Origin of the sequence: Amycolatopsis sp. NPDC059235 (assembly GCF_042754125.1) — a bacterium.
In the GTDB taxonomy this organism is placed as follows: domain Bacteria; phylum Actinomycetota; class Actinomycetes; order Mycobacteriales; family Pseudonocardiaceae; genus Amycolatopsis; species Amycolatopsis albidoflava.
In genome coordinates this window covers 186,472-244,142 of the sequence record NZ_JBHZAG010000004.1, presented here as the reverse complement: position 1 = coordinate 244,142, position 57,671 = coordinate 186,472, and the positions used below count along the sequence as shown (strand labels likewise).

31 protein-coding genes and 1 pseudogene (2 of these 32 only partly in view) are annotated in these 57,671 nt (G+C 69.5%); 14 read left to right on the top strand and 18 right to left on the bottom strand.

Annotated features, from left to right (window positions below; genetic code table 11):
- Positions 1 to 660, bottom strand: the 5' portion of a protein-coding gene (locus tag ACFXI3_RS04700; protein WP_378398071.1) for a BTAD domain-containing putative transcriptional regulator. It extends 27 nt beyond the left edge of the window; only the first 660 of its 687 coding nucleotides appear in the window; it begins with the start codon at positions 658 to 660; its stop codon lies beyond the left edge, outside the window.
- A gap of 1,636 nt (positions 661 to 2,296) precedes the next feature.
- Here ACFXI3_RS04700 and ACFXI3_RS04695 point away from each other — a divergent pair.
- From ACFXI3_RS04695 to ACFXI3_RS04680, 4 genes are all read left to right on the top strand, one after another.
- Positions 2,297 to 3,565: a beta-ketoacyl-[acyl-carrier-protein] synthase family protein gene (locus ACFXI3_RS04695; RefSeq protein WP_378398084.1), complete on the top strand. Its 1,269-nt coding sequence runs from the start codon at positions 2,297 to 2,299 to the stop codon at positions 3,563 to 3,565.
- Positions 3,562 to 4,773 carry a ketosynthase chain-length factor gene (locus tag ACFXI3_RS04690; RefSeq protein WP_378398069.1) on the top strand — a complete coding sequence of 404 codons (1,212 nt, stop codon included), beginning with the start codon at positions 3,562 to 3,564 and terminating at the stop codon, positions 4,771 to 4,773. The genes ACFXI3_RS04695 and ACFXI3_RS04690 overlap by 4 nt, the downstream gene beginning before the upstream one ends.
- A gap of 69 nt (positions 4,774 to 4,842) precedes the next feature.
- Positions 4,843 to 5,097, top strand: a complete 255-nt coding sequence (locus ACFXI3_RS04685) for an acyl carrier protein (RefSeq protein ID WP_378398068.1) — start codon at positions 4,843 to 4,845, stop codon at positions 5,095 to 5,097.
- The gene (locus ACFXI3_RS04680) at positions 5,097 to 5,873 is read left to right on the top strand and encodes a cyclase family protein (protein WP_378398067.1); all 777 of its coding nucleotides are present in this window, start codon (positions 5,097 to 5,099) and stop codon (positions 5,871 to 5,873) included. The genes ACFXI3_RS04685 and ACFXI3_RS04680 overlap by 1 nt, the downstream gene beginning before the upstream one ends.
- Before the next feature lie 52 nt (positions 5,874 to 5,925).
- Here the strand turns inward: ACFXI3_RS04680 and ACFXI3_RS04675 are convergent, their stop codons facing one another.
- A complete protein-coding gene (locus ACFXI3_RS04675; protein ID WP_378398066.1) occupies positions 5,926 to 6,633 on the bottom strand; it encodes an SDR family oxidoreductase in 708 nt (235 codons plus the stop codon).
- 23 nt (positions 6,634 to 6,656) lie between these two features.
- Positions 6,657 to 8,273 carry an FAD-dependent oxidoreductase gene (locus ACFXI3_RS04670; RefSeq protein ID WP_378398065.1) on the bottom strand — a complete coding sequence of 539 codons (1,617 nt, stop codon included), beginning with the start codon at positions 8,271 to 8,273 and terminating at the stop codon, positions 6,657 to 6,659.
- Positions 8,274 to 8,464: 191 nt separating this feature from the next.
- Here ACFXI3_RS04670 and ACFXI3_RS04665 point away from each other — a divergent pair, with 191 nt between their 5' ends.
- From ACFXI3_RS04665 to ACFXI3_RS04655, 3 genes are read left to right on the top strand one after another with little or no spacing between them, the layout of a single operon-like run.
- The gene (locus ACFXI3_RS04665; RefSeq protein ID WP_378398064.1) at positions 8,465 to 10,057 is read left to right on the top strand and encodes a class I adenylate-forming enzyme family protein; all 1,593 of its coding nucleotides are present in this window, start codon (positions 8,465 to 8,467) and stop codon (positions 10,055 to 10,057) included.
- 25 nt (positions 10,058 to 10,082) lie between these two features.
- Entirely contained in the window at positions 10,083 to 10,385 is a 303-nt protein-coding gene (locus ACFXI3_RS04660) for an antibiotic biosynthesis monooxygenase family protein (protein ID WP_378398063.1), read from the top strand.
- A gap of 24 nt (positions 10,386 to 10,409) precedes the next feature.
- Complete coding sequence (locus tag ACFXI3_RS04655; RefSeq protein ID WP_378398062.1) at positions 10,410 to 11,279, top strand: SRPBCC family protein; 870 nt, start codon at positions 10,410 to 10,412, stop codon at positions 11,277 to 11,279.
- 36 nt (positions 11,280 to 11,315) lie between these two features.
- On the opposite strand, the gene ACFXI3_RS04650 is transcribed toward ACFXI3_RS04655, so the two are convergent.
- Positions 11,316 to 12,221: a proline iminopeptidase-family hydrolase gene (locus ACFXI3_RS04650; RefSeq protein ID WP_378398060.1), complete on the bottom strand. Its 906-nt coding sequence runs from the start codon at positions 12,219 to 12,221 to the stop codon at positions 11,316 to 11,318.
- Between the two features lie 13 nt (positions 12,222 to 12,234).
- Positions 12,235 to 13,164 (bottom strand): SRPBCC family protein, encoded by a 930-nt coding sequence (locus ACFXI3_RS04645; RefSeq protein WP_378398059.1) that lies wholly within the window; start codon positions 13,162 to 13,164, stop codon positions 12,235 to 12,237.
- Positions 13,165 to 13,324: 160 nt separating this feature from the next.
- On the opposite strand from ACFXI3_RS04645, the gene ACFXI3_RS04640 reads away from it, so the two are divergent.
- Complete coding sequence (locus ACFXI3_RS04640; protein ID WP_378398058.1) at positions 13,325 to 13,777, top strand: nuclear transport factor 2 family protein; 453 nt, start codon at positions 13,325 to 13,327, stop codon at positions 13,775 to 13,777.
- Positions 13,778 to 13,809: 32 nt separating this feature from the next.
- A complete protein-coding gene (locus ACFXI3_RS04635; protein ID WP_378398057.1) occupies positions 13,810 to 17,028 on the top strand; it encodes a BTAD domain-containing putative transcriptional regulator in 3,219 nt (1,072 codons plus the stop codon).
- A gap of 1 nt (position 17,029) precedes the next feature.
- Here the strand turns inward: ACFXI3_RS04635 and ACFXI3_RS04630 are convergent, their stop codons facing one another.
- The 6 genes and pseudogenes from ACFXI3_RS04630 to ACFXI3_RS04605 form a co-directional block, all read right to left on the bottom strand.
- Positions 17,030 to 17,839 carry an ABC transporter permease gene (locus tag ACFXI3_RS04630; protein ID WP_378398056.1) on the bottom strand — a complete coding sequence of 270 codons (810 nt, stop codon included), beginning with the start codon at positions 17,837 to 17,839 and terminating at the stop codon, positions 17,030 to 17,032.
- The gene (locus ACFXI3_RS04625; protein WP_378398054.1) at positions 17,836 to 18,837 is read right to left on the bottom strand and encodes an ATP-binding cassette domain-containing protein; all 1,002 of its coding nucleotides are present in this window, start codon (positions 18,835 to 18,837) and stop codon (positions 17,836 to 17,838) included. The genes ACFXI3_RS04630 and ACFXI3_RS04625 overlap by 4 nt, the downstream gene beginning before the upstream one ends.
- Before the next feature lie 146 nt (positions 18,838 to 18,983).
- Complete coding sequence (locus ACFXI3_RS04620; RefSeq protein WP_378398053.1) at positions 18,984 to 19,430, bottom strand: enediyne antibiotic chromoprotein; 447 nt, start codon at positions 19,428 to 19,430, stop codon at positions 18,984 to 18,986.
- Positions 19,431 to 19,567: 137 nt separating this feature from the next.
- Positions 19,568 to 34,825, bottom strand: a pseudogene (locus tag ACFXI3_RS04615) (SDR family NAD(P)-dependent oxidoreductase); the annotation flags it as partial.
- A gap of 43 nt (positions 34,826 to 34,868) precedes the next feature.
- The gene (locus ACFXI3_RS04610; RefSeq protein WP_378398083.1) at positions 34,869 to 40,319 is read right to left on the bottom strand and encodes a type I polyketide synthase; all 5,451 of its coding nucleotides are present in this window, start codon (positions 40,317 to 40,319) and stop codon (positions 34,869 to 34,871) included.
- The gene (locus ACFXI3_RS04605; RefSeq protein ID WP_378398052.1) at positions 40,316 to 41,362 is read right to left on the bottom strand and encodes a ketoacyl-ACP synthase III family protein; all 1,047 of its coding nucleotides are present in this window, start codon (positions 41,360 to 41,362) and stop codon (positions 40,316 to 40,318) included. The genes ACFXI3_RS04610 and ACFXI3_RS04605 overlap by 4 nt, the downstream gene beginning before the upstream one ends.
- A gap of 178 nt (positions 41,363 to 41,540) precedes the next feature.
- On the opposite strand from ACFXI3_RS04605, the gene ACFXI3_RS04600 reads away from it, so the two are divergent.
- Positions 41,541 to 43,172 (top strand): FAD-dependent oxidoreductase, encoded by a 1,632-nt coding sequence (locus ACFXI3_RS04600; protein WP_378398051.1) that lies wholly within the window; start codon positions 41,541 to 41,543, stop codon positions 43,170 to 43,172.
- Positions 43,173 to 43,348: 176 nt separating this feature from the next.
- On the opposite strand, the gene ACFXI3_RS04595 is transcribed toward ACFXI3_RS04600, so the two are convergent.
- Positions 43,349 to 45,547 (bottom strand): AAA family ATPase, encoded by a 2,199-nt coding sequence (locus tag ACFXI3_RS04595; RefSeq protein WP_378398049.1) that lies wholly within the window; start codon positions 45,545 to 45,547, stop codon positions 43,349 to 43,351.
- A 217-nt stretch (positions 45,548 to 45,764) separates the two neighbouring features.
- Between ACFXI3_RS04595 and ACFXI3_RS04590 the strand changes: the two genes are divergently transcribed.
- Positions 45,765 to 46,718, top strand: coding sequence for an ACP S-malonyltransferase (locus ACFXI3_RS04590; protein WP_378398048.1), 954 nt, complete (start codon positions 45,765 to 45,767; stop codon positions 46,716 to 46,718).
- On the opposite strand, the gene ACFXI3_RS04585 is transcribed toward ACFXI3_RS04590, so the two are convergent.
- Positions 46,663 to 46,947 (bottom strand): phosphopantetheine-binding protein, encoded by a 285-nt coding sequence (locus tag ACFXI3_RS04585; RefSeq protein ID WP_378398047.1) that lies wholly within the window; start codon positions 46,945 to 46,947, stop codon positions 46,663 to 46,665. The genes ACFXI3_RS04590 and ACFXI3_RS04585 overlap by 56 nt on opposite strands.
- Before the next feature lie 98 nt (positions 46,948 to 47,045).
- On the opposite strand from ACFXI3_RS04585, the gene ACFXI3_RS04580 reads away from it, so the two are divergent.
- On the top strand, positions 47,046 to 48,536 hold the full coding sequence (locus ACFXI3_RS04580; protein ID WP_378398045.1) for an AMP-binding protein: 1,491 nt from the start codon (positions 47,046 to 47,048) through the stop codon (positions 48,534 to 48,536).
- 17 nt (positions 48,537 to 48,553) lie between these two features.
- Here the strand turns inward: ACFXI3_RS04580 and ACFXI3_RS04575 are convergent, their stop codons facing one another.
- Positions 48,554 to 50,128 (bottom strand): AMP-binding protein, encoded by a 1,575-nt coding sequence (locus tag ACFXI3_RS04575; protein WP_378398044.1) that lies wholly within the window; start codon positions 50,126 to 50,128, stop codon positions 48,554 to 48,556.
- Between the two features lie 245 nt (positions 50,129 to 50,373).
- Between ACFXI3_RS04575 and ACFXI3_RS04570 the strand changes: the two genes are divergently transcribed.
- On the top strand, positions 50,374 to 51,702 hold the full coding sequence (locus ACFXI3_RS04570) for a KamA family radical SAM protein (RefSeq protein ID WP_378398043.1): 1,329 nt from the start codon (positions 50,374 to 50,376) through the stop codon (positions 51,700 to 51,702).
- A gap of 13 nt (positions 51,703 to 51,715) precedes the next feature.
- On the top strand, positions 51,716 to 52,972 hold the full coding sequence (locus ACFXI3_RS04565) for a pyridoxal phosphate-dependent aminotransferase (protein ID WP_378398042.1): 1,257 nt from the start codon (positions 51,716 to 51,718) through the stop codon (positions 52,970 to 52,972).
- A 66-nt stretch (positions 52,973 to 53,038) separates the two neighbouring features.
- Here the strand turns inward: ACFXI3_RS04565 and ACFXI3_RS04560 are convergent, their stop codons facing one another.
- The 4 genes from ACFXI3_RS04560 to ACFXI3_RS04545 form a co-directional block, all read right to left on the bottom strand.
- Positions 53,039 to 54,355, bottom strand: coding sequence for a PLP-dependent aminotransferase family protein (locus tag ACFXI3_RS04560; RefSeq protein ID WP_378398040.1), 1,317 nt, complete (start codon positions 54,353 to 54,355; stop codon positions 53,039 to 53,041).
- A gap of 9 nt (positions 54,356 to 54,364) precedes the next feature.
- Positions 54,365 to 55,393, bottom strand: coding sequence for a methyltransferase (locus tag ACFXI3_RS04555; protein ID WP_378398039.1), 1,029 nt, complete (start codon positions 55,391 to 55,393; stop codon positions 54,365 to 54,367).
- 25 nt (positions 55,394 to 55,418) lie between these two features.
- Positions 55,419 to 57,410, bottom strand: coding sequence for a KedN5 family methylcobalamin-dependent radical SAM C-methyltransferase (locus tag ACFXI3_RS04550; RefSeq protein WP_378398038.1), 1,992 nt, complete (start codon positions 57,408 to 57,410; stop codon positions 55,419 to 55,421).
- Between the two features lie 95 nt (positions 57,411 to 57,505).
- Positions 57,506 to 57,671, bottom strand: the 3' end of a protein-coding gene (locus ACFXI3_RS04545) for a siderophore-interacting protein (RefSeq protein WP_378398036.1). Its footprint extends 527 nt past the window's final position; only the last 166 of its 693 coding nucleotides appear in the window; its start codon lies off the right edge, out of view — the gene reads right to left on this strand; it ends in the stop codon at positions 57,506 to 57,508.

The window sequence follows — 57,671 nt, the reverse complement described above, 5'->3', positions numbered from 1 at the left end:
GGTGAGCACTTGGTGATGCAGTTCCCGCAATGAGGCGGAGGGCATCAGGCCCAGCTCCTCGTCCAGGATCCGATGCAGATTCCGGTAAGCGTGCAACGCCTCGCCTCGCCGGCCCGTGTTGTGCAGCGCGGTGATCAGCTCGACGTGGAACCACTCGTTCAACGGGTGCGTCGTGGTCAGCGAGCGCAGTTCGGGGATCAGCTCGCGATGCCTGCCGAGCTGCAGGTCGGCCCTGATCCGCAGCTCCAGCGTGCGGATCCGGGTCTCCTCGAGGTACGCGGCGTGCGCTTCGAGCAGCCGTCCGGGCGCGAGATCCGCCAGCACCGGACCACGCCACAGGCTCAGCGCCTGCCGCAGCTTCACCGAAGCTTGCCCCTGCTGCCCGGACTCAAGCAGCTGGCCGCCCTCTTCGGACAGCCGGGTGAACGTGAGCGAGTCCAGCTCGTGGCCGAGCAGCCGGAGGCTGTAACCGGGCGGCTGGGTCATGATCAGCTCGTCCACCCCCTTGCTGCCCAACGGCCCTTTGAACGTCTTGCGCAATTGGTAAACATAACTCTGCAGGGTGGCTACCGCGCTCTTCGGCGGGGTGTCCCCCCACAGCTCGTCGACAATCGCGTTGGTCTCCACGATCCTATTGGCGCACATCAGCAACAGGGCCATGGTCCAGCGGACCTTCGGCGCCGTCGGCGTGCATAACTCGTTTCCGCATCTTACTTCGATCGGCCCAAGTATGTTGAACTGCATGGAATCCCCCAGAACTCCCCAGCTTGGCGGATGTTTCCCTCGAAGCACCCGGTTTCCGCACCCCGTCCGCGAACCGTCCCGGGCGGACCATGAGCCGGCTTGAGAAAACCTGGCGGGCGTCTGATCCAGTCAGCGGGAACTCGCACGGATTTACCCTGCCGCAAGCACCGGATAAAGCCCACGCCCCGGAATATTCGCCAGTCTACGACCGCTGTCAACGTCGCGGAACCGGACCGTCGAACAGCGGGCGCCCGCCCCGTCACGGCCTGAGGCAGCGACCGCTCCCCGCACCGATAACTGCCTCCGAATAGCGCCGCGTCGGCGATTTCCCTCGACTCGCGAAGCGCGAGCACGGTCCAGCCTCGCTGCGACGATAATGCGTGTGCGAACCGCACTCGCGCGGCTACCCGCGGCAGCCGTCAGCCCGGCCCGTCCGTCACGAAAAATTCTTCCGCGCATTCCTTCCCCTTTCTTGTGCACCGCGGATCTTGTGCACAGCGACGCAGCTGTCCAGTACGCGGCCTGCCGCGCCGATCACGCCGTCCGACCGCGCCGGATTGCTCGACACCCCATTCGCCCCCGTGGCAAACTGCGTCTTCCCCGGAACCGCCGTGAGTTCTCCGCCTGGATCACAATGTTCCGGGATCCGGCCGCACCAGGCCCGCGTTCCGGCCGATTGCCGTTCCCCTCAGCTTTGACCCGATTCTCACTCTACTCCGATATCGAGCGCGTCGCTTCGGCGTCCGCGAGCAATCAGGCGATCGCGGAGCGCCACTTCAGGCGATCGTTCGCACGCCTTATCCGGCATTTCCGGACCCGGCCGCACCCCCGATTCCCGCGACCGGAACCTCCGCCTCGTCGCCATCGGCCGCGATCCCCGCACCGCTGAAATCGCCTTCTCGCCGCGGTACCCCGGATCGCCCGGCCGCCTCAAGCCCGGCAAGCACGAGCGTCTCGCGCTCTCGCTTCGTTCAGAGGTGCACGCAGGGCAAATATCCCCGCTTGTCGTGTCGGCCGAATACTGGCGACCGAGTGAGCCGAGGTACGAATTCATTACCGCAAAGGCTCCGCATGAGCAGAAACCGTTGCCGCCACGGACAACACCGCCACTCCGGCACGCCTCCCTCGGATTCCCTCGCCAAATCCCATGCGCCCCCGCCCCGGATTGATCTCTTACGGAGACAACCACCTCCCTAATCGGCACGCAAGGAAGAAACCGCGCCAGTGCGGAAATTCCGGCAGACGGCGTAACACTCCCCCGCGGCGACGGCCGTGCCCGCGCGAAAGCGCCGCTGCCGCGACAACGGTCGGCTACCAACGCGATTCGTTGGGCAGCAAGGGAAAACAGCGCGAATCGCACACCGCGGCCAGGGCGAGCGGCCAGGGCTCCAGTCAGGGTTGAGCGCGGGCAAGGGCCATCCTCGATGTGTTCGGCCAAGACTCCTCGCAGCGCGATCGGCTCGGGTGGCAATCCGCCACGGCCGGGGAGGGTGTTCGCAGGAACATGGACGCAGGGTGGGCTGGCCCGGGTGTTCGACGCGGCTACGGCGACATGGGCCGACGGGTCGTGATCACAGGTATGGGCGTGCTCGCGCCAGGAGGGTTGGGAACGAAGGCATTCTGGGAGCTGATCACCGCCGGCCGGACAGCGACCAGGAGCACCACGCTTTTCGACGCTTCACCGTTCCGGTCCAGAGTGGCCGGCGAGTGCGACTTCGACCCGGCACGGCACGGCCTGACCCCGCAAGAGGTCCGCAGGATGGACCGTGCGGTGCAGTTCGCCGTGGTGAACTCTCGCGAGGCGATCGCCGACAGCGGGCTGGACACGGACAAAGTGGATCCGCACCGCGTGGGAGTCACCATCGGCAGCGCCGTCGGCTGCACGATGAGCCTGGACCGGGAATACGCGGTGGTCAGCGACGCGGGCCGGCATTGGCTGGTCGACAACAGCTACGGAACGCCTCATCTGTACGGCCACTTCGTGCCCAGCTCCATGGCTGCCGAGGTGGCGTGGCAGGCAGGAGCGGAAGGCCCCGTCACCGTGGTGTCGAACGGATGCACGTCCGGTCTCGACGCGGTCGGCTACGCGTGCGACCTGATTCGCGAGGGCGCCGCGGACGTGATGATCGCCGGCGCGACCGACGCGCCGATCTCCCCGATCGCGGTCGCTTCGTTCGACGCGATCAAGGCGACGACCACTCGCAATCACGACCCGGAACACGCGTCCCGGCCGTACGACCGGACCCGCGACGGATTCGTGCTCGGCGAAGGGTCGGCGGTATTCGTCATCGAGGAAATGGAGCGGGCGAGAAAACGCGGTGCGCACTCGTATGCCGAAATTGTCGGCTTCGCTTCGCGCAGCAACGCGTACCATATGACCGGATTGCGTCCCGACGGGCAGGAGATGGCGGCGGCGATCCGGGCCGCGCTGGACGAGGCCCGGCTCGACCCCGGAGACATCGACTACGTGAACGCGCACGGCTCCGGCACCAAGCAGAACGACCTGCACGAGACCGCGGCGTTCAAGGACAGTCTCGGCGAACACGCCTACCGCACGCCGGTCAGCTCGATCAAGTCGATGATCGGGCATTCTCTCGGCGCGATCGGTTCGATCGAGGTCGCGGCGAGCGCGCTCGCGATCGAACACGGGGTGGTGCCGCCCACCGCGAACCTGCACGAGCGCGATCCCCTGCTGGACCTCGACTACGTGCCGCTGACCGCGCGCGAGCAGCGCACCGACGTCGTGCTCAGCGTCGGCAGCGGGTTCGGCGGGTTTCAGACCGCGATCCTGCTGGCCAAACCGGACCGGAGAACGCCATGACCGCCGTAGTGACCGGACTCGGCGTCGCCGCCCCGACCGGACTCGGGATCGACGACTTCTGGGCAGCCGCGTTGACCGGGCGGAGCGGCATCGGCCGGATCAGCCGGTTCGACCCGTCGTCCTATCCCGCGACGCTGGCGGGCGAGGTGCCGGGGTTCGTCCCGGAGGAGCACTTGTCCAGCCGGTTGATCCCGCAGACCGATCACATGACCCGGCTGGCGCTCGCCGCGGCCGACTGGGCGCTGCGGGACGCCGAGGCCGACCCGTCCGCCTTGCCCGGCTACGAGATGGGCGTGGTCACCGCGAGCTCGTCCGGCGGCTTCGAGTTCGGCCAGCGGGAGATGGAAAAGCTGTGGAGCAAAGGGCGGGAGTACGTCAGCGCTTACCAGTCGTGGGCATGGTTCTACGCGGTCAACACCGGCCAGATCTCGATCCGGCACGGCATGCGCGGCCCCAGCGGGGTCGTGGTGTCGGAACAAGCAGGCGGAATCGACGCTCTCGCGCAGGCTCGCCGGCAGATTAGGAAAGGCCTCGGACTGGTTGTGTCCGGCGGCATGGACAGCTCGCTGTGCCCGTGGGGCTGGGTCGCGCAACTGAGCAGCGGGCGGTTGAGCACGGCCAGCGACCCGGATCGCGCCTATCTCCCGTTCGACGAAGAAGCCAGCGGGCACGTCCCCGGCGAGGGCGGCGCGATCCTGATCGTGGAGGACGACCGCGCGGCTCGCGCCCGCGGCCGGGACACCAGCTACGGCGAACTCGCCGGTTTCGCCTCGGCCTTCGATCCGAAGCCCGGTTCCGGGCGGGAACCGGCTTTGCGCCGAACGATCGAGTCGGCGCTCGCCGACGCGTCGGTCGCGCCGGAGCAGGTGGACGCGGTGTTCGCGGACGCCGCCGGAGTGCCCGAGCTGGACCTGGCCGAGGCCACCGCGATCGCCTCCGTGTTCGGAGCCCGGCGAGTTCCGGTCACCGCGCCCAAAACGCTGACCGGGCGGTTGTACTCCGGAGGCGCCCCGCTCGACGTGGTGTCCGCCTTGCTGGCGATCCGGGACGGGGTGATCCCGCCGACCTTCAACGTCGTCCCGGCCCGGCGTTACCCGATCGACCTCGTCTCCGGGCAGCCGAGGGAGACGCCGATCCGGACCGCGCTCGTGCTCGCCCGCGGGCACGGCGGGTTCAACACGGCGGTGGTGCTGCGCGCGACAGGTTGAGCCCGGCTCGAGCGAATGCCAGACCAGACCGGCCCAGTTTCGCCGGTACGACGACCTTCAGGAGGCGCCATGACCCAGTTCACTCTCGACGATCTGCGCCGGCTTCTGCGCGAAGCAGCCGGCGAGGACGACACCGTCCAGCTGGACGGGGACATCGCGGACGTGCCGTTCGCCGACCTCGGGTACGACTCGGTGGCGCTGCTGGAAACAGCGGCGGCGGCGGACCGCGAGTTCGGCGCGACCATCCCCGACGAACTGCTCGGCGAACTGACCACTCCGGCCGCGTTCGTCAAGGCCGTCCGCGAACTCCTCCCGCAGACCTGATGCGCGTCATCGATCTGTCGACCCCCGTCGACGCGTCAGTCTGGGAACCCGAACCGGTGATCCACAAGATCACGACCGCCGCCGAGGGCGCCCGGCACATGAGTTCGGAGATGCGCGAGCATTTCGGCATCGAGTTCGACCCGGAGGTGCTGCCGCACGGGGAACTGCTGTCCATCGACACGCTCACCTTGACGACACACACCGGAACGCACGTCGACGCGCCGTCGCACTACGGCAGGGGCGCGTCTGGCGGGGAGCCGCCGAACATCGACCAAGTGCCTCTCGAATGGTTCTACGCACCGGCTGTGGTCCTCGACCTCACCTCCGCGCCCCCGGGAACGGCGGTGGGCGCGGAGACGATCGGGCGCGAACTCGACCGCGTCGGCTACCGGCCGTCGCCGCTGGACATCGTGCTGCTGCACACCGGCGCGTCCCGGTTCTCCGGAACGCCGAAATATTTCACCGAGTTCGTCGGCCTCGACCGAGGTGCGACGAAGTTGTTGCTGGACCTGGGTGTCCGGGTGATTGGCACGGACGCCTTCAGCCTCGACGCGCCCTTCACCGCGATGATCAGGGAGTACCAGCGGACCGGCGACCGGGAAGTGTTGTGGCCCGCGCACTTCGCCGGACGTGAGGTGCCCTATTGCCAGATCGAGCGCTTGGCCAATTTGGCCGCCCTGCCCACGGCGCACGGGTTCAAGGTCTCCTGTCTTCCGGTGAAGATCGCGGGCGCGGGCGCGGGCTGGGCTCGCGCGGTCGCGATCGTCGAAGACTGAGCGCGGCCGCCGAACGATCCGGCGGCCGCGCTCTTCGGCGACCCGGCCGGGCTCAGGACATCAGGCCGAGGCCTCCGTCCACCGCGAGCACCTGGCCGTGGATCCACGCCGCCTCCGGCAGGCAAAGCAAAGCCACGACGTCGGCCACGTCCCCGGCGGTGGCCAGGCGACCGGCCGGAGTCCGGGCGACCAGCCTGGCGATCGTTTCCGCGCGTTCCGGATCCGGCCCCTCGTCCAGTTTTCCCGGGGCCACGGCGTTCACCGTGACCCCTCGGCCCGCGAGCGCCGCGGCCAGATACCGCACCAGGCTCTCCATCGCGGCCTTGGCCATGCCGAGCCCGGCGTACCGCGGAGCCACGAATCGCCCGCCGCGGCTGGAGACAGCGACGACCCGGCCGGTGCCGGCCGTGAGCATTTCGGCCATCCGGCCCGCACCGTGCACCAGCGGACCGAGCGCCACGGCCGCGTCGCGCGAGTACTTCTCCTCGTCGAAGGCCAAGGTCGGCATCGGGTGGAAGCTGGCCGCGCTGTGCACGAAAATGTCCAGCTTTCCGGCATCGGACTGGACCTCGTCGAAGAGGAACGCGACCTGGTCCGGACAGCCCACGTCGGCTTTGACCGCCCGGGTTTCGCCGCCGATCCCGGCCGCCGCCCGCCGGGCGCGGTCTTCGTCGTGGGCGTAGTTCAGGAAGACGCGGCAGCCTGAACGGCCTAGCTTCCGGGCGATCGCGAGACCGAGACCGTGAGTCGCGCCGGTCACCAGCGCCACCTTGCCTTCGAGGTTCATCGGCCCGCCGCCGCCGGCTGGGAATGCAGGTGCACTCCGTTGAGCACCGCGTCCAGCCCGGCCGTGCCGGTCACCGGGCCTTTGCCGGCGAGATACGCGTCCGGACGGATCAAGACGTAGTCGCCGGGCCGGGCGCCGATCTCCGAAGCGAGCCGGCCGTCCGGATCCGCCAAGGCGTACGGCGAATCGGGAGACGCGCTCACCGCGCGCACGGACACAGCCGCGCCGTAACGCCGGACCGCGTGCTCGGCCAGCGACCTGTCGCCGCCGAACAGGAGCAAGGTCCACCGCGGATCGACCAGCTCTTCCGAGCACAGCGCGCGCCAGCCGGCGCTGGACTTCTCCGCTTCCTCGGTACAGCCGACCCGGTGGCCTGGCCGGATTCCCTCGAGCGAGCCGCTTGCCGAGCGGTTCAGCGGGCTGTCGCGGTAGTTCAGCCCGAGCGCCGAGATGGTCTTCATCATCTTGCGCTCGGCCTTGCGCTTGGCGGGCTTGAGGAGGTTCAGCAGGCCGAGTCCGACGGGCAGCAGGAGAGGGGCGAGCGCGTTGCGCAACGCGATCAGCGCGGTCGCCTTTTTCGTCGACCCCAGCAACGCCTCGCCGACCGGAACCCGTTCGACGCTGTAGCTGTCCAGAAGCTTCTCGTCCGCGTATCCCCTGACCACGTCGGCGAGTTTCCACGCGAGGTTGACGGCGTCCTGGATCCCGGTGTTCATGCCCTGGCCGGACGCCGGGCTGTGCACGTGGGCCGCATCGCCCGCGAGAAAGCACCTGCCGACCCTCATCTGCTGGATCATCCGCTGCTGGATGGTGAACACCGACACCCACGTCGGCCGCTCCACCTTGGCCGGACGACCGAGGGCCTGCCCGATCAGCACGGAGAACCGCGCGGCGACCGCGTCGGGATCCGCGTTCGCGTCGTGCGCCTCGGCGGTGGTGTCCAGCAGCCGCCACTTTCCCCGGGCGGGGAACGGCACCAACAGAATCGCGCCCTTCGGCGTGTGCATCAGGTGCAGCCCGTCCTTGGGCAGGTCGACGTCGATGACCGCGTCCGCGATCGACCACCGCTCCGACGAGTCGCCGAGAAGGCGAAGGTCCAGCTCCTTGCGTACCGTGCTGTGCGCGCCGTCCGTGCCCACCAGCCACGGGACGGACACCGTGTCCGTCCGGCCGTCGGCAGTCCGCAGCACAGCGTCGGCGTGGCCGGGATGCTGTTCGAGCCTGTCCAGCTCGATTCCCCACTCCACCTTGACTCCGTAGCGGAGCAAGCTGTCCCGGAGCACTTCCTCGGTGATCGCCTGGTCCACTTGGAGCGTGAACGGGAAGCGGGTCGGCAGCTCGGTGTAGTCGGTGCCGAACCGGATCAGCCTGCGGCCGTTGCGATGGATGGAAAAGCTGCCGGCGCGGATGCCGCGCGGCAGGATCTCGTCGAGCACGCCCATCTGGTGGTACAGCTCGAGAGTGCGCGCGTGCGTCGCGCTGGCCCGGCTGGTCGCCGCGGGCCCGTCGGCCTTGTCGACCAGCCGCACCCGCACTCCGCGCCTGACCAGTTCGTGTGCCGCGGCCAGTCCGACCGGACCCGCGCCGACCACCAGTACATCCACCTCAGGCATGGCTTCCCTCGACATTCCTCAGTCTTCCCGAGACCTTCGCGTCGCGATCATCCCGGTTCCGGCTCGGCAACCGCCTCGAGGAAGGCTGGAGGCGTCCACAATGGACCGACAGCGGAACTCGAGCGGCGCTCAAGCCGCCGGCGCGAGACTCGCCCCGACCGAGCAAACCGCTAGCGAGAGGACACCCGTCCATGGCGACGGCAGAAACGGCGTCCCCGCCGGACAGCATCGCCGCGGGACCGCCCCTGGACACCATCGCCGAGCACATCGGCGGGCCGCGGATCGACGACCTGCTCCGCCGGGCCGCCGAATGCGCGCCCGAACGGGCGGCTTTCCGTTACCCCGGGGGAGAAATCTCCTACGCGGCCCTGAACGCCAAGACGACCCGGTGCGGCGCGGCTCTGCGCGAACTCGCCGGGAGCGACACGGTGATCGCGCTGTCCATGGTGCTCAGCGTCGACTTCGCGGTGGGATTCTTCGGTATCTCCCGTTCGGGCAACGCCAGCGCGTTGCTCAACCCGTACCTGCCCGCCGAACGACTCGTCCAACTGCTGCGCACGTGCGGTGCGCGCATCGCGATCGTGTCGCCCCAGGTGTACCGGAACCTCGCGCCCGCGGCCGGCGGCCTGCCGGATCTCCAGTCGATTGTGCTGACGCACCGCGAAGGCGGGATCGACGCGCCGACCCTGGACGAACTGGCGGCTCGAGCGGGCGTCGATCCGGCCGCGGGCGAAGCCGATCCGGAGTCGTTGGCGTGTCTGCAATTCACCAGCGGCACGACCGGAACGCCGAAGGCCGTGCGGCTGTCTCACCGCAATCTGGCGGTGAACGCGGCACAGACCGTTCACGGCCAGCAGCTGACCGAGTCGTCCGTGCTGTTCAACTTCCTGCCGACGTTCCACTCGATGCACCTGACCGCGGGCGTGGCCGCCGCGGCGACACACGTGCTGTGCCCGGGAGACGACATCGCCGGATCGGTCGACGCCGCACGGCGGCACGGCGCGACGCACTACTACAGCCTCCCGGTGCGGCTGGCTCGGCTGGCCGCTGATCCGCGGCTGCCCGAACTCGAAGCGCCGGCGTCGCGCGGCATCCTGTCCGGCGGGTCGGCCCTGTCGCCGCATGCCGCGAGCTTGCTGTCCGAGCACTTCAGCGTGCCGGTGGTGCAGGGCTACGGCCTCGCGGAGACTTCGCCGTCGATGCTGCTCGGCAACTTGGACGAGCCGAGGTCCGGATCGTGCGGCGTGCTCGTGCCCGGCGGCGAATGCCGCATCGTGGACGTGGAAACCCGTGCGGTGCGGCCGGTCGGCTCGCTGGGCGAAATCCAGGTCCGCGGCCCGCAGCTGATGCTCGGCTATCTCGGCCGGGATCTGGCCGAGGACGTCGACGAGGACGGCTGGTTCTCCACCGGCGACGCCGGCCATCTCGACGCGGACGGCTACCTGTTCGTCATCGACCGGCTCAAGGACGTGTTCAAGCACGACAACTGGCTGGTCGCGCCGAGCGAGATCGAAAAAGTCGTCCGGCGGCACCCCGAGGTCCGGGACTGCGTCGTATTCGACTGTCCCGACGAATTGCACGGCGCGGTGGCCTACGCGCAGATCGTGGCGGACGGCGATGCGCTCGACCCGGCCGCGGTGCGGGACTTCGTCAACGCACAAGTGCCTTACTACGAACAACTGGGACACGTCGAACTGGTGGACCGGATCCCCCGCTCCCCCGTCGGCAAAGTGTCCCGCCGCGACCTGCGCGAGCGGGCACTCGGCCGCGAATCGGCACACTGACCGACCTTTCTCTGGAGGAAACAGCATGTTCTATCTGATCAACCGGTTCACCGTGCACGGCGACACCGACGAATTCCTGGCCATCCTCGCCGAGATCAACGCCTACATGAAGACCCAGCCCGGATTCCGGTTCCACCGGCTGTACCGCTCGGTGAACGAGCCCAACGTGTTCGTGGAGACCGCCGAATGGGAAGAGCGCGAGCTGCACAAGGCGGCGATCAGCAGCGACCGTTTTCTCGAGCCGGTCAAGAAGATCCGGCAGCACGCCACAGCTGAGCCCGGCCCGTTCGAGCTGGTCCGGGAAAGCACCGCGGCCGCGGTCGACTGAGCGATGGGATCGCACCACGCCCGAGTGACGGCCGAGGTGGCGGCGCCCGCCGCCACCGCGTACCGCCTGCTGACCGACGCGGGCTCCTGGCCGCTGCTGTTCCCGTGGATCTTGCACACCGAGTGTCTCGAACAGACGGGAAACGAGGATGTCTACCGATTCTGGGGGTTGACCCCGGACGGCGGCACGCGAATCTTCTCGTCCCGCCGCGATCTCGACCCGGTCGGGCTGAGCATGGATTTCGAGCAGCGGGGTGCGGTCGGCGAGGTTCGCGGACTGACCGGCCGGTGGCTGTTCAAGCCGCTGTCCGACGATCGCACGCTGGTGGAGTCGCACCACACGTTCAGCATGGCGTCGGACGCGCCCGAGGCACGCGAGCGCGCCGTCGCCATGTTCACCAAGCACGGCAACGCTCAGATGGACGCGCTCCGCAGGCGTGCGGAGCACCTGGCCGAACTGGAGGAACGCACCGTCGTTCGCACCGCCGAAGTCCGGATCGCCTGCCGGGTCCAGGACGTCTACCAGGCGGTGCGCGACGTGGCCGGGTGGCCGGGCCGGATGGCGCACATCGAGCGGGCCGAGGTCCGTGAAGCCGCGCCCGATGTGCAGTTCGTGGACCTGGAGGTCCGAGGAGAGGACGCACCGCGCGTGCGCAAGTCGGCCTGGGTCTGCCTTCCGCACGACAAGATCGTGACCAAAGCTGTCGGCCTGCCCGCTCCGTACGAAACGCATACCGGCCGGCTGCTGTTCTCCGCAACTCCGGACGGCACACTGGTCACCGCGGAGCAGACCACGATCGCCGCCCCGGAAGTCTCCGGAAAGGACGGGATCGGCGACGAGCTGATCGCGGACGCCCGGCGGAATCTCCTTGCGGTGAAAGAAATCCTGGAATGATCTGAGCGTGCCGGGCAGCGCGAAGGCCCGGCACGCTCAGCCGAGCGAGCCCAGGAACTCCGCCAGGACCCGATCGAAGCGCTCGGGCTCTTCCAGATGCGGCAGGTGACTGGAGTTCTCGAAGATCTCCCAGCGCGCGTTCGGGATCGATTCGGCGTAGGGCCGCATGACCTCCGGCGTCGCCTCGTCGTGCCTGCCGCCGAGGACCAAGGCCGGCACGGCGATGTCGGCGAGGCGGTCCTCGACGGTCCACTCTTTCAGGGTGCCGGTCACGTGGAACTCGCTCGGCCCGTTCATCGTGCCGTACACGGTCGGGTCGTTCTGGATCTCCAGCATGGACGCGACGAAGTCCCGCGGCCACGGCTTCACCCGGCACACGTGCCGGTCGTAGAAGACCATCATCGCTTCGAGGTACTCGTCGCTGTCCGTGGTTCCGGCCGCCTCGTGTTCGCGCAAGGTCGCGTCCGCTCCGGGCGGCAACCGGTCGCGCAGCACCTTCATCTCCCGCAGCCACAACGGGTAGGACGCGGGCGAATTCGCCACGACCAGCCCCCGCAGGCCGGACGGCCGGTCCGCGGCGTGCCGCGCCGCGAGCATCCCGCCCCACGACTGGCCGAACAGCACGTAGTCGTCGGCGAGGTCGAGCGCCCGCAGCAGATTGTCCAGCTCGGCGAGGAAAAGCCGCGGCGTCCAGAACTCCGCTCCCCGCCCCGGCAGGTGCGTCGACCCGCCGTTGCCCAGCTGGTCGTAGTGCACGACCGGCCAGCCGAGACCGGCCAGCCCGGCCAGCCGCAGCAGATAGTCGTGCGTGCTGCCCGGGCCTCCGTGCACGACCACGACCGCCGGCCGGCCGGTTGTTCCCGGCCGGCCGGTGACCCGATACCAAGTCCGGAACTCGCCGAACGGCACAGTCCCCTTGGCCGAAGCTCCGACAGTGGACACTGCCGCCATCCCCTCAGAGTCCGGCGCGTTGCTCCGCGTACGCCTTCGTCAGCCGCAAATTGCCCATGCTGTTCTCGCTCAGCACCCGGCGCAGGTACTTGCGCGCGTCCAGCACGGTCGTGCCTTCGCCGAGCAGATGCAGCGCGGACGGCTTGATCGTGGCCGTGTGCCGTGCGCTGGCCACGACGCCTTCCGGCGAGGCGGTGAACAGCCAGTGCCCGGTGTGCGCGTCGAGCAGCGCGGGCAGCCGGATCTGCTTGTACACGATCTTGTCGCCGGGCAGGCAGACCCGCACTGACCGAGTGGTGTGCGCCCGGCCGTCCGCCGTCGCCGTGTCCATGTCGAAAAACTGGATGTTCGGGGTGTCCTCCTCGAGCACGAGCCGCGAAACGTGCGGGATCCGCTCCGCCCACTTGTCAGCTTCGTACAGGTACGCGTAGGCGTCCTCGAGCGAACCCGCGACGAACAACGGATCTTCGAAGGAGATGATCAGATCAGCTAGTTCGTCGCGGGCCTTGCCCGCGTACTCGACAGTCGCCAGCTGCTCGGCGACGTCGGCCCGAACCAGTGCCACCGTGTTCTCGGTGTCGTTTTCAGGCACGCTGAACTCGTACCGCAGCGTGACAAGCGTGCCGCCAGGCCGCGTCTCGAACGTCCAGGCCCCGCGGGCGTCCGGGTTCGGGTCCTCCGGTGCTTCGAGAGCGAACGAGATCCGGTCCGCGCCGGTCCGCCGGCGTTCGGTCCACGTCCGGACGGTGTGGTCGTCGACCACCGCCCAGTGCCGGATCACGTCTTCCTCGCCCCGGTCGAGGTATTCGGCGTGCGCCGCGGGCCGGTGCACCTGGACCCAGTACTCGAGGTCGGCGACCACGCGCCTGAGCGCGTCGGCAGGGGCGTCCACCAGAACCTGCTCCTGCACGGTGTGTTCCTTCAGCGTCAGCACAGCACATCCCTTCGACCGGTCACGGCGACGTGAGACACCACTGTCCGGGACCGTCCTCAAGGCTGGTTTGAGCCGGGCTCGGCGGCTCTCGAGCCAGGCTCGAAGAAACCCGGACATGGTGGGCGGGCGAGCGGGAACCCGCGAGGAACGGAGAACTCACGTGACAGCGCGAGCCGAGACGGCGACCACGGCCGGGACGTTCGACCAGATCTACGCCGAGGTGCAGCAGTTCTACGCACACAGCATGCAATTGCTCGACGACGGCGCGGCCGAGGAGTGGGCGGCCACCTTCGCCGAGGACGCCACTTTCTCGGTGCCGACGCTGCCGGAACCCGTCCGCGGCCGCTCCGGACTGGTCATCGCGGTCAAGCGGACGCGGGCCGAATTGGCCGAAGCGAACGAGGTGCACCGGCACTGGCACGGGATGGTGTCGGTCCGGCCTCAGCCGGACGGCTCGTTCAAGGTGCGTTGCTACGCCCAGGTGATCGCGACGAAGCTCGGCGGCGGCTCCCGGCTGCACCGCGTCTGCGTCTGCGAGGACGTGCTGATCCGCGGTGAGAGCGGCGAACTGCTGGTGCGATCGCGCGAGGTCAGTCGAGACGACCTGAACTGATCACCTGGCGCGGTTGTGAGAACCTTGCAACCGTGCGTGTTGGGGTGCTGGGTCCGTTGGAGGTGCAGGCCGAGGACGGCCGCCGGGTGGATGTCGGCGGACCGCGGGTGCGGGCGCTGCTCGTCCGGCTGGCGCTCGACCCCAACCGGCTCGTCGCGGTCGATTCGCTGGTGGACGGGCTGTGGGGGGACGCTCCTCCCGGCGGTGCGGTGAACGCGTTGCAGTCGCTCGTCTCCCGGCTGCGGCACGCGCTGCCGTCCGGCGGCGCCCTCGTCGAGTCCGGGGCCGGCGGCTACCGGCTCGCGGTCGCCCCGGAAGCGGTGGACGCGTACCGGTTCGAGCGGCTGGCCGCCGACGGACGGCGAAAGCTGAACGCGGGCAACCCGGAACTCGCCGTCGGGCCGTTGCGCGAAGCGCTGGCGCTGTGGCGTGGACCCGCGCTGGCCGACGCCGCGGAAGCGCCGTTCACCGCGGCGCCGGCGGCGCGCTTGGAGGATCTTCGAGTCGACGCGATCGAGGACCGGGTCGAGGCGGACCTCCGGCTTGCCCGGCACGCCGAGGTGATCGCCGAACTGGAAGCCCTCGTCGAGAGCCACCCGCTGCGAGAACGGGTGCGAGGGCAGCTGATCCGCGCCCTTTACGGCGCGGGCAGGCAGGCCGAGGCCCTGGCCGCGTATGCCGACACCCGCCGCGTGCTCAGCGACGAGCTCGGCGTCGATCCGTCACCTGAACTCCAGGCCCTGCACCTGGCCGTGTTGCGGCGCGATCCGGGCCTTGAGCCGCCGGCCCGTCCCGCCCCCGGCCCCGGCCCGAGCCGAGCGGGCCGCGCCCGCCGGACGAACCTGCGAGCTCACCTGACCAGCTTTGTGGGCCGGGACAAGGAAATCGAGCGGATCGGCGAGCTGCTGGCCGGCTCCCGGCTGGTGACCCTGGTCGGGCCGGGCGGGGTCGGGAAGACCCGGCTGGCCGAAGCCGTGGCCACCGGTCTGGCCGACCGGATGCCCGACGGGGTGTGGCTGGCGGAGCTCGCGCCGGTCCGTACACCGGCTGACGTGCCGAACGCGCTGCTGACCGCGCTGGACATCCGGGAAAAGGCGCTGTCGCTGGAGTCCTCGTCGCCGGGGGACGCGGTCGACCGGCTGATCGCCGCGCTGGCCGACCGGAAGCTGCTGATCGTGCTGGACAACTGCGAGCACGTGGTCGAAGCCGCGGCCGCGTTGACCGACCGGCTCATCGCGGCCTGCCCGGATCTGCGCGTGCTGGCCACCAGCCGGGAATCGCTCGGCATCACCGGCGAGGCACTGTGGCCCATCCCGCCGCTCGGGCTTCCCCCCGCCGACGCCGGACCCGACGAGGCGCTCGCCTATCCCGCGGTGCGGCTTTTCGCCGGGCGAGCCGCGTCGGTGCGGCCCGGATTCACTGTCACCGAGGCCAATACAGCCGCTGTCGTGGAGATCTGCCGCAAGCTCGACGGTCTGCCGCTGGCCATCGAACTGGCGGCCGCGCGGGTCCGATCGCTGTCCGCCACCCAGATCGCGGACCGGCTCGGCGACCGCTTCCGGTTGCTGGTCGGCGGTTCTCGCACCGCGGTGGCCCGGCACCAGGCGCTCAGCGGCGTGGTGGAGTGGAGCTGGGATCTGCTCGACGACGAAGAACGGCTGCTCGCGCGCCGGCTGTCGGTGTTCACCGGCGGCTGCACGCTCGAATCCGTCGAGCGGGTGTGCGCGAGCGACGGGCTCGCCGCCGGGGGCGTGCTGCACCTGCTCGGGGCGCTCGCGGACAAGTCGCTGATCGACGCCGTGTTCGCCGATTCCGGCGGCGACGAAGTCCGGTACCGGATGCTCGAGACCGTCCGCGCGTTCGGGGCCGAACGCCTGGCCGAGGCGGGAGAGACCGAGTCCGCCCGTGCCGCGCACGCCCAGTATTTCCTGGAATTGGCCGAGACCGCCGAGTCGTTGCTCCGTACCGACGCGCAACTGGAATGGCTCGGCAAGCTGGCCGTCGAACAGGACAACGTGGTCACCGCGTTCCGCTGGGCGATCGACACCGAGAGCGCGGTCCTCGCGCTCCGGCTGGGAACCGCGCTCGCCGGGTTCTGGATGCTGCGCGGCTACCACGCGCAGAGCGTGACCACGCTCGAGGAAGCCCTGGCACTGCCGGGTTCGGTGCCCGGCACGACGCGAGCGGTGGGCTGCGCCTACTACTCGCTGGCCGCGATGAGCGCCGGGCAGCACCCGCGAGACGCTCTGGCCGAACTGGACCGGCTGCGGTCCGCCGACGGCGAAATCGCCGATCATCCCGTGATCAACCTGGTCGAGCTCGTGTCCGCGATGATGACCGGCGATGCCGATCGGACCGTCCGCGCGCTCGATCGCGGCGAGAACCACCCGGATCCGTGGGTCCGTGCGGTCGTCCGGATGATGCGCGGGTTCGCCGCGGAGCAACAGGGGGACGGGCTGGCGATCGAGGGCCATTTGACCAGTGCGCTGGCCGCGTTCCGCGAGGTGGGCGACCGCTGGGGCTTGGTGATCGCGCTCGGCGGGCTCGCCGAGGCTCGCGGCCAGCGCGGCGACCACGAGGGGGCCATCGAGGCCGGCGCGGAGGCGCTGAAGGCAGCGCGCGAACTGGGCTCGCCGAGCGACGTGCTCAGCGTGCGGGTCCGGCTCGGGGTGGAGCGGGCACGCGCGGGCGACCGCGAGGCCGGGCGGGCCGAACTGGCCGAGGTGCTGTCGGCCGATCGCACGTTCGGCGAAACGGCCCTGCTCGCCCGGATCGGGCTCGGCGAGATCGCCCGGCATGACGGCGATCTCGCCGCCTCGCGGCAGCACTACCGGACCGCGCTCGACCAGTTCGAGGCAAGCCCGGGGGTGCCGGGCCCGGTCCGGATCCAGATCGAGACGGGCCTCGGCTGGACCGAACTGGCCGCCGGAGACCGCGCGCAGGCCGCTGCCTTGTTCGGGCGAGCGGCTTCCTCGGGCATCGGGAACGGGAACCTGCCGTCCGCGGCGGGCGCCGTCGAGGGACTGGCCGCCCTCGCGCTGGCCAAGGGTTCCGCGGCGGACGCCGCCGCGATGCTGGGCGTGGCAACGGTGTTCCGGGGCACCACGGACGGCGGCAATCCGGACGTGGTCCGGATTGCCGCCGCGCTCCGCGCCGCGCTCGGGGACCCGGAGTTCGAGCGCGGCTACGCCCAAGGAACGGCGTTGTCCCGTGACGACGCCGTCCGGGTCGTCACGGGAGCCGCGGGCTGAGTCAGGAGCGGCGGAGGTACGCGCGGACCGTGAGCGGCGCGAACACCAGCAGGATGCCGATGCCCCACGCCGCCGAGTAGAGGATGGGCCCGGCCACCGGCCCCCCGTTCATCAAGCCGCGCGTGGCGTTCACCACCTGCGTGACCGGGCTGATCCGGACCCACGCCTGCATCCATTCCGGCATGGTGCTGGTCTTCACGAACACGTTGCTGATGAACGTGAGCGGGAACATCACCACGAACCCCAGTCCCTGGACGGTCTGCGGATTCTTCACCAGGAGACCGACGAGAGCGGGGATCCAGCACAGCCCGAAGGAGAACACGAGGACCACCGCGCACGCGGCGAGCGTGCCGAGCAGGCCGTTCTCGAAGCGGTAGCCGAGGACGGCGGAAAAGCCGATCAGCACGGCGATGGAGATCAGGTACCGCCCGGCCTCGCCCAGCACCGTGCCGACCAGCGGCGCGGACCGGGCGATCGGAAGGCTGCGGAAGCGGTCCGAAATCCCCTTGGACACGTCGGTGCTCATCGTCACGCCGATGCCCATGGTGGAAAGGAACACGGTCTGCACCATCATGCCCGGCAGCACGAACTGGAGATAGTCCTGCCAGTTGTTGGACACCGCTCCGCCGAAGACGAACACGAAGAGCACGATGATCACGATCGGCTGGATGACCACGTCGAGCAGCTGCTCCGGCGAGTTCTTGACCGAGATCACCCGTCGCCACGTGAGGGTCATGCCGTGCTGCAGGGCCTTGAGGGGACCGATCCGCACCGGCAGCTCCGCGGCGGGGGTCGTTGCGACAGTGGTCATGCCGGGCTGCCTTCCTTGATCGTGCCTTCCTTGACCGGAGCGGCGCTGTCGTCCTCTTCTTCCGCCGGGTGCCCGGTCAGCGCGAGGAACACCTCGTCGAGACTGGGCAGCCGCAGCGCCAGCTCGCGAGCGGCGATCCCGGCCTGTGCGAGCTGCTGGACCGCCGCGGACAGCACGTCCGGGTCGTCGTCCACCGGGACCGCGAGCCGCGTTCCGTCGTTGAGCCGCACCGGTTCCTTGCCGGTCAGGCCGGCGAGGATGGCCGCCGCCGCGGGCACCTCCGCCGGATCGATCGGCCAGAGATCCAAGGTCTGCCCGCCCACCTGGGCACGCAGCTCGTCGCCGGTGCCGCTGGCCACCACGCGGCCGTGGTCGATCACCGCGATCTGGTCAGCCAGCTGATCGGCCTCCTCCAGGTACTGGGTGGTCAGCAGCACGGTCGTGCCGTCCTCGACGAGCGCCCGCACCATGGTCCACACGTCGGCACGGCTGCGCGGGTCCAGGCCCGTGGTGGGTTCGTCGAGATACAGCACCTTGGGACGGCCGACCAGGCTGGCTGCCAGGTCGAGCCTGCGGCGCATGCCGCCGGAATACGTGCCTGCCAGCCGTTTCCCCGCGTCGACGAGGCCGAACCGCTCGATCAGCTCGCGAGCGCGACGTTTCGCCTCGGGCCGGGACAGGTCCAGCAAGCGACCGATCAGCACCAGGTTCTGCACCCCGGTGAGCTCCTCGTCGACGGACGCGTACTGGCCGGTGAGGCCGACCAGACGACGCACTCGTGCGGCGTCCTTGACCACGTCGAACCCGCCGACCCGGGCATGGCCGGCGTCCGGCTTCAGCAATGTGGCGAGAATGCGGACTGCGGTCGTCTTGCCGGCCCCGTTCGGTCCCAGCACCCCCAGTACAGCGCCCGTTCGCACGGCTAGATCGACACCGGCCAGCGCGGTCGTCTGACCGAACCGTTTGACCAGGCCCTCGGCCTGGATGCCGTAGGACATTGTTCTTTTCCTCTCCTGAAATGGGGCTCGTCGCGGGCAGGAAAGCGCATCCCGCTGACGAATCGCGCACAGCCGCTGTGCGAGGCCGTGCTGGGCCACCCGGGTGGCCCAGCACGGTGTTTGTCAGTGACTCGGGAAGCCCCGCGTCACGCGAAAGAGACCGGCTGGTACGCGGTGGCCGCCCCGGTCTGGCTGTCGTCGGTCGCACCGACAAGACAGTTGTCCGTGCAGTTCACGGTGCCGTACAGCGTGCCGTCGAACCGGTATCCCTGGAACGACTTGTGCACGGTGAGCGGGGTCGCACCGGCGCCACTGGCGTCCGCGACGACGGTCTTGCCGTCGGCGTGGTCGCACGCGAGCACGTCCGGCGAGACCTCGGCACACATGCCGACGCGCACCTTCACGCCCGCTTTGAAGCCAGACACCGCGACATTCACCGACTGGCCGTCGGCGAGACCGGCGGACGGCGTCACCGACACAGCCGACGTCAGCGGAGCAGCGACCGCGGGCTGGCCGATAACAGCCAGACCCGCCGCTGCCGCTACGACAGCGCCCGCCCCGACGGCGAGCCGAACCTTACCTAGTGAACTCATTGGAAATGTTCTCCCTGTAGTCAAAGAACACTCGACACACTCCGGTACCCGGACTTCCGTTTACCTCGCGAGGGTGGGTACTCGACCACAGTGCCCGGCGACGCTGACAGCCCGCGCACAGCCGCTGTCGGCGGCTGTCAACTCGCCAGCGGGGGCTGGCCGCTGGCGAAACCGAACTCCTGCTTGAGGAATCGCACCACCGCGCGGGGCGTCGGCCGGTCGAACACCAAGGTGGGCGGCAGCCGCAGCCCCGTCGCGACGGCGAGCGCGTTTCTCAGCTCCACGGCGGCGAGGGAGCCGAATCCGAGTTCGGCGAACGTCCGGTCGGGTTCCACCGAGCCCACCGTCATGTCGCCGAGGACTGCCGCGACGTGTTTGCCCAGCATCTCCAGCAGAATCTCGTCCCGTTCCCCGTCGGCGTGGCCCGCGAGGCGATGCTCCAGCGTGGTCGTGCCTGATTCGTCCACGCCGGCCGGAACGGCCTGCCGGACGGCTTTCCGCACCAGGCCCCGAAGCTTGGCCGGAACGCCGTCGGGCCGGGCGGCCAGCGCGGCCGGGTCCAGCCTGATCGGAGCCAGCACGGGAGCGGTGCGACGGACGGCCTCGTCGAACAGCGCGAGACCGTCCGTTGTGGACAGTCCGAGCACGCCGGACTGCGCCAGGCGGCGCAGGTCCGCCTCGCGGAGATCCTCGGCCATTCCTCCGCCGTCGGCCCACAGGCCCCAGTTCAGCGAGGTCGCGGACAACCCCTGTGCGCGCCGGTATTCGGCGAGCGCGTCGAGGAACGCGTTGCCGGCCGCGTAGTTCGCTTGACCGGTGCTGCCGAGCAAACCTGAGGCAGACGAGAACAACACGAACGCCGACAGGTCCAGATCCCGGGTCAGCTCGTGCAGGTGCCAGGCCGCGTCCACCTTCGGACGCAACACAGCGTCCAAGCGCCCCGGGGTCAGCCAGGTCAGCACGCAGTCGTCGAGCACGCCGGCGGCGTGCACCACGTTTCTCAGCGCGGGCACGTCCGCGAGCACCTTCGCCAGCGCGGAGCGGTCAGTCGCGTCGCAGGCGACGATCCGCGCTTCCGCGCCGAGTTCCGCCAATTCGGCGGAGAGCTCGGCCGCGCCCGGCGCGTCGAGGCCGCGCCTGCTGGTCAGCAGCAGGTCCCGAACTCCGTGCCGCACGACCAGATGTCGTGCCACGATCGCGCCCAGCCCGCCGGTGCCGCCGGTGATCAGGGTCGTGCCGTTCGCGTCCCACTTCCTCTCGTCCACAGTGGACGCCGCGGTCCTGGCGAGGCGCGGCACGCGCAAGGCGCCGTCGCGGATCGCCACCTCCGGCTCGCCGCAGGCGACAGCCGCGGGAAGAGCCAGCACCGACGCTTCGCGGTCGTCGACGTCCACGAGCACGAACCGGCCGGGGTTCTCGTTCTGCCCCGTCCGCAGCAGGCCCCAGACCGGTGCGCGAGTCAGGCCGGAACCGGTCGTGCCCGCCACGGCGGCGCGGGTGATCACGACCAGCTTGGCGGAGTCCAGTTTCCGTTCGGCCAGCCAGGACTGGACCAGGTCCAGCGCCTCGCGGGAGACCGTTCGCGCCGCGACCGGCACCTCGCTGTCCGCGTCGTGGAGCAGCGGCGCACAAACGATCTCCGGTACCGGAACGCCGCCCGCGATCGCGCGCGTCAACTCGTGGAGATCGGAGTAGACCGGAACCTCGAGCCCGGGGTTCGGGCCGACGACGACCCACTGCCCGTTGCCGGGAACCGCACCGGGAGCCCCGGCGGCGGGCTCCCACCCCACTTCGAACAACCGGTCGCGATCCGGACCGCCCGCGGCGGCCAATTGGCTCGGCGACACCGGCCGGAAAGCCAGCGAGCGTGCCGATGCCACTGGCGCGCCGGTCACGTCGGCCACGGTCAGCGCCACGCTTTCCGGGCTCAGCCGGGCGATCCGGACTCTGAGCGCGGTCGCGCCGGAAGCGTGCAGCGACACCCCGGTCCATGCGAACGGCACTTTGACGCGATCGCCGTCCTCGCCGGTGCTCAGGTTCGCGTGCAGTGCGGCGTCCAGAAGCGCGGGATGCAACCCGAACGCGGCGGCGTCCGCGCGAGCCTGCTCCGGCAACGCCACCTCGGCGAACATCTCGTCCCCGCGCCGCCACAGCCGCCGCAGTCCTCGGAAGACGGGCCCGTAGCCGTATCCTCGATCGAACTGTTCCGCGTAGAACCCTTCGATGTCAACGTTCTCGGCGTCCCTGGGCGGCCACTCGGCCAAGCTCTCGGCCGCACCCTGACCGGACGGAGCGAGCAGGCCCTCCGCGTGCCGCCGCCATTCCCCGTCTCCCGCTTCGGGCCGGGAGTAAAACTCCACCGGCCGCCGCCCGTCGCCCGCACTCGCACCGACCACGACTTGGAGCGCCACTCCCCCGCGTTCCGGCAGCACCAGCGGAGCCGTCACCATCAACTCTTCGAGGCCGGGACATCCGACTTCGTCGCCGGCCCGGATCGCGAGGTCGACGAACGCGCTGCCGGGCACCAGAACCGAGCCCGACACCACGTGGTCGGCCAGCCACGGGTGCTGGTCGAGCGAGACCCGCCCGGTCAGCGCGAGACCGTCCGAGCCCGGCAACGCCATCATCGCGGCGATCAGCGGATGACCCGACTCGGCCAGCCCGAACCCGGCGGCGTCGACGGACGTCCGTGCGTTGCCCGACCAGTAGCGTCGCCGCTGAAACGCGTACGTGGGCAGGTCGACCCGGTTGACCTGGAGACCGGCGAACACCGCCGACCAGTCCACCGGCACCCCGCGGACATGCAGCCGCGCCATCGAGGCGAACATCCGCCGCAGGCCGCCGTCGTCGCGCCGCGTCGATTCGACGATCACCGCAGGCACGTCCGCGCCGTCCGCGATCTCCTGAACGCTCGCGGTCAGCACCGGATGCGGGCTCACTTCGACGAAAGTCCGGTGTCCGCGAGCTATCGCCTCCTCGATCGCGGGCCCGAACTGGACCCGCTCCCGCATATTCCGGTACCAGTAGCCGGCGTCGAGCGAGTCGTCCTCGATCAACGCCTCGTCGACCGTGGAGAAGAACGGCACGGCGGGAACCCGCGGGCGAATCCCGGCGAACCCGGCCAGCACCTCGTCCTTGACCCGCTCCATATGCCAGGTGTGCGAGGCGAAATCGGCCGAGACCGGCCGCGCCCGCACGCCGTTGTCCTCGCACCAGGCCAAGAATTCGGCTATCGCCGCGACCTCGCCCGCCACGATCACGGACTCCGGCCCGTTCACCGCTCCGAGTTGCACCGCGTCTCCCCACGGCGCGATCAGCGTCTCCGCACGATCCGCGGGCACACCGGCCCACGCCATCGTGCTCCAGCCGCCCAAATGCTCCGCGATCGCGCGGCTCCGGACGGCGACCACCTGTGCCGCGTCTGCCAAAGTCAAAGCGCCTGCCACATACGCCGCCGCCGCTTCGCCTTGCGAATGCCCGACCACCGCGGCCGGCCGCACGCCGTAGAACGCCCACAGTTCGGCCAGCGAAACCATCACCGCGAACGACAGCGGCTGCATCACGTCGATCCGGTCCGGCGACGCCGAGCCTTCGACGCCTCGCAGGACGTCCAGCAAGGAGAACTCGATGTACGGGTCCAGCGCCTCGGCGCATTCCGTCATCCGCCGCGCGAACACCGGGGAGGTCTCGAACAACTCCGCGCCCATCCCTTTCCAGTGCGCTCCCTGACCGGGAAAGACGAACACGACCCCGCCGTCCGCGTCGGCTGCCCCGGACGCCGCGTAGGCAGCGGGTTCGTCGCGAACGAACTTGCCCAGCCCGGCCAGCGCCTCGTCCCGCGAACCGGCGACGACCACCGCGCGGTGCGGCAATTCCGCCCGGCCGGCGATCAGCGAATACGCTGTTTCCGGCAATCCCAGTTCTTGGTGCTCCTCCAGGTGCCGCAGCAGCCGCTCCGCCTGGTCTCGCACGGCCCGCGCGGATTTCGCGGACAGCACCAGCGGCACCGCTTCCAGCCGCACCGGAGCCGCTTCGGCTTCGTCCGAGGCCACCTGCTCGATGATCACGTGCGCGTTCGTGCCGCTGATCCCGAACGACGACACCGCGGCCCGCCGGGGACGACCGGGGGAAGGCCACTCCCGAGCCTCGGCGAGCAGTTCGACCGCGCCCGAGGACCAATCCACTTCCCGGGTCGGTTCGCTCGCGTGCAGGGTTTTCGGCATCACGGCGTGCCGCATGGCCAGCACCATCTTGATGACCCCCGCGACGCCCGCCGCGGCCTGCGTGTGCCCGAAGTTCGACTTCACCGAGCCCAGCCACAACGGCTCGTCCCGCACCTGGCCGTACGTCGCCAGCAACGCCTGTGCCTCGATCGGGTCTCCCAGCGCGGTACCGGTCCCGTGGCCTTCGACAATGTCCACATCGGACGGCGAAAGACGGGCGTTCGCCAGTGCCTGGAGGATCACTCGCTGCTGCGAGGGACCGTTCGGAGCGGTCAGGCCGTTCGACGCGCCGTCCTGATTGACCGCGGAACCACGCACCGCCGCCAGCACCGGATGTCCGTTCCGCCGGGCATCCGACAACCGTTCGAGCACGAGGACGCCGACGCCCTCGCCCCAGCCGACGCCGTCCGCGCCGTCCCCGAACGACTTGCAGCGGCCGTCAGCCGACAGTCCCAACTGCTGGCTGAACTCGACGAACGTACCGGGCGTCGCCATCACGGTCACACCGCCGGCGAGCGCCAGCGAGCACTCCCCGACCCGCAACGCCTGCGCGGCCAGATGCATGCCGACCAAAGAAGACGAGCACGCTGTGTCCACCGACACCGCGGGGCCTTCCAGCCCGAGGCTGTAGGCGACATGGCCGGAGACAATGCTTCCGGTGCTGCTGCCCGCGCCGTAGTCGTGGTACATCACTCCCGCGAACACCCCGGTCGCCGACCCGCGCAACGACAACGGATCAATCCCGGATCGTTCGAGCGCTTCCCAGGAAACCTCCAGCAGCAACCGCTGCTGCGGGTCCATGTCCAGCGCCTCTCGCGGGGTCACTCCGAAGAATCCGGCGTCGAAGTCGGCCGCGTCCGCCAGGAAACCGCCTTCCCGCACGTAACTCTTGCCGCTGACCCCCTTCTCCTGGTCGTACAACCCGTCGATGTCCCAGCCGCGGTCGACGGGGAACGGGGTCACCGCGTCTGTTTCGGCCGTCACCAGCCGCCACAGGTCCTCCGGGGACTGGATGCCGCCGGGGAACCGGCACGCCATGCCCACGATCGCGATCGGCTCGTCGCCCGGAGCCGTCTCCGTCTGCTCGGGCACCCGCTCCACGGCTCCCTCTGCCACCGCCCCGATGTGCGCGGCCAAGGCGCGCGGAGTCGGGTAGTCGAAGATCAGCGTCGCCGGAAGCTTCAGCCCGGTGGCACCGGCGAGGCGATTGCGCAGCTCGATCGCGGCCAGCGAGTCGAACCCGAGTTCGCGGAACGAGCGGTCCGGTTCGACTTCGTCCGGACCGCCGTACTCGAGCACCGAAGCGACCTGCCCGCGCAAGGTTTCCAGCAGAAGACGGCTTCGCTCGGCGTCGGGCAGACCGGCCAGTTGCCGCGCCAGCGCGGTTTCGCCCGGCTCCGGGCCGACGCTCCTCCGAGCCGGCGAGCGAACCAGGCCGCGCAGCATCGCCGGAACCGTCGTGGCGGCATCCGGTGCGCGCAAAGCGGCCCGATCCAGGCGAACCGGCGCCAGCACCGCCTCCGGACGACCGATAGCGTCGTCGAGCAGGGCCAATCCTTCTTCGGTGCGCAAGCCCAGCACTCCGGTGCGGTTGACCGCGGGCACGTCGCTTCGCCCCATCCCTTCGGCGTCCCACAAGCCCCACGCGAGCGAGGTGGCCGCGAGTCCCTGGCCACGCCGGTACTCCGCCAGCGCGTCGAGGAAAACGTTCGCCGCCGCGTAGTTCCCCTGCCCTGCGTTGCCGAGCAGGCCGGCGACCGAAGAAAACAGCACGAACGCCGGCAATTCCAGGTCGCGGGTCAGCTCGTGCAGGTGCCAAGCCCCGTCGGCCTTCGGCCGCAGCGCCTTGTCGAGCCGCTCGGGCGACAGGCCAGTGACCACGCCGTCGTCCAGCACTCCAGCAGCGTGCACGACGCCCGTCAACGGGTGCGCGGCGGGAATTCCAGCGATCACCTCGGCCAAGGCGTCCCGATCGCTCACGTCACAGGCGACCACCCGGACTTCGGCCGCCAGTTCCTGGCTCAGCTCAAGCGCGCCGGGCGCGTCGAGCCCCCGGCGGCTGACCAGCAGCAGCCTCCGGACTCCATGCCGCTCGACCAGATGCCGGGCCACGAGAGCGCCGAGCCCGCCGGTACCGCCGGTGATCAGGACGGTTCCGTCGCGATCCCACGCCGGACCGTCCACATCGGACGGCTCGGCGCCGGCGAGCCGGGGCGCCAGGATTTCGCCGCCGCGAACCGCGAGCTCCGGCTCGTTCGAGGCCACCGCCGCGGCCAGCACCGGCCCGGGCAGATCGATGTCCAGCAAAGCGAATCGGCCGGGATGCTCCGACTGCGCTGCCCGTACCAGGCCCCACACCGGTGCGCTGCCAAGCCCGGCTCCGCCACCGGCCAGGGCGCCGCGGGTCACGACAACCATGCGAGACGAAGCGAACCGCTCGTCCGCGAGCCACTCCTGCGACAGGCGCAACGCCTCGCCGGCCGAGGCACGCACTGCTTCGGGAACAGCGCCGTCCGCCGGCCCGCACGACACCACGACAACGCCGGGAACCTCCGCCACCGCGGCCAAATCCGGGTAGACCGGTACTCCGAGTGCCTTCCCGAGTTCGTCGTCCCCGACCACCGCGCACTCGACCGCGGCCGAGGGCGTCGGAACCGGCGTCCAGCTGATCCGGTACAACGACTCGCGGTGTTCCGGCGCGCCGAGGCGATCCGCGGGCACGGGCCGTGTCCTGAACGTTTCGACGCTTGCCACCGGGCTGCCCGCCTCGTCGGCCATCTCCAGCGCGACCCCGCCGGCCCCGTCCGGAGTGATCCGGACTCGGAGCGCGGACGCACCGGAAACGTGCAGCGTCACGCCGGTCCACGCGAACGGAAGGTGGATCAGGTCGTCATCGAGTCGTCCGTCGACCGTCTCGGCGGCATGCAGCACCGCGTCGAACAACGCCGGATGCAGGCCGAATGACCCGGCGTCCGCCCGGATGTCCTCGGGCAGAGCCACTTCGGCGAACACCTCGCCGCCTCGCCGCCACACGGCTCGCAGGCCCCGGAACGCCGCGCCGTAGGCAAACCCCCGTGCCGCCAGGTCGTCGTATCGGTCGGCGACGTCAACACTTTTCGCTCCCGCCGGCGGCCACACAGCCAGGTCGGCCGGACGTCCCGCCGAACTCGCCGCGAGAGTGCCCGCGGCGTGCCGTTGCCAATCCCGCGCGGAGCCTTCGGGTCGCGAATAGAACTCCACCGGTCTCCGGCCGGCCGCGTCGCGTGCGCCGACGACGATCTGCAGCGCGACGCCGCCGCGCTCGGGAAGTACCAGCGGCACCTCCAGGGTCAGCTCGTCGACAACCGGGCACTCGACCTCGTCACCGGCTCGAATCGCCAATTCGACGAAGGCGGTTCCCGGCAGCAGAACCGTGCCCGCGACGGCATGCGCGGCGAGCCAAGGCTGGGAATCGACCGACAGCCGCCCGGTGAGCACGACCTGTGCGGAATCCGGCGACGCGACGACCGCGCCCAGCAGCGGATGGTCAGCGGCGACCTGCCCGACCTTCGCCGCGCCGTCGTTCGCGCCAGGCAAGTCGATCCAGTAACGCTTCCGCTGGAACGCGTACGTCGGCAACTCGATCCGCCGGGCCCGGGTCCCGGCGAAGAACCGCTCCCAGTCCACACTGACTCCCCGCGTGTACGCGAAGCCCAGCGCGCTGACGATTTCACGCTCCTCGTCACGCCCGCGCCGCATCAACGGCGCGAAGGCGCCGTGCGCGCTCTCCTCCCCCATCGCCGACAACACCGCGTCCGGCCCCAGTTCCAGAAAGGTCGTCACTCCCTGGTCTTCCAGTGTCCGCACGGCATCCGCGAACCGGACTGTGTCCCGCGCCTGGCGCACCCAGTATTCCGGCGTGCCCAGCTCGTCCGCCGCGAGCTCGCCGGACACCGCGGACACGACCGGGATGCCGGCGACGCCGAAGGACAACCCGGCGGCAACCTGCCCGAGCTCGGCCAGCATCGGATCCAGCAAGGGCGAGTGGAACGCGTGCGACACCCGCAGCCGGCGCCATTTCCGGTCGCCCAAAGCACTGACGACGCCCAGGACCGCGTCCTCGGCGCCGGACACCACAACCGACTCGGGACCGTTGACCGCGGCGATGCCGGCGCCGGCGGTGAGCAAGGGGCGGACCTCGTCCTCACCGGCCTGGACCGCCGCCATCGTCCCGCCGGCGGGCAGCGCCTGCATCAACCGGCCGCGAGCCGCGACCAGGGTGGCGGCGTCTTCGAGAGACAGCACGCCGGCGACATGCGCCGCCGAAATCTCGCCGATCGAATGGCCTGCGACGAAGTCCGGCCGGACTCCCCACGACTCCAGCAGCCGGAACAGCGCCACCTCAACCGCGAACAACCCCGCTTGAGCGAACATCGTCTGATCGAGATCCGCGGACCCGATGCCTCGCAACGCGTCCCGCAACGGGAGGTCGAACCGAGCGAGGACGTCGTCCATCGTCTCGGCGAATACCGGGAACCTCGCCGCGAGGCCGCTCCCCATGCCGGTCCACTGCGAGCCCTGCCCGGTGAACAAGTACCCGAGCCGGCCGTCGCCCGCCACCACGCCGGCCGCCCGGCGCAACCCGAGCACGGCGGCCTCGGAATCGCCCGCCACGACCGCCACCCGGTGCTCCAGTGCGGCGCGTGCGGTCGCGAGCGAATACGCGACGTCGACCAGCGACGCACCGCCGCCCACCACGGAGGCGAGGCGTTCGACCTGGTCGTCGAGGGCCGAGGCGCTCCTCGCCGATACGACGAGCGGGACCGCGTTCACCGCTTCGGGTTCAGGTGCGTCCGGCAGCGCGACCTGCTCGAGGATCACATGTGCGTTCGTGCCGCTGATTCCGAACGACGACACGCCGGCGCGGCGAGGGCGGCCGTTCTCCGGCCACTCCCGTTCCTCGGCCAGCAGCTCGATCTCCCCGGAAGCCCAGTCGATCTCCCGCGAGGGTTCGTCCACGTGCAGCGTTTTGGGCAGAATGCCGTGCCGCATGGCCAGCACGGCTTTGATGATCCCGGCGACCCCGGCCGCTGCCTGAGCGTGCCCGATGTTCGACTTCACCGACCCCAGCCACAACGGCCGGTCCCGGTCCTGCCCGTAAGTCGCTATCAGGGCCTGCGCTTCGATGGGATCGCCCAGCGTCGTGCCGGTCCCATGGCCTTCGACGAAGTCCACTTCGGACCCGGACAGCCGCGCATCGGCCAGAGCCTGGCGAATCACCCGTTGCTGGGACGGGCCGTTCGGCGCCGTCAGCCCGTTCGACGCGCCGTCTTGGTTCACCGCGGAGCCGCGGATCACCGCCAGCACTCGACGGCCATTGCGCTCGGCGTCCGACAACCGCTCCACCAGCAAGACGCCGACGCCCTCGCTCCAGCCCATGCCGTCCGCGGCGGAGGCGAACGATTTGCACCGGCCGTCCGGAGCCAGCCCGCGCTGTCTGCTGAACTCGACAAACGTCTCGGGCGTGGCCATCACGGTCACGCCGCCCGCGAGCGCCAGCGAACAATCACCGCGCCGCAAGGCCTGCGCGGCCCAATGCAACCCGACCAAGGACGACGAACAAGCCGTGTCCACCGAAACCGCGGGACCTTCCAGTCCCAGGCTGTAAGCCACCCGGCCGGAGACGATGCTGCCGGTGTTGCCGCCTGCTCCGTAGTCGTGGTACATCACGCCGGCGAACACGCCGGTCGGCGACCCCCGCAAGGACGACGGGTCGATGCCGCCCCGTTCGAGCGCCTCCCACGAAACCTCCAGCAGCAACCGCTGCTGCGGGTCCATTTCCCTGGCCTCGCGCGGGCTGATCCCGAAGAAATCCGCGTCGAAATCCGCGGCGTCGTGCAGGAAACCGCCGTGCCGCACATACGTCTTCCCGGAAGCGCCTGGCTCAGCGCTGTACAGGTTGTCCAGATCCCAGCCGCGGTTCGCGGGGAATCCGGAAATCACGTCGCCGCCGTCGGCGAGCACCCGCCACAGGTCTTCGGGAGACTCGATCCCGCCCGGGAACCGGCACGCCATCCCCACGATCGCGATCGGCTCGTCGGCGGCCGCGGCCGTGGGCGCGGCCGGAACGGAAGTCCGCCGCCCGTCGCCCGTCGCCAGCGCGCCGAGGTGCCCGGCCAGAGCTTGCGGAGTCGGGTAGTCGAAGATCAGGGTGGCGGGCAACCGAATCCCGGTCACCCGGGACAGGATGTTCCGCAACTCCACCGCAGCGAGCGAATCGAACCCCATGTCGCTGAACGCACGGCGCGCGTCAACCGACTCCGGCCCGTCGTGACCGAGCACAGTCGCGACGTTAGTGCGCACGATGTCCAGCACGGTGCGTTCCGATTCCGTCTCCCGCAGGCCAGCGAGCTGCCGCGCCAGCCCCGGCGCGTCAGGCTGATCCTGTCGCGGTCGAACGACGGGCCTGACCAAGCCGCGCCAGATCGCCGGAATCCCGTCGGCGCGGGCCCGCAACGCCGCCGTATCGACGCGGATCGGTGCTGTCACCGGCACATCGGCGGCGAGCGCCTCGTCGAACAACGCCAGGCTGTCGTCCACCGGCACCGCTGCCAGCCCGAGGCGCCTGATCCGCTGAACGTCGGCTTCTCCGAGCCGGTCGCCCATGCCGCCTTCGGCCCACGCGCCCCAGGCGAGCGAGACAGCCGGAAGCTCTTCCGCACGTCGATGCTCGGCCAGTGCGTCCAGGAAGGCGTTCGCCGCGGCGTAGGCGGCCTGTCCCGGGCTTCCCAGCAGCCCGGAAGCGGACGAGAACATCACGAACGCGGACAGTCCCATCTCCCGCGTCAGCTCGTGCAGATACCAAGCTCCGTCGGCTTTCGCCCGGAGCACTCCGTCGAGCCGTTCCGGTGACAAAGCCGTCACGACGCCGTCGTCAAGCACGCCCGCCGCGTGCACCACGCTGTTCACCGGGCGCCTGGTGAGCAATCCGCGCAAGGCTTCCCGGTCCCCGGCATCGCAGGCCTCGACGTGAACCTCGGCCCCGAGCGCCGCCAGCTCGTCCGCCAGCTCCGCGGCGCCCGGCGCGCGCATCCCGCGCCGGCTCGCCAGCACCAGCTCCCGGACCCCGTGCCGGACCACCAGATGCCGGGCCACCACTGAGCCGAGACCACCGGTGCCGCCGGTGATCAGCACCTTCGAACCCCACGAACGGTCCGCACCGGACGTGCTGAACCGGGCGAGCCGGGGCATCAGCACCTTGCCGGCGCGAACCTCGAGCTCGGGCTCGTCCGAAGCCAGCGCGGCCGCCAGCCCGGGGCCGGCCTCGTCCACGTCCACGTCCACCAAGGCGAGCCGGCCCGGATTCTCCGAAGCCGCGGACCTCATCAATCCGCGTACGGACGCGACTGCCGGGTTCCTCTCGCCCTGGGTCACCACCACCAGCCGAGAGGACGCGAACCGCTCGTCGCCGAGCCACTTCTGCACCAACCGCAAGACATCGGCGGTCGCCGTGCGGACGCTCCCGGGAACGTCGTCGTCCACGCGACCGCACGACGCGACCACCACCTCCGGCACCGCGGTCACCGCGGCCAAGTCCTCGAAGACCGGCACACCCAGAACCGTGCCGAGCGCCGCGTCGCCCACTACGGCGACATCTGGCGCGGCGGAAGCCGCGGGCGCTGCCGGATTCCACTCGACTCGGTACAGCTCGCCGCTCTGCCGCCCGCCCGCCGCAGCAAGCAAGTCCGCCGAAACCGGGCGCACGGCGAGAGACGCGACCGCGGCGACGGGCCTGCCCGTTTCATCGGCGATCGCCACCGACGCGCCGTTCCCGTCGCCGGGCCGGATCCGGACCCGCAGCGCAGACGCGCCGGAAGCACGCAGTTCCACCCCGGTCCACGCGAACGGAACCAGGGTTTCCTCACCGCCGTCGAGAAGATGTGCGTGCATGGCCGCGTCCAGCAACGCGGGATGGAGACCGAACGACGACGCCTCGGCACGCAGGTCCTCCGGCAGTGCCACGTCGGCGAACACATCGGCGCCACGGCGCCACGCGGACCGCAGGCCCTGGAACGCCCGCCCGTAGCCATATCCCTGTCCGGCCAAACGCGCGTACAACCCGTCGACGGCGAGCGGCTGCGCGTTCCGCGGCGGCCATTCGGTCGCATCGAACGGCTCACCCGCATCGGCGACCCGGGCCAGCACACCTCTCGCGTGCCGGTTCCATGCCTCCGCTCCGTCCGCGCGAGAGTGGACGTCTACCGAACGCCGGCCGGTCTCGTCCGGCGCGCCGACCACGACCCGCAGAGCCACACCGCCCCGTTCGGGCAGCACCAGAGGCGTCTCCAGGGTCAGCTCGTCGACCACCGGGCACCCGGCCTCGTCGCCTGCTCGCATCGCGAGTTCGACGAACGCGGTCCCCGGCACCAGCGGCGAATTCAAGACCACGTGCTCGAAAAGCCAGGAGTGCGTCCCGGCCGAAATCCGGCCGGTGAGTGTCACGGTCCCGGAGTCCGGTGCTTCGACGACCGCGCGCAGCATCGGATGGTCGAGGGGGACCTGGCCGGCGCTGCTGAGGTCCGCCGATCGCGGAACGGCGTCCACCCAGTAGCGGCGTCGTTGGAAGGGGTAGGTGGGGAGCGGGGTGGTGTGGGTGTGGGTGAAGTAGGTGTTCCAGTTGATGGGGGTGCCTGTGGTGTGGAGGCGGGCGAGGGCGGTGGCGGTGGTGCGGGTTTCGGGGGTGTGTGGTCGGAGTGCGGGGATGAAGGCGTGGTTGCTGGTGTTGGTGGTGGGGAGGTTGTGGGGGGTGAGGGTGGTGAGGGTGGTGTCGGGTCCGATTTCGAGGTAGGTGGTGGCGCCGTGGGTGTGGAGGGTGTGGATGGCGTCGGTGTAGCGGACGGTGTGGCGGGTGTGGCGTGTCCAGTGTTCGGGGGTGCAGATGTCGTGGTCGGCGAGGGTGCCGGTGAGGGTGGAGACGACGGGGATGGTCGGTGGGTGGTAGGCGAGGGTTCTGGCGGTATTGAGGAGGTCGGGCAGGAGGGGGTCCATGAGGGGGGAGTGGAAGGCGTGGGCGGTTTTGAGGAGGGTGCCGCCGTGTGCGGTGAGGATGCGGGTGATGGTGTGGCGGGGTCCGGAGACGACGAGGTTGTGGGGGGTGTTGAGGGCGGCGATGGCGGTGTGGTGGTCGAGCAGGGGGCGGATGTCGTGTTCGGTGGCGGGGATGGCGGCCATGGTTCCGTCGGTGGGGAGGCGGTGCATGAGTCGGGCGCGGGTGGCGACGAGGAGGACGGCGTCGTCGAGCGAGAGGATGCCGGCGGCGTGGGCGGCGGTGATTTCGCCGAGGGAGTGTCCGGTGAGGTAGTCGGGGCGCACGCCCCAGGACTCGAAGAGCCGGAAGAGGGCGGTTTCGAGGGTGAACACGGCCGCTTGCCCATAGGTGGTGGGGTCGAGGGCGTGCGGGTCGTGTCCCCAGACCGCGTCGAGCAAGGGCCGGTCCAGGTGGGGGTCGAACAGGGCCGCGGTCTCGCGGAACGCGTCGGCGAACACCGGGAACCTTTCGGCGAGTTCCCGGCCCATCCCCACCCGCTGCGAACCCTGACCCGAAAACACAAAAACCAGACGACCCTCGTTCACACGGCCCTGAAGATCCCCGTCCGCGACGAGCTTCAGGCCTCGCCGAAGCTCGTCATGGTCCTGGGCGACCACCACAGCCCGGTGTTCCAACGCAGCACGTGAAGTCGCCAGCGAATAAGCAACCGCCGCGTGATCGACGTTCTGGTCCACCCGCGCGCGCAGCCGATCGGCCTGAGCGGCCAAAGCGGCGGGGTTCTTGCCGGACAGCACGAACGGCAGCGGGGACGGCTCGGACACCGGCCGGGCCGACTCCTCCGGAGCGTGTTCGAGGATGATGTGGGCGTTGGTTCCGCTGATCCCGAACGAGGAGACCCCCGCCCGCCGGGGACGACCGTGCTCAGGCCACTCCCGGGCCTCGGTCAGCAACCGCACCGCACCCGAGGACCACTCCACCTCCCGCGACGGCTCGTCCACATGCAACGTCCTCGGCATCACCCCGTGCCGCATCGCCATGATCATCTTGATCACGCCGGCCGAGCCCGCCGCCGCCTGCGCATGACCCAGATTCGACTTCACCGACCCCAGCCACAACGGCCGATCCCGGCCCTGCCCATACGCCGCCAGCAACGCCTGCGCCTCGATCGGATCCCCCAGCCTCGTCCCCGTCCCATGCCCCTCCACCACGTCCACCTCCGACGCCGACAACCCCGCCGACGCCAACGCCCGCCCGATCACCCGCTGCTGCGCCGGACCATTCGGCGCCGTCAAGCCGCTCGAAGCACCATCCTGATTCACTGCGGAGCCGCGGATCACCGCCAGCACTCGACGGCCATTGCGCTCGGCGTCCGACAACCGCTCCACCAGCAAGACGCCGACGCCTTCGCTCCATCCGGCGCCGTCCGCCGCTTCGGCGAACGACTTGCATCGGCCGTCGGGCGCCAAACCTCGCTGATTGCTGAAATACACGAACGGCTCAGGGATGGCCATCACGGTCACCCCGCCGGCCAGCGCCAGCGAACACTCCCCCCGCCGCAACGCCTCAACCGCCAAATGCAGACTCACCAACGACGACGAACACGCCGTGTCCACCGACAGCGCAGGCCCCTCCAAACCCAGGAAATACGAAACCCGGCCGGAAACCACACTGCCGCTGCTTACGCTCTCTCCGTAATCGTGGTACATCACTCCGGCGAAGACGCCGGTCGACGAGCCACGCAGCGAACTCGGGTCGACACCCGCGTTTTCGAGCGTTTCCCAGGACACTTCGAGGAACAACCGTTCCTGAGGATCCATTTCCCGCGCCTCACGCGGGCTGATGCCGAAGAAATCCGCGTCGAAATACGCCGCGTCATGCAGAAAACCGCCGTGCCGCACGTACGATTTCCCGGCCACGCCGGGTTCCGGGTCGTACAGCCCGTCCAGATCCCAGCCGCGGTCCGAGGGGAACCCGGAAATCACGTCGCCGCCGTCGGCCACCACCCGCCACAGGTCTTCGGGAGACTCGATCCCGCCCGGGAACCGGCACGCCATCCCCACGATCGCGATCGGCTCGGCAGCGGCCGCGGCGAGCCGGGTGTTCTGCTGGCGCAGTCGTTCGTTCTCCAGCAGCGATCCGCGCAGGGCCTCGACGATTCGCTCAACAGATGTCTCCACGCGCCAACTCTCATTCGGGTAGCAGGTCGTCCGCACCGGCGCCGAGCGCGGTCCGCACGAGGTCCTCTGCGGTCATGGACTTGATTGCCTCGCTGTGGTCCGCCGCGGGATCGCCGGGCGCCCGCGAGCCGGCGGCGGCCAGTTCCAGCAACGAGTCGAGCAGCCCCGCCGCGCGAAGCGCGGCAAGGGGAACCGACGCCAACGCGGCCCGAACCCGCGACTCGGCCGCGGAATCGGAGTCGGCCGCGGAGACGTCCGGGAACAGTTCAGCGAGCAGGAAAACGGTCACTTCCAGGGGGCTCGGATAGTCGAACGTCAACGTCGCGGCCAGCCGGAGCCCGGTCGCCGCGCTGAGTTGATTGCGCAGTTCGACCGCGGCCAGCGAGTCGAGGCCGAGGCTGATGAACCCGCGTCGTGGCTCGACCGCCTTGAGGTCGTCATGGCCCAGCACCGCGGCGACCTGCCTCCGGACCAGGTCCAGCACAGTCCGGTGACGGTCCTGTTCGGACATCGGCCCCAATGCGGCCAGCATGTCCCGCTCGGATTCGGGACGGACGGACGGACGGCCGAGCCCGCGCAACAACGCCGGGCCGCTCCGCGCGCGCAAAGCCGACGGCGCGATCTTGATCGGCGCCAGCACCGCGCCTGGAAGCCCGACCGCGGCGTCGAACAACGCCAAGCCCTCTTCGGCCGACAATCCCGTGATGCCCATCCGTTCGAGCCGGGTCAAGTCTGTCGCGCCCGTCTGGCCGCCCATCCCCGTCCCGGACCACAGACCCCACGCCAGCGAAACGGCGGGCAGGCCCAGCGTTCGCCGGTGCTCGGCGAGCGCGTCCAGGAACGCGTTCGCCGCCGCGTACCCTCCCTGGCCGGCGGACAGCACGAGCCCGGCGGCTGAGGAGAACAACACAAACACCGAAAGGTCCAGGTCGCGGGTCAGTTCGTGCAGGTGCCACGCTCCGTCCACTTTGGGCCGTGCCACCCGGTCGATCCGGCCGGCGTCGAGGCCGGCGATCAGCCCGGCGTCCGCGACTCCCGCCGCGTGCACGACTCCGGTCAGCGGATGTGCCGGATCGACCTCCGCGAGCGCGTTTTCGACCGAAACCCGGTCAGCCACATCGCAGGCGACGATCCGTACCTCCGCACCGAGCTGCTCAAGGTCAGCGCACAGCGTGCCCGCGCCAGGAGCTGCTCGGCCGCTCCGGCTGGCCAGCACAAGGTGGCGGACGCCGTGCTCACCGACGAGATGCCGCGCCACCAGCGCACCCAATCCGCCCGTGCCGCCGGTGATGAGAACAGTCCCGGCAGTGTTCCAGCCGCCCGGTTCGGACGCTTGAACCCGGTCCAGCCGCGGCACCGTGAGCACGCCGTCCCGAATGGCCGCTTCAGGTTCTCCTGCCGCGACGACACCGGGCAACGCCCGCCAGGACGACTCCGAGCCGTCCACGTCCACCAGCACGAACCGGCCGGGGTTCTCCGCTTCGGCGGCGCGAACCAAGCCCCACAACGAGGCGTGCTCAAGATTCGCGGCCGCGTTTCTGGTCGCCACGACCAGCTGCGCACCGGAGAGACGCTCCTCTCGCAACCACCCTTGCAGCAGCTCGAGAAGACCGCGGATACCGGCCCGCACCGCGGTCGGAACGTCGTCCTCCGTACCGGATTCGGGCACACAGTAGACGACCGCGTCCGGCACTTTCCCGCCCGAAACGAGTGCGGCCAGATCGGGATGCCGCGGCAACCCCATGGCATCGCCGGAGCCGAGCACAGCCCAGTTCGCCGGGGCCGGCCCGGGCGGCGGGCCGGCCAACCGATGCCAACCGACGCTGAACAGCGATCCGTCCCGCCCAGCCGGCCCGAGCTGATCCGCCGACACATTCCTCGCGACGAGGGACCGCACCGACGCGACTGGCGAACCGCTGGCGTCGGCCGCGGCCAGTGCTACCTCCCCGGGGGCCACCTGATCGATCCGCACTCGCAGCGCGGACGCCCCGGACGCGTACAGAGCGACGCCGCTCCAGACGAAGGGGATTTCCGCCGGCCCGTCCCGCCCGACCAGATCCGAATGCAGGGCCGCGTCCAGCAGCGCTGGATGCAGCCCGAACTCCGCGGCGCGAGCATGTTCCGGCAAGGAGACTTCGGCGAACACCGTGTCGTCGCGTCGCCACATCGCTCGCAGGCCTTGGAAAACCGGGCCATAGCCATAGCCCCGGCGGGACAACGCCTCGTACCCGCCTTCGAGATTCACCGCCGTCGCGCCAGGAGGCGGCCACGTCGTGAGGTCCACCGGGGTCGTGGGCCGTGATTCGGCGGCCAAGACGCCGCTCGCGTGGCGAGTCCAGGTCTCCTCCCCGTCCCGCTGTGCGAAGATGTCGACCGTCCGGCGGCCCGTTTCGTCGCTCGCGCGCACGACGACCTGCACGGCTACTCCCCCGTGCTCAGGCAGGAGCAAGGGCGCCTCCAGAGTCAACTCCTCCACCGCGCCGCACGAGACTTGGTCTCCGGCCTTAATCGCCAGCTCGAGGAAACCCGTGCCAGGCAGGACATATCTGTCCCACAACGCGTGTTCTGCCAACCAGGGCAGCGTCGACACCGACAGCCGCCCGGTCAGCGTGACGCCGTCGTCCGTCGGAGACCTGACAACCGCACCGAGGAAGGGATGGTCCACGGTCACAAGACCGGCCCTGGACACGTCACCCGCGGGCCTCCGCCGTTCCGGCCAGTACCGCCGTCGCTGGAACGCGTACGTCGGCAACTCCACCGCGCGCGCTGACGATCCGGCGAACACCGCCGCCCAGTCCACCGGCACGCCGCGCGCCGACAGATGACCCAATGACGTGTACATCCGCCGAAGCCCGCCGTCGCGCGCCCGCAAAGTTTCCACCACAGCCGCGGACACCCCGGCCGCGCTTTCCGCGATGTTCCGGACGGTCGCGGTGAGGACCGAAGCCGGACTGACTTCGACGAAAGCCCGGTACTCCTGCTCCAGCAGAACCTCGACCGAAGGTCCGAAGAGCACCGGCCGGCGCATGTTCCGGTACCAATAGCGGGCATCGAACGCGTCGCCGGCAATCCACTGCTGGTCCACGCTGGAGAAGAACGGCACAGCCGGGGTACGCGGGCGCAAACCGGCGAACCCGGCCAGCACCTCGTCCTCGACCCGTTCCATCTGCCAGGTGTGCGACGCGAAATCGGACACGACCCGCCCTGCCCGAACGTCTTTTTCCTTGCACCGAGCCAAGAATTCGCGAAGCGCGCCGGCTTCCCCGGACACCGCGACGGACTCCGGCCCGTTCACGGCCGCGAGCCCGATGGCGTCCGCCCACGGCGCGATCAGCGCCTCCGCGTGTTCCGGCGCCGCGAGAACCCACGCCATCCCGCCCCAGCCGGCCATGCTTCGGGCGATAGCCTGGCTGCGGACCGCGATCACTTTCGCGGCGTCGGCGAGCGACAGAGCACCGGCCACACAGGCCGCCGCGACCTCGCCTTGCGAATGCCCGACCACGGCGTCCGGCCGCACGCCGCAGGACGCCCACAGCTCGGCCAACGACACCATCGTCGCGAATGACAGCGGTTGCGTCACGTCAACGCGATCAAGCGGCACCGTGTCCGCGGTGCCGCGCGCCACCTCCAGCAAGGACCAATCGACGTGCGGGGCCAACGCGTCCGCGCATTCGGCCATCCTGCGTGCGAACACGGGGGAAGTCTCGAGCAGTTCCGCGCACATTCCCGCCCAGTGCGTGCCCTGGCCGGGGAAGACGAACACCACGCCGCCGTCGACGTCGGCGACACCCGACGCGGCGTGAGAAACAGGGTGGCCTTTGGAGAACGTGTCGAGGGAGGTCAGCGCCTCCTCCCGGTTGCGCACCACGATCGCGGCGCGATGCTCCTGCAGGGAGCGTGTGGTGGCCAACGAGTAGGCGACATCTTCCAGGCCGAGATCCGGGGCGTTGTTCATCCGCTCAAGGAGCCGTTTCGCCTGTGCCCGAACAGCTTCGCTGGTCTTTCCGGACAGGACGAGCGGCACTGCCGCGGGCGGACCGACCGGCGGTTCAGGCGCGACGACCGGATCCGGAGCCTGCTCGATGATCACGTGCGCGTTGGTGCCGCTGAACCCGAACGAGGACACGCCCGCCCGCCGGGGACGTCCGTTCTCCGGCCACGTGCGCGCCTCGGCGAGCAATTCGACCGCGCCCGAAGACCATTCCACTTGCCGTGACGGTTCGCCCGCGTGCAAGGTCTTCGGCAGCACACCGTGCCGCATGGCCTGCACCGTCTTGATCACGCCCGCGACCCCGGCCGCGGCCTGCGGGTGGCCGAGGTTGGACTTGACCGATCCCAGCCACAGCGGCCGGTCCCGGGCCTGGCCGTACGTGGCGAGCAAGGCGTGGGCCTCGATCGGATCGCCCAGCGTCGTACCGGTCCCGTGCCCTTCGACCAAGTCCACATCGGACGCCGAAAGCCCCGCGTCCGCCAGTGCCTGACGGATCACTCGTTGCTGCGCGGGACCGTTGGGCACCGACAGCCCGCTCGACGCACCGTCCTGGTTTACCGCGGAACCGCGCACCACGGCCAACACGCGACGACCGTTGCGCCGGGCGTCGGACAGCCGCTCCAAAAGAAGCACGCCCACGCCTTCGCCCCACGCGACACCGTCCGCGCCGTCCCCGTAGGACTTGCATCGGCCGTCCGCGGGCAAGGAACCTTGTCGCCCCGAGTCGGCGTACGAATCCGGCGTCGTCATGACAGTCACACCGCCCGCGAGCGCCAGCGCGCATTCCCCGCGGAGCAACGCTTGCCGCGCCAGGTGCAGTGCTACCAAAGACGAGGAGCACGCCGTGTCGATCGAGACGGCCGGGCCCTCGAGCCCGAGACAGTACGAGATCCGGCCCGAGACGACGCTGGTCAGGCTTCCGGTGTCCACGTACGAGCTCGCGCCCTCCGGCCGGACGGACGGCCAGGCTCCCCAGTCGTGGTACATCACCCCGGCGAACACTCCGGTCGACGAGCCGCGCACGGAAGACGGCCCGATCCCCGCGCTCTCCAGCGCTTCCCAGGAGACCTCGAGCATCAGGCGCTGCTGCGGATCCATGTCCAGCGCCTCGCGCGGGCTGATCCCGAAGAGGTCCGCGTCGAACCCGGCGATGTCGTCCAGGAACCCGCCGCCGGTCGTATGCCCGCCCGGACGCTCGTGGTCGAACACGCCGGTCAGATCCCAGCCGCGGTCGGCCGGGAACCCGGACGTCGCGTCGCGGCCGGCCGCGACCAGGTCCCACAGCTCCGCTGGGGAGGTGACGCCGCCCGGGAACCGGCAGGCCATTCCGACGATCGCGATCGGTTCGTGGCCTTTCGCTTCCAGTTCGGCGGCCCTGGCGCGCGCCTCGCCCAGTTCGACTGTCGCCCGTTTGAGGTATTCGACAAGCTTTTGCTCGTTGTCCACCGCACAGCTCCGATGCGTGGTCAGCGCGTGCGCAGGGCGGCAGGCGCTTCGATGATCTCGAGGACGGCGGTCGCGCAGGTCAAACCCGGGCCCACCCCCGCCATCAGGTAATGGTCGCCCGCGCCGAGTTCTCCGGCGCGCAGCAGCCGCTCCAGCGAGATGGTCTGGTCGCTGCCGCCGACGTGGCCGACGTCGCGGCCGACGTCGTAGGTGGAGCGGGAGGCGGGAAGCCCGAGCAGCGGCAGCATCCGGCCGTGCACGAGTGCGGGCGAGGCGTTCATCGTGCCCACCCGGGTCATCTTCGACAGCTCGATCCCGGAGTTGGCGACCGTACGCTCGTTCAGCCGTTCATTGGCCTGGTCGACCAGCGTGTGCATGTCGGCCGCGTGCGGCGAGCGTTCGACGAAGAGGGTGCTGCTGTCCTTCAGCGAGCCGCGGCTGGCCGCCGGTTCGAAGTCCGGTCCGAGCGACTCGCCCACCCGGTGCAGCTCCTCGAGTTCGGGGATGACCAGCGTGTCCACCGATCGCAGCCGGGCGAATCCCGGCGTCTTGGCGAGCACCACCGCCGCCGCGCCGTCGCCGAGAACCATGCCCGGCACGGACTCCCACCGGTTCGTCGGCGGCGTGGCCCAGTTGTCGCTGCACACCACCAGAACCGCGGTGTGCTCGGGCGCGGCGCGCAGATGCGCGACCGCGAGATGGAACGAGCTGAACATGCCGTTGCACTGGTGGCGCACCTCGAACGCGACGGCGGATTCGGAAACGCCGGTGTACCGCAGGAGGTACGACGCGGGCCCCCAGTTCTCGGGGCCTTGGCGAGACGTGCCGGTATGGATGACCATGGTGATGTCCGCGGGGTCGACCGCGAAGGCGTCCATCGCCCGCTTCGCCGCCCGCAGCCCCATCTCCACCGCGGGGACGTCGTCGCCGAGGTGAACCGAGCGGATGTCGTTGGCAGCGTCGCTCTCCCGCTCGTACAGTCCCGCGCTGACCGCCTGCTCGGCCGACTGCACCCGGTCCGGCAAGTAGACCCCGATGGCGCTGACGTAGACGTCATGGACCTTCATTCGTCCTCCTTGGCTGCGGCCAGTCCTGCGCCACGGTCGCAGCCGGAGGTCAAGAACGGTCCGGGCGGCCGCTTGACGCCCGCTCAATACCTCGTTCGACCACGGGTCGAGCGGCGGCCGAGTCCGCGCGGCCACGCTGAGCGGCAACGAAGTCGACTCGCCGCAAGGAGGCGCCGCGATGGTGGACGAGCAGGTGCCTGTACTCGTCGTCGGTGGTGGCTCGGTGGGACTGGCGTGCGCCGCGTTCCTGGGCTCCCACGGTATTCGCTCGCTGGTGGTCGAGCGCCGCGCGGGATTGTCGGATCATCCGCGCGCGACCGCGATCGGCCCGCGTGCCTGGGAGGCGCTTCTCAGCCTCGGCCTGCGCGACGAACTGCTCGCGATCGCCGAACGACGCAGCCGGACCCGCGGAGTGCTGCACGCGAGAACGGTGGCGGAGGCGGACGTCGCCGCGGCGGCGGCGAAAGCCGAGCACGCGACGACTTTCGTCGACCCCATCAAAGAATTCAGCCCGGCGGCCAACATCGGAGGGCTCGGGCAGAACCAACTGGACCCGCTGCTCAGCCGTGCCGCCACCGAATCCGGTGCCCGCATCCGCTGGAACACCGAAGTGGTCTCGCTCGAATCGGGCGGCACAGAAGCAAAAGCATCCCTTCGCGGAGTGACTACCGGCGAGAGGTCGACAGTCACGGCGGAGTACGTGATCGCCGCGGACGGCGACGCGAGCCCGACCAGGGCCGCGCTCGGTTTTCCGATCAGCGGCCCCCGCGCGCTCGGCGGCGACAGGATCAACGTGGTGTTCCGCGCGGATCTGAGCGCTCTGCTGCCCGGCGAGGGATTCATCATGGTGAATGTGTCTCATCCTGAGGCGAGCGGAATGCTGCATTCGATGGACGGCAGCAAAGACCTGTGGTCGTATCACATCGATGTGCCGGGCGGAACGGACGACATCGCCGCCCGTTACCCGCCCGAACGGTGCGTCGAAGTGATCCGCACCGCGTTCGGCAGCCCGGACCACGACATCGAAATCCTGAGCGCGCTCCCGTGGCGCCCGACTGGACGCTTGGCGGGCCAGTTCCGCCGCGGCCGCGTGCTGCTCGCCGGCGACGCGGCGCACACCATGCCGCCCACCGGAAGCTTCGGCCTGACAACCGGAATCGGCGACGCGCAGAACCTGGCCTGGAAACTCGCCATGGTGCTCCGCGGCCAAGCAGGCCGATCCCTGCTGGACACCTACGACGCGGAACGACGCCCCCGTGCCCGATTCTGCCGAGACCAGGCCATGTTGCGGTTGCACAACCCAGCGGTGCACTGGAACGCGAACGACGCGGAAGGCCGGGCGAAAGCGGGAATCGCCCACCACGCCGTAGCTCACCTCAGCGACCGCTGCGAATCCACGGCGGTCGTCGACAGCCCCTCGAAGCCGCTTTCCTTCGAGGACATCGCGGCCAACCTCGACGGCTCGCCGGGAACCCGGGTGCCCCACATCTGGGTGGAACGTCGTGGCGAGCGCGTGTCCACGCTCGACCTCGCCGGCCCGGATTTCGTCTTGCTCGCGGGGCCGAAGGGACATCCGTGGCTGGGCGCGGGACGCGCCGCGGCGGAGGCCTTGGGCATCGCCGTGGCGACGTACCTCGTCGGCGACGACCTCGCTGACCCGGACGGACGCTGGGAGGCTGCCGCCGGAATCGACGCCGACGGGACGTTGCTCGTCCGCCCCGATCACATCATCGGCTGGCGTGCGCGCGCTCTTCCGCAAGGTCCCGAGCGGGCGCTGACCGCGGCTTTGCGGCAGATTCTTTCGCGATGACCGCGACCGGCGCGGAACGCACCCGATAGCGGAATCGGGTGCGTTCGACGCTGGTCGGCCGCTGGCTCGCGCAGGGCCGCGACGCGTGGGCGAACCTTCGCCGTCACCGCGATCGCGGCCCCGCGCCGGCGTCCCTCGTGCCGGTCGCCCGGCCGAAGGACAGCGGCGAAGCACGATCACGCCGGACGACCGGCCACCTGCCGACAGCTGCTGACCTGCACTGGCGTGTTTCTCGGCAGGTACATGGCCGGCAGGCTGGCGCGACTGTTGACGCCGAGCTTGCGGTAGACCTTGGTCAGGTGCTGCTCCACCGTGCTGACTGTGACGTACAGCGTTTGGCTGATCTCGCGGTTGGTGTGGCCAAGAGCCGCCAGTTCGGCGACCCTTCGTTCGGCGGCGCTCAGCGGAGCCGCGGGGACGGCGGCGTTCGGCAGGCGCGCGGCAGGCTCCCGATCGGCGCGGCGACCGAGCCTGCGGTTCGCTTCGGCGAGATCGCTCCGCCACGGGACGAGCGCCGGCAGGTCGCGTTCCTGGTCCTTGGCCAGTTTCCGGCATTTCTGCAGATCGCCGAGAGCCGCGAGGGGATGGTGGGCGGCCAGGTGGTACCGGCCGCGGGCCCACAGATACCGAAGACCGAACAAGGTGGCGTGCATCGTCTCCGGCACCTGGCCGCCCGCGGTCGCGGCGGCATCGTCGAGCCGGTCGCAGGCGACTTCGGCGAGCAACAGCGTCGCCAGCGGGTACCCGATCTGGACACCCCAAGCGTGCGCGGGCAGCAGATCCAGCGCCGCCCGGGCTTCGACGGCGGCTTTCGCGGTGCGACCGCAGTTCAGCGCGACCTCCGCGCTGACCGCCAGGAACAACGCGTGCGGAGCCCGCATGCCCCGCTGGGCGGACGTGCCGACAAGCCGATCGCACCAGGAAGAAGCACGTTCCGGCTCGCCGCCGTGCATCAACGTCAGCACCGCGACGGCGAGCACTTCGGGTGTCGTCTCGCCGACCCGGCCGCCGTGGAGAATGTTCTCGGCGGCCACGTTCGCGCGGTCGCTGCAGCCTTGCCCGCACACGGTCGACAACGCGCGCAACGCCTCCGCCCACGGATCTTCGTCCTTTTCGGACGTGGGCAGCGCCCGGCCGAAAACCCACTGGAAAACAAGGCGGAGCTCATCGGCAGTCCGCTTGTCGGCGGGGTCGCCAAGCGACCCCAGCGCGGCAGCCGCGGCCGCCTCGTCACCGTTCCACAGGGCACAGCGGACCGCGTGGGCAGCACAGTCCGAGCCCTCGGCGAAGGACGCGTGCCGGCGAACCGCGGCGACCGGGTTCACCAGCCACAGCGCCCGCACGAGCGCCCTCGATACGTCCACGCGTTCCTGTTCGCCGACACCGGCCGCCAGACACAGTTCGAGGCAGCGCACCGCCAGTCGCGCGTCGCCATAGGCGGACGCTTCGCTCGCGGCGGCACGCAACACGCCCAGCGACCATTTCTCGGCCGGGCGCCCGGCCGCCAGGATGTGGTCAGCGACCGTGCTCGGCGCGGCACCGTGCCGGTACAGAACTTCCGCGGCCCGGGTACGCAGCTCCGAATGCCAATCCGCTGGCAAATCCGCCATTATCGCCGCGGCGTCCGAGGGCCTGAATCGTCCCCCGTCCAACGGCACGGCGGAGGAAAGCACGTCGAGGGCCGACGTGACGACCGCGGCGCTCACCTCGGCCAGCTCGCCGATCAGTCCGGGATCCGCCTCGGCTCCGAGAACCGCCATCGCGGCCACGACGCCGAGCACCCGGCGGTCTTGCTTGCGAAGGCGGGCCAACAGCGACCGCGCGGGCGTCGGACGCGGTTCCAGCCGGATCAGCTCGTGCCGATGGCGGTCGAGTTCGGCGCGCAACCGGTGCGACGCCGCAAGGCAGGGCAGGCATTCGGTCAGGACGACCACGATCGGCGCGGATCGGGTCTGCCGGATCACCGACGACAGCAACCACGCCGAGAAATCGTCCGCGAACTGAATATCGTCCAGTGTGATCACGACCGGCCGGGAACGGGACAGCTCACGCAGAATTCCGCACAGCTCGTGGACGATCCGGATGTTCTTTTCACCGGCCGCGAGCAGACCGATCATCCGGTCCAGCGTTTCGCGCGGCAGCGGCGCGGCCGACAGCAGCTGCCCGGCGATGCCGGCCGGAACGGGCTGATCGAGCCGGGAGCAGGCCGCGCCGAGAACCACCGCGCCGGACTCGGCGGCCTCACGCCCGAACTCGGCGAGAACCGCACTCTTTCCGCTCCCCAGCGCGCCGCTGACCAGCGCGATCCTGCCCTCTCCCCGGTCTGTCGCGACCAGCAGATCGCGCAGCTTCTCGCACTCCCCCAGAACAGTCATGCCGCCCCCCTCGCAGCGTCCCCGCCCGTCCCGTATCGACTGCACGGCGCTCACGCACATTGTCGTCACGAATTCGGGAGGCCGGCTCAAGCTCCGCAAGAGCGTGAGTAGAAGGCACCTCGACCGCATGGTTTTCGGGATTCTTTCGACGACCGATCAGCAGCATACTGCACACGACAGTCGCCACTCGCGGAGAACTCGAGCAAAGGGACGTTGCGTGAACGATAAATCACACCGAACCACCGCGCTGGTTTTTCCCGGAATGGGTCCGTCGCGGTTTGCCGACGTGGCGAAATTCCTGGTCTCCGATCCCGTCGCCCGCGATCTGACCGCGGACGTCGACGAGCTGCTGGGCTGTTCGCTGCTCGACCGCTACTACGAAGCGGCCGACGAGCAGTCGGAGTACGCGGACGTCGGATTTCTGATCAATTGCCTCGCGATGGCGAAGTGGGCAGTCGCCGAACACGGCGTGCGGCCGGAAGTCTGCGTCGGGGCCAGTTTCGGCAGCAAGGCCGCGGCGGTGTGGTCCGGCGCGCTCAGTTTCGCGGACGCGGTGCGGATGACGATCGGGATGGCCCGCTGCGAACAGGAGTACTTCTCCCGCTCGCACGGAGACCTGGTGACCCAGTCGTTCGCCCGGGTCCCGGCAGACGCGCTGGCCGCCGTGCGACGGGAACTGGACGATCGCGGCGAATGGCACGAGATCTCCTGCCATGTCGACGACGACTTCTATCTGCTGTCGCTGCGAGAGCAATGCCTCGACTGGTTCACCGAACGCCTGCGCGACATCGGCGGGCTGCCTGTCTACACCATGCGCCCGGTCATGCATTCCAGTGTTCTCGGCGCGTTGCGGGAAAGGGTCGCCCGAGAGGTCGTCGCGCCTCTCGGCTTCGCCGACCCCAGGCTGCCGGTGCTGTCCGACCAGGACGGTGAACCGCTGCGAACCGGTGCGCAGGTAAGGGAAATGCTGCTCGACGGTTACGTGCGCCCGGTGCGCTGGCCCGCTGTCGTCGCGGCGTTGAAAGGCCGGGGAATCGAGCGGTTGTGCGTTTCCGGTCCGGACAGCTTGTTCGGGCGGGTGGAATGCACGGTGTCGAACTTCGAGGTGCTCGCGGTCAACGCCGCGACGATGCGCCAGTCTCGTCGTTCGATTCCGGCGACGCAGTCGTGAGCAGCGCGGACAACGCCGTCCAGAGAGTGCCAAGCGTCTCGAAGGTCGACATGTTCATCGCGTCGTGCGTGAATCGCACCCGGTATGCCTTTTCCAGCGAGGCGAGGAGATTGACCACGCCCAGCGAGTCGAGGCCGAAGTCGAAGAGCCGGTCGTTGGCGCCGAGCTCCGCGCCCGGCGGCAACAGCGGCAGATGTGGTCGTACCAGGGCCTCGAACTGTTCGTCCATCGATCGCTCCCGGATTCGAGTCGCTCTTTCGAATCCAAAGACAACCTGAAGCCGCGGCCGCGCACAACCCAGAGCACGCCCCTAATCCTGGAGGACCGATGAACGCTGGGGTACACGCCCGCTTTCTGCGCGGGCTCGAGCTTTCACCGGCTCGCACCGCGATCCGCACCGGTGACCGGACAGCCGCCTACGAAGAGGTCCACGACTCCGCGTTGCGCTGGGCCGGAACCTTGCTGGGCAAGAAGACCAAGCCGCCGGCGGCGATCGGAGTGCTGGGCGGCAAGGGAATCGAGGCCTACATCGGGCTGCTCGCGGCGTTGTACGCCGGGGCCACCGCGGTGCCGTTGCCTGCGAGCTTCCCGGCGGCCCGGATCAGGCACATGATCAAGGCCGCGGGCGTCTCGGCGCTGCTGGCCGACGAAGACGGATTCGCCGTGCTGGACGAACTGGAACCGCGCCTTCCCGTTCTGGCCCCGAGCCGGATGCCGGTCGATCCAGCGGACGCCCTGCCCGCGCCGCGGCCCGTCGCCGCGACGGACTGCGCGCTGGTTCTGTTCACGTCCGGCTCGACCGGGCGGCCCAAGGGCGTGCGGATCTCGCACGGCAGCCTTGACCACTACTTCCGGCTGATGGCTAAACGGTACGACTTCACGCCCGCGGACGCGTTCTCGCAGACGTTCGAACTCAACTTCGACTGCGCGATATTCGACCTCTTCTGCGCTTGGGGGGCGGGGGCGACCGTGCACGCCGTCCCGGCGACCGCGTACCTCGACCTGCCCGGGTTCATCGCCGAGCGAGGGATCACCGTCTGGTTCTCCACGCCGAACGCCATCTCCCTGGTACGCAAGACAAGCGGCCTCCCGCAGGGCGCTATGCCCAGTCTGCGCTGGAGCTTCTTCGCCGGTGAAGCACTGCAGGCGGCCGATGTCGTCGATTGGCAGCGGGCGGCGACCGGGTCCATTGTGGAAAACCTCTACGGTCCCACCGAACTCACCATCACGGTCACCGGCCACCAATGGTCCCCGCTGGTCTCGCCGGGCTTGTGCGTGAACGGACTGGTGCCGATCGGTTCCGTCCACGAAGACCACGACTACGTCTTGCTCACGCCTTCCGGGGAGGTCGCGCCCGGAGAGGGAGAGCTTTGCCTCACCGGTCCCCAGCTGGCTTCCGGCTATCTCGATCCCGCGGACGGCGTCGACCGGTTCGTGCGGCGCGATTCGCGCACCTGGTACCGCACCGGGGACCGGGTCCGCCTGCTGGACAACGGCGAGCTCGCCTATTTGGGCCGGTCGGACGCACAGGTCCAGGTGCAGGGCTGGCGGGTCGAACTCGCCGAAGTGGAGCACGCGTTGCGCGCCTGTGCCGAGGTGTCCGACGCGGTCGTCGTGACCAGGCCGGCGTCGAGCGGGCTAGAACTGGTGGCGTTCTACACCGGGAAAGAGTCCCCGCCGGTCGAGCTCGCCCGCCGGATGCGGCGGATGCTGCCGGAAGGCATGGTGCCGAAGCACTACCGGCATCTGGCCGAGTTTCCCTTGAATGCCAACCGGAAGGTCGATCGCGGCCGCCTGGCGCGGATGGCCGCCCGCTGACCGGGCGGCCCGCCCGGTCAGACCGCGCGTCCGGCGAGGGCGGCCCGGTCGAGCTTGCCGTTGTGGTTGAGCGGCAAGCTTTCCACTGCCTCGATCTGCTGGGGCACCATGTAGTCCGGCAGTGTTTCCTTGCAGAACCCGCCCAGCTTCACCGGGTCGTGGTCCAGCACCCCCGGTTCGAGCACGACGAACGCGACCAGCACCGGCTCGTCGACGCCCGGCCGCACCACGGCCGCCGCCGCGGCGACGCCCTCGAACTCCAGGAGCCGGCGTTCCACCTCGCCGAGCTCGACCCGGTTGCCGCGGATCTTCACCTGCGAGTCCGCCCGGCCGCGGAAGTACAGCTCGCCTCGCGCACCTCGGCAGGCCAGGTCGCCGGAGCGCAAGACCCGTTGCCCGGAGCGCGGTTCGAGCGGATCGGGGACGAGCGCGGCTCGGGTGGCGTCCGGATCGTCCCAATAGCCGCTGAACAAGGACGGGCCCCTCAGATGGATCTCGCCGACGACGCCGGGGGCGTCGACGACCTTGCCTCGCTCGTCGACCAGCAGCATTTCCGCGCCGGGGTAGGCGAAGCCGATGGACAACCGGTCCAGGTCGGCGGGCACCGGGTTGGGCACGGGCGTGAGCGAGAACGCCATCGCCTCGGTCGGCCCGAAGCAGTTGACCACCCGCAGGTGCGGCAGCAGGCTTTGCAGCTCGCGCAGTTCGCGCAGCGGGAAGTTCTCCCCGGAGAACAGCACGCCGCGAATGTGGGTGTGCTCGGCAAGCAATTCCGGTTCGTGCCGCAGCACCTGGCGCCAGATCGACGGAACTCCGTTGACCTGGCTGGCGCCAGTCGCCCGCAGATGGTGCAGGAACCGGCGCGGCCAGTTCAGCAGCTCGCGCGGCACGGGTATCAACGCCGCGCCGCTGCCCAAGGCGAGACCGATGTCGAGAAGGGCGAAGTCGAACTGGAGCGGCGAAGTCGTCGCCACCCGGTCAGCCGCGGTCACGATCCGAAGTTCGGCCATCGCGCGGTAGAACGACGCGATGGCGCCGTGGCTCATCACCACGCCTTTCGGCTTGCCCGTCGTGCCTGAGGTGAAAATCGCGTACGCCATGTCGGTCGGCGTCAGTTCGCGCCGGTGCCGTGGCCGGGTCCGCGGTGCTTGCCGGATCTCCAGCCCCGCCGGCCCGAATCGGGCGGTGGCGACCCCGTCGATCTCCCTGGCTCCTTCCGTTGCCTGGACGTGCAACGCGGGTTCGATCGCGTCCACGACGGAGCGCAGCCGCTGATCCGGTGTCCGCGGGCTCACGGGAATGAACGGAAGGCCAAGCGTGGCACACGCGAGGAACAACGCGATGGCTTCGCCCGAGGTATCCGACTCCAGAACGATCCGGTCGCCGATGCCGAGGCCCAGCGCGTCCAGTGCCGCCGTGTAGTCGTCCACTCGCTGACTGAGGCCGCCGTAGGAAACGACGCGGACCGAGCCGTCCGCCGCCGTCTCGATGATCGCCGGCGCGTCCGGCGCGGACCGCGCGGTGGCCAGCAACGCCCCGTGCATGGTGCGGTGGACGAACCTGGCGTTGGCGATTTCTTCCCGATGCGCCACGGTGTTCACACCTCGCCGAGTTCTGCGGAGGAATTGTCTTCCTAGTTCGTATCAGCGCTGCCAGGTTGCGACAACCACAGTTTTTCCGCGCTGCGGATCCGCGATTGTCAGGGGGACTCTAGGGGGACCGAGAAGCATCATTTCGTGGTTTGCTGTCAGCAGCGCAGAGGCGACGCCTGATCCAGCCGACCGGACCGCTCTGAGCGCATTCACGCTCACTCCAACGAAATCGAAGGAACGCGCGCGTGTCTCTGGTGTCTCAATTCTCTCCGATCGTCGCGCCGTCGTCGCGATTCCGCGCTCTCGGGCGGCAGCATCTCGACGAGATCAGCCGGAGGTACCCCCTGCCGGCGGAACTCGCCGGCACCATCCGGGCGGTGTCGACGGTGCTGCCGTTCCGGGTCAACGACTATGTGCTGGACCACCTCGTCGACTGGCGGCGGATTCCGGCCGACCCGATCTTCCAGCTTGTCTTCCCACAGCCGGGCATGCTCCCCTCGGACGACGAGCGACTGCTCGCGCGGCTGACGGAAAGCCCGGGACAGGCAGTCCGGCTGAAGACCGAGGTCGGGCGGATCCGCCGCGAACTCAACCCGCATCCGTCCGGTCAGCAAGAGTACAACGTGCCGAGCCTCGACGGCGTAAAAGTGCAGGGCATGCAGCACAAATACCGGGAAACGGTGCTCTATTTCCCCAGTCAGGGACAGACTTGCCACGCGTACTGCACCTATTGCTTTCGCTGGGCGCAGTTCGTCGGGGACGCCGATCTCCGATTCGCCGCACCTTCGCCGGACCAGCTGGTCAAATATCTCGAATGCCATCCGGACGTCAGCGACGTGCTGGTCACCGGCGGCGACCCGATGGTGATGTCCACCGAGCGGCTGCGCGCCCATCTCGCCCCGCTGCTGGACATCGAGACCGTCCGGACCATCCGGATCGGCACGAAGTCCCTGGCCTACTGGCCGTTCCGGTTCACGTCCGACAAGGACGCCGACGAGCTGATGCGGTTGTTCGAGGACGTGGTCGCGACCGGCCGCACGCTCGCCGTGATGGCGCATTTCAGTCATCCGAGGGAAATCGAGACCGATGCCGCACGGCACGCGCTGAGCCGGATCCGCGGCACGGGCGCTGTCGTGTACTGCCAGGCTCCGATGATCGCGCACGTCAACGACGACGCCGACGTGTGGAGCCGGCTCTGGCGAGCCGAGCTCGCCGCGGGCGCGGTGCCCTATTATCTCTTCGTAGAACGGGATACCGGCCCGCACGACTATTTCAAGGTCCCGCTCGCGGTCGCGGCAGAGACATTCCAGGCGGCCTATCGAACGTTGCCCGGGCTTGCCCGCACCGTGCGCGGCCCGGTCATGTCCGCCACCCCCGGCAAGGTGCTCGTGGACGGAATCGTCGATACGCCCGCCGGAAAGATGTTCCAGTTGCGGATGCTCCAGGCACGGAATCCCGCGCTGGTCGGCAGGCCGTTCCACGCCGGCTATTCCGCGACCGCCGCCTGGCTCGACGAACTCGCCCTCGCCGATACCGTGCCGGCGGACCTGGCCGCGGCGATAGGCGGCCAGTGAAAGGAAGTCGCCCATGCCCACCTGGAGAATGTCCCCCAACCTCGAGCTGAACCAGATCGTCGCGCGCCGCCGGTCCGCCGGGGATCCGGTCGTCCATCTCGGTTTCGGCGAGGCGCGGCTTCCCCCGTTCGGCCCGCTGGCCGACCAGCTCGCGGCGGGTGCGCGGCACAACGCGTACGGCCCGGTCGCCGGCAGTCACGAGGCCCGCGCCGCCGTCGCGAGCTACTTCGGGCGCCGCGCGCTGCCGACCGAACCGGATCAGGTGGTCGCGGCGCCGGGCAGCAAACCGTTGCTGATGGCACTGAACCTGGCAATCCCGGGCGACGTGCTGCTGCCGCGGCCCGCGTGGAACACCTACGCGCCCCAAGCGGAACTGGCGGGAAAACAGGCGCACGCTGTCGCGATTCCCGAGCAGTGCGGCGGTGTGCCCGACCCGGACGCGTTGCGCACCGCCCTTCGCTCGCTGCGAGCGAAGGGCAGAGACCCGCGCGTCCTCGTGCTCACCTTGCCGGACAACCCGACCGGCACACTGGCCGCGCCCGAGACGGTACGGAACATCTGCTCGATCGCGGAGGAAGAGGATCTCTTCATCGTTTCGGACGAGATCTACCGGGACCTGGTGCACGATCCGGCGCTGCCCTTCCTCAGCCCGGCCGAGGTCGCACCGCACCGGACCGTGGTGACCACCGGGCTGAGCAAGAGCCTCGCTCTCGGCGGCTGGCGGATCGGTGCGGCCAGGTTTCCGGATTGCCGCTGGGGAAACGAGATCCGGGACCGGGTGGTGTCCGTCGCCAGCGAAGTATGGTCCACTCTGGCCGGCCCGATGCAAAGCGTCCTCGCCTACGCGTTCGCTGAACCGCCCGAGCTGCGGGAGTGGCTCGCGGCCAGCAATCGGCTGCACGGGAGCGTGGCACGCGCCGTACACCGGATCATGGTCGGAGCGGGCGCCACGTGCCGTCCGCCGACCGGGGGTTTCTATGTCTACCCGGACTTCGAGCCGCTCCGGATGCGCCTGGCACAGCACGAAGTCACCGACTCGGCATCGCTCTTCGCCTACCTGCTCGACGAATTCGGCATCGCGGTGCTCGCCGGGCACCATCTCGGCGACGATCCGGGCGCATTGCGGTTCAAGGCCGCCACGAGCATGCTTTACGGCGACACCGTCGAAGAGCAGCGGGCCGCGCTGGACTCCGCGGATCCGCTCCGGCTGCCGCACATCGCCAGAATCCTGGCCCGCCTCGAATCCAGCTTCGGAAAGCTTTCCGGATGAGCGTCAGGTTCCCGGTGGCCGCCCGCACGGGAAAGCCACCGGGAACCTGAACAACAGCCGCCGGCGTCAGTCCCGCGTCTCGCGGATGAACCGCGCCAGCCTGCGCACGCCTTCCCGGATCTCGTCCTCGGCGAGCGAGCTGAAGCCGAGCCGGATGGTGTTCGTGCCGCCCTCGCCGAGATAGAACATGCTCATCGGAGCCCAGCCGACGCCGTAGTCCCGGGCAGACCGTTCCAGCGCCGCCAGGTCCGCTCGAAACGGGACGTGGACCAGCAGGAAGAAGCCGCCGCCGGGAACGTTCCAGCGCACCTGGTGCTCGTCCGCGCGGTCCGGCGGGAAATGCTCCGCCAGGCATTCCAAGGTGACGTCCAGGTGGCGGACGTACAGATCCGACAGCTCCCGGTTGGCCTCGCGCAGGCTGTATCCGGCCTCCGCGAGCAGGCCTCCGACGATCGCCTGTGCCACCCCGGACGTGTTCACCGAGAACATGCTCTTGATCGTGCTCAGCCGTTCGGCCAGCGGGCGGCTGGCGCCGTGGGCGTCGGTCACCGGCTGGTCGGCCACCAGGTAGCCGACCCGCGCTCCGGGGAACGCGGTCTTGGCGAACGAACCGAGGTAGAGCACCCGGCACTGGCTGTCGAGCGCTTTCAACGTCGGGATTTCCTCGCCCGCGCGGCCGAAGAGCCCGTACGGGTTGTCCTCCAGGATGAGCAGGTCCTCCTCGCCGGCCACTTCGAGCAGACGCCGGCGGGCGGCCAGCGGCATCGAGCAGCCGGAGGGGTTGGAGAAGTCCGCGGTCACGTAGCAGGCGACCGGTCTGCGGCCGGTGGCCCGCACCGCCCGCGCCGCCTCCGCCACCGCCTCCGGATCGAGGCCGTCGGGGCCTTCCGGCACCGGTTCCAGCGCGATGCCGAGAGTGCGCGCGGCGCCCGCGATCCCGATATAGCACGGAGAAATCGTGAGCAGGACGTCGTCGTCGCGGGCGAACAGGCCGCGCAGTGCGACCGCCATCGCCTCCTGGCAGCCATGCGTGACCAGGATGTCCTCGGGTTTGACGTGGATGTTCTCGTCCAACGCCAGGTTGCGGGCCACCGCGTCCCTGATCACGCCGCCGGTCGGGCCGTATTGGAAAATCGACTTCGTGATCCGGTCCTCCGGCACGCCCTTGTCGCGCATTTCCGCGACGTGCCGGTCCAGATAACGGTGCAGCTTGGCAACCTCGAAGAAGCCCTCGTAGGGTCGGCCTGAGGCGAACGACAAAGCCTTCGGGTACCGGAAGCCGGTCTCGCTCAGCACGCGCATCGAGTCCATCCACGGATCGGACGCGCTCGTGTGCAGCTGGGACAGTTCGAGGGTGACCGACTGGTCGATCTGCCGAGTCATGCTCTCCCCCTATGCCCCGACGGTGCTCTCGATGACGTGCAAGTACGTGTCGATGGGACGGACGTCGCGCACGTGCAGTCCGGCCTTCTCGATCAGCGCCGTGAAGGCGGCCGTGGTGCGCTTGCGACCGCCGACATTGAGCATCAGCAGCAGATCCATCGAGGTGCTGAACCCGCGGTGTTCCCCGTCCAGAAGGTTTTCGATCACGAAGACCCGCGCGCCCGGCTTCGCGGACGCCGCGATGTTCTCCAGCGTGCTGATCGTGCTCTCGTCGTCCCAGTCCAAAATGCTTTTCAGGATGTACGCGTCGGCCTCGATCGGCACCGCTTCACGGCAGTCGCCGGCGACCAGCCTGGCCCGGTCGGCGAACTCGCCGCCGGCGCGCAGTCGCGGGTCCGCGGTGTCCACTGCGCCCTGCCGGTCGAACAAGGTCCCGGTCACCCCGGGGTTGCGTTCCATCAGCGCGGCGAGCACCTGTCCGCGGCCGCCGCAGATGTCGGCCACGCTGTCCGTCTCCGTCAGGTCGAGGGTGTCGGCGATCGCCCGCACCGACAGGTTGCTCGACTGGATCATCGCCCGGTCCATGATCTCGGCCGACTCCGGCGCGTCCGCTCCGAGGTACTCGAAGAAACCCTTGTCGTGCAAGGCCGGGAAGACGCTCTTGCCCGATCTCACCGCCACCTCCAGGTGCGGCCACAACTCCCACGTCCACGGCTCGGTCCCCCACAGCACGATGTACTTCACGCTGTGCGGGTCCGCTTCCCGGAGCAGGAGCGACGAAGCGGTGTGGACGAATCGGCCGTCCTCGTGCTCGGCGAAGACACCGTGCCACGTCAGCGCACGCAGCAGCCTCTCGAGCGCGACGGGATCGGTGTCTGTCGCCGAGGCGAGTTCGGCCAGCGTGGCCGGCTCGTCGCCGAGCACGTCGGCGATGCCCAGTTTGGCCGCGGCGCGCACCGCGGCCGCCCGGCCGCCGCTGAGCGCGATCTCCCGCAGTCGTGTCGCCTCTGGCGGCACAGCGGAACGTCTATCGGTCATCCTGATCCCTTTCTGGTACCGGAACTCAGCGCTGATCGGCGACGAACGCGCTGGCCTTGTCCGTAATGTCGCGATCGGTCGCGGCCGCGTTGGCCATCACGACTTCGGTGGTCATGCCCATGAAATGGACGATGGTCTCGTGATTGGTCGAGCGCACCGCGTTCTCCGAACCGGTGCGGTAGTACAGATCGAGCGAAGTCGGCTTCGGAGCAAGGTCGGGCTCGCCCTCGACGCGCAGGGTTTCGATGATCGCCGGCACGTCGTACTCGAGTTCGACTCCCGCGCGCAGGTAGTACTCCTCGCCGCGCACCTCGACGACCGGCAGGTCGTCGAACGGCTTGCCGTCCCCGGGGTTCAAGCAGATCGGCTGGGTCAGCAGGTCGTAGCGGAACACGTCGTCGAGCACCGGCCGGGCTTCGCCGGGCAGGCCTGGGCTCACGCTCTCGCTCCACCAGCGCCGCAGCATCCGCTTGGCCTCGGGATCGATGTACAGGTAGCTGATCGCGGACACCAGATCGCCGGCGCCGCCGATCACGCTCTCCATGGCCGTGCGCAGCGGTTCGGCGGCCGGGTCGCCGGACCGCTCGATCCAGTCGCCGAGGCTGCGCAGCACCTGGGACTGGGACATCCCGGCCAATTCGCGCAAGCCGATCCAGATGAAGCGGAACACCGCCATCTCCGCGATCACCCGTGCCCAGAAAAGGAATCGCTGCATCTGCTGGTTCTGCTGGAACGTCACCGTCCGGTTGGCGAGCACGTACTCGAAGTCGTCGTTGTCGCCGCGGACCGAGATGATCCCGTACACCTCTTTTTTCTCGCTGTAATCGGTGTTCGGCAGCATCAGCATCGGGTAGCAGGCGATCCGCGACACCCGCTCGGCCAGCTTGTCGTAGCCCTTCATGAAGGAGTCGATGGTCTCGCCGGGCGCGCCCCAGATCAGCTCGGCGTAGCAGTCAAGGCCTTCTTTGCTCAGCCATTCGGCGAGATCTTCCCAGTCGTTGACCTTCATGTTCTTGCGGTTCATCAGGTCGAGCGTGCCTTCGTCCAGCGTCTGCAACGCGAGCGTGAACGAGCTTCGCATGCCGACCTGCTTCATTTTCCGCACGATCGAGTAGAACGTCTTCGACTTGTTCTTCGCCCACGATGTCTCCAGCGCCCGGGGGAATCCGTATTTCTCCCGGGTTTCGATCAGATCGTCGATGAACTGCTCGTCGGCCCGCAACAACCCGAAATTCGCGTCGCACAGCACGATGGTGTGCACCTGAAGTTTGGCGAAAAGCTCCAGCTCGGCTTTCAGGCGTTCCCGCGAGAACGCGCGAACCTTTTGCCCGACCGCGCCTCCCCAATAGCAGAACGCGCATTTGTACGGGCAGCCGCGGTTGGTTTCCATCAGTGCGACGTCGTACCGGAACCGGCCTTCGTCGTCGGTCATCTCGATCGCGCCGGTCAGATGCGGCGACGGGATCTCGTCGAGATCGCTGATCCGGTCCCGTCCCTCCGTCGTGACGAGCCTGCCGTCCGCGTCCCGGAAGGAGATCCCGGTGATGCCGCCGAGGGCGACCGGAGCGACCCCGTCGAGGTACGCGGTCAGCAGGTCGCGGAAGACGAACTCGCCCTCCCCGTTGACCACCACGTCGACCTCGGGGAACATCCGGAACACCCGCTGCGCCTGCTCGGCGACGTGGGTACCGCCGAAGATCACCCAGCCGTCCGGGTTGAGCTGTTTGAACGTCTCGGCCAGCGCGCCGAACGAACGGTAGTTCCAGCCGAGCACCGAGAAGGCCAGCACGTCGGGGACGGTGTCGGAGAAAAGCATGTTGGCCATCGCGGGCAACGTGGTCTGCCCGCGAAAGTTGTGAATGGTTATCTCCGCCTGCGAACGAATACGGTCGTCCGCAAGCGCGGTCGCCTTCACGTATCCGGAGGCAAGCGGCATGGATTCCAGCGGCATGTCCCAGACACCCTGCTGGATCAGGCAGACCGAGACTCTTCCGGCGGTTTGCGCACCGCGCTTCATTAAGGACCCCCGTCCAGAAACACATCATCCGAACTCGGGGTCGAGGCTAGGCAGGAGGACTAGAGAACGATTCGAGCGCGAATCGCGGCAGCGGCTCAGTCCATTCCCTCGCGGCCGGGCATCCAGAACGGCTTCGTCACGACCGACCGGCGGGGCCACCCGCGATCCTTCACGAAATGCTTCCGCGCCGCTTGCACAGTCCGCACCTCGCCCGCGACATAAGCGACTCCGGGCTCCGCGGGCAGATCGAGGTCGCCGACA

Bases quoted from the DNA above. Each gene is read 5' to 3' on its own strand.
- ACFXI3_RS04665 (WP_378398064.1), top strand. From the start codon at position 8,465: ATGGCGACGGCAGAAACGGCGTCCCCGCCGGACAGCATCGCCGCGGGA.
- ACFXI3_RS04605 (WP_378398052.1), bottom strand. From the start codon at position 41,362: ATGAAGGTCCATGACGTCTACGTCAGCGCCATCGGGGTCTACTTGCCG.
- ACFXI3_RS04670 (WP_378398065.1), bottom strand. From the start codon at position 8,273: ATGCCTGAGGTGGATGTACTGGTGGTCGGCGCGGGTCCGGTCGGACTG.
- ACFXI3_RS04630 (WP_378398056.1), bottom strand. From the start codon at position 17,839: ATGACCACTGTCGCAACGACCCCCGCCGCGGAGCTGCCGGTGCGGATC.
- ACFXI3_RS04685 (WP_378398068.1), top strand. From the start codon at position 4,843: ATGACCCAGTTCACTCTCGACGATCTGCGCCGGCTTCTGCGCGAAGCA.
- ACFXI3_RS04595 (WP_378398049.1), bottom strand. From the start codon at position 45,547: ATGACTGTTCTGGGGGAGTGCGAGAAGCTGCGCGATCTGCTGGTCGCG.
- ACFXI3_RS04680 (WP_378398067.1), top strand. From the start codon at position 5,097: ATGCGCGTCATCGATCTGTCGACCCCCGTCGACGCGTCAGTCTGGGAA.
- ACFXI3_RS04585 (WP_378398047.1), bottom strand. From the start codon at position 46,947: ATGGACGAACAGTTCGAGGCCCTGGTACGACCACATCTGCCGCTGTTG.
- ACFXI3_RS04565 (WP_378398042.1), top strand. From the start codon at position 51,716: ATGCCCACCTGGAGAATGTCCCCCAACCTCGAGCTGAACCAGATCGTC.
- ACFXI3_RS04560 (WP_378398040.1), bottom strand. From the start codon at position 54,355: ATGACTCGGCAGATCGACCAGTCGGTCACCCTCGAACTGTCCCAGCTG.
- ACFXI3_RS04660 (WP_378398063.1), top strand. From the start codon at position 10,083: ATGTTCTATCTGATCAACCGGTTCACCGTGCACGGCGACACCGACGAA.
- ACFXI3_RS04695 (WP_378398084.1), top strand. From the start codon at position 2,297: ATGGGCCGACGGGTCGTGATCACAGGTATGGGCGTGCTCGCGCCAGGA.
- ACFXI3_RS04550 (WP_378398038.1), bottom strand. From the start codon at position 57,410: ATGAAGCGCGGTGCGCAAACCGCCGGAAGAGTCTCGGTCTGCCTGATC.
- ACFXI3_RS04625 (WP_378398054.1), bottom strand. From the start codon at position 18,837: ATGTCCTACGGCATCCAGGCCGAGGGCCTGGTCAAACGGTTCGGTCAG.
- ACFXI3_RS04555 (WP_378398039.1), bottom strand. From the start codon at position 55,393: ATGACCGATAGACGTTCCGCTGTGCCGCCAGAGGCGACACGACTGCGG.
- ACFXI3_RS04620 (WP_378398053.1), bottom strand. From the start codon at position 19,430: ATGAGTTCACTAGGTAAGGTTCGGCTCGCCGTCGGGGCGGGCGCTGTC.
- ACFXI3_RS04600 (WP_378398051.1), top strand. From the start codon at position 41,541: ATGGTGGACGAGCAGGTGCCTGTACTCGTCGTCGGTGGTGGCTCGGTG.
- ACFXI3_RS04580 (WP_378398045.1), top strand. From the start codon at position 47,046: ATGAACGCTGGGGTACACGCCCGCTTTCTGCGCGGGCTCGAGCTTTCA.
- ACFXI3_RS04690 (WP_378398069.1), top strand. From the start codon at position 3,562: ATGACCGCCGTAGTGACCGGACTCGGCGTCGCCGCCCCGACCGGACTC.